This window comes from Micromonospora sp. NPDC005686, assembly GCF_042871665.1.
In the GTDB taxonomy this organism is placed as follows: Bacteria; Actinomycetota; Actinomycetes; order Mycobacteriales; family Micromonosporaceae; genus Micromonospora.
The window spans coordinates 38,697-95,435 of the sequence record NZ_JBIAIY010000014.1 but is presented as its reverse complement, the minus strand read 5'-3'; the positions used below and the strand labels follow the sequence as shown (position 1 = coordinate 95,435).

The 56,739-nt window shown below is 70.8% G+C and carries 54 protein-coding genes, 1 tRNA gene and 1 pseudogene (1 of these 56 cut by a window edge); 35 read left to right on the top strand and 21 right to left on the bottom strand.

The window, feature by feature from the left end; all coding sequences use genetic code 11:
• From scpB to ACFYON_RS26645, 5 genes are all read left to right on the top strand, one after another.
• A protein-coding gene (scpB, locus tag ACFYON_RS26665) for an SMC-Scp complex subunit ScpB (RefSeq protein WP_355047309.1) crosses the window boundary here: on the top strand, window positions 1-40 show its final stretch. It extends 839 nt beyond the left edge of the window; the window shows 40 of its 879 coding nt (coding positions 840-879); the start codon falls outside the window, past its left edge; its stop codon occupies window positions 38-40.
• The gene (locus ACFYON_RS26660; RefSeq protein ID WP_354874393.1) at window positions 27-797 is read left to right on the top strand and encodes a pseudouridine synthase; all 771 of its coding nucleotides are present in this window, start codon (window positions 27-29) and stop codon (window positions 795-797) included. Before scpB ends, ACFYON_RS26660 begins: the two co-directional genes overlap by 14 nt.
• 171 nt (window positions 798-968) lie before the next feature.
• Window positions 969-1,649 (top strand): (d)CMP kinase, encoded by a 681-nt coding sequence (gene cmk, locus ACFYON_RS26655; protein WP_354874391.1) that lies wholly within the window; start codon window positions 969-971, stop codon window positions 1,647-1,649.
• Window positions 1,646-3,055 (top strand): ribosome biogenesis GTPase Der, encoded by a 1,410-nt coding sequence (gene der, locus ACFYON_RS26650; RefSeq protein ID WP_355047310.1) that lies wholly within the window; start codon window positions 1,646-1,648, stop codon window positions 3,053-3,055. Before cmk ends, der begins: the two co-directional genes overlap by 4 nt.
• Window positions 3,056-3,193: 138 nt before the next feature.
• A tRNA-Pro gene (locus tag ACFYON_RS26645) sits at window positions 3,194-3,267 on the top strand.
• A gap of 216 nt (window positions 3,268-3,483) precedes the next feature.
• On the opposite strand, the gene ACFYON_RS26640 is transcribed toward ACFYON_RS26645, so the two are convergent.
• The gene (locus tag ACFYON_RS26640; RefSeq protein ID WP_355015273.1) at window positions 3,484-3,978 is read right to left on the bottom strand and encodes an N-acetyltransferase; all 495 of its coding nucleotides are present in this window, start codon (window positions 3,976-3,978) and stop codon (window positions 3,484-3,486) included.
• 1,086 nt (window positions 3,979-5,064) lie between these two features.
• Between ACFYON_RS26640 and ACFYON_RS26635 the strand changes: the two genes are divergently transcribed.
• A complete protein-coding gene (locus ACFYON_RS26635; RefSeq protein WP_355047324.1) occupies window positions 5,065-5,421 on the top strand; it encodes a helix-turn-helix transcriptional regulator in 357 nt (118 codons plus the stop codon).
• A 27-nt stretch (window positions 5,422-5,448) separates the two neighbouring features.
• Here the strand turns inward: ACFYON_RS26635 and ACFYON_RS26630 are convergent, their stop codons facing one another.
• From ACFYON_RS26630 to ACFYON_RS26620, 3 genes are read right to left on the bottom strand one after another with little or no spacing between them, the layout of a single operon-like run.
• Complete coding sequence (locus ACFYON_RS26630; RefSeq protein ID WP_355047325.1) at window positions 5,449-6,522, bottom strand: alcohol dehydrogenase catalytic domain-containing protein; 1,074 nt, start codon at window positions 6,520-6,522, stop codon at window positions 5,449-5,451.
• Window positions 6,519-6,896: an aldehyde dehydrogenase family protein gene (locus ACFYON_RS26625; RefSeq protein WP_387189044.1), complete on the bottom strand. Its 378-nt coding sequence runs from the start codon at window positions 6,894-6,896 to the stop codon at window positions 6,519-6,521. The genes ACFYON_RS26630 and ACFYON_RS26625 overlap by 4 nt, the downstream gene beginning before the upstream one ends.
• 45 nt (window positions 6,897-6,941) lie before the next feature.
• A complete protein-coding gene (locus tag ACFYON_RS26620) occupies window positions 6,942-7,607 on the bottom strand; it encodes a TetR/AcrR family transcriptional regulator C-terminal domain-containing protein (RefSeq protein WP_354874383.1) in 666 nt (221 codons plus the stop codon).
• A 91-nt stretch (window positions 7,608-7,698) separates the two neighbouring features.
• On the opposite strand from ACFYON_RS26620, the gene ACFYON_RS26615 reads away from it, so the two are divergent.
• The 6 genes from ACFYON_RS26615 to ACFYON_RS26590 all read left to right on the top strand — a co-directional run bounded on the left by ACFYON_RS26615 (window position 7,699) and on the right by ACFYON_RS26590 (window position 13,129).
• A complete protein-coding gene (locus ACFYON_RS26615; protein ID WP_174533219.1) occupies window positions 7,699-8,847 on the top strand; it encodes an acyl-CoA dehydrogenase family protein in 1,149 nt (382 codons plus the stop codon).
• A gap of 14 nt (window positions 8,848-8,861) precedes the next feature.
• Entirely contained in the window at window positions 8,862-9,620 is a 759-nt protein-coding gene (locus ACFYON_RS26610; RefSeq protein ID WP_354874381.1) for a 3-oxoacyl-ACP reductase FabG, read from the top strand.
• A gap of 32 nt (window positions 9,621-9,652) precedes the next feature.
• Window positions 9,653-10,825, top strand: coding sequence for an acyl-CoA dehydrogenase family protein (locus ACFYON_RS26605; protein WP_355047326.1), 1,173 nt, complete (start codon window positions 9,653-9,655; stop codon window positions 10,823-10,825).
• Window positions 10,822-11,286, top strand: a complete 465-nt coding sequence (locus ACFYON_RS26600) for a MaoC family dehydratase (RefSeq protein WP_194799872.1) — start codon at window positions 10,822-10,824, stop codon at window positions 11,284-11,286. The genes ACFYON_RS26605 and ACFYON_RS26600 overlap by 4 nt, the downstream gene beginning before the upstream one ends.
• The gene (locus ACFYON_RS26595) at window positions 11,283-12,827 is read left to right on the top strand and encodes a long-chain fatty acid--CoA ligase (protein ID WP_355047327.1); all 1,545 of its coding nucleotides are present in this window, start codon (window positions 11,283-11,285) and stop codon (window positions 12,825-12,827) included. Before ACFYON_RS26600 ends, ACFYON_RS26595 begins: the two co-directional genes overlap by 4 nt.
• A 155-nt stretch (window positions 12,828-12,982) precedes the next feature.
• A complete protein-coding gene (locus tag ACFYON_RS26590) occupies window positions 12,983-13,129 on the top strand; it encodes a hypothetical protein (RefSeq protein WP_354874375.1) in 147 nt (48 codons plus the stop codon).
• Here the strand turns inward: ACFYON_RS26590 and ACFYON_RS26585 are convergent.
• Window positions 13,124-13,552, bottom strand: coding sequence for a transposase (locus ACFYON_RS26585; RefSeq protein ID WP_354874373.1), 429 nt, complete (start codon window positions 13,550-13,552; stop codon window positions 13,124-13,126). The two genes, ACFYON_RS26590 and ACFYON_RS26585, sit on opposite strands and share 6 nt — an antisense overlap.
• Window positions 13,553-13,616: 64 nt before the next feature.
• Window positions 13,617-13,718: pseudogene (locus tag ACFYON_RS26580) on the bottom strand (DUF1768 domain-containing protein); the annotation flags it as partial.
• 326 nt (window positions 13,719-14,044) lie between these two features.
• On the opposite strand from ACFYON_RS26580, the gene ACFYON_RS26575 reads away from it, so the two are divergent.
• On the top strand, window positions 14,045-16,723 hold the full coding sequence (locus ACFYON_RS26575; RefSeq protein WP_354874371.1) for a S8 family serine peptidase: 2,679 nt from the start codon (window positions 14,045-14,047) through the stop codon (window positions 16,721-16,723).
• 1,072 nt (window positions 16,724-17,795) lie between these two features.
• On the opposite strand, the gene ACFYON_RS26570 is transcribed toward ACFYON_RS26575, so the two are convergent.
• Window positions 17,796-18,533, bottom strand: a complete 738-nt coding sequence (locus ACFYON_RS26570) for a hypothetical protein (protein ID WP_354874369.1) — start codon at window positions 18,531-18,533, stop codon at window positions 17,796-17,798.
• 231 nt (window positions 18,534-18,764) lie between these two features.
• Here ACFYON_RS26570 and ACFYON_RS26565 point away from each other — a divergent pair, with 231 nt between their 5' ends.
• From ACFYON_RS26565 to ACFYON_RS26545, 5 genes are all read left to right on the top strand, one after another.
• Entirely contained in the window at window positions 18,765-19,778 is a 1,014-nt protein-coding gene (locus ACFYON_RS26565) for an acetamidase/formamidase family protein (protein ID WP_354874367.1), read from the top strand.
• 234 nt (window positions 19,779-20,012) lie between these two features.
• A complete protein-coding gene (locus ACFYON_RS26560; RefSeq protein WP_387189048.1) occupies window positions 20,013-20,255 on the top strand; it encodes a hypothetical protein in 243 nt (80 codons plus the stop codon).
• A complete protein-coding gene (locus ACFYON_RS26555; RefSeq protein WP_387189047.1) occupies window positions 20,224-20,562 on the top strand; it encodes a discoidin domain-containing protein in 339 nt (112 codons plus the stop codon). Before ACFYON_RS26560 ends, ACFYON_RS26555 begins: the two co-directional genes overlap by 32 nt.
• A 219-nt stretch (window positions 20,563-20,781) precedes the next feature.
• Window positions 20,782-21,975, top strand: a complete 1,194-nt coding sequence (locus ACFYON_RS26550; RefSeq protein ID WP_354874363.1) for a hypothetical protein — start codon at window positions 20,782-20,784, stop codon at window positions 21,973-21,975.
• Entirely contained in the window at window positions 21,972-24,803 is a 2,832-nt protein-coding gene (locus ACFYON_RS26545) for a right-handed parallel beta-helix repeat-containing protein (protein WP_354874361.1), read from the top strand. The genes ACFYON_RS26550 and ACFYON_RS26545 overlap by 4 nt, the downstream gene beginning before the upstream one ends.
• Before the next feature lie 32 nt (window positions 24,804-24,835).
• Here ACFYON_RS26545 and ACFYON_RS26540 read toward each other — a convergent pair whose 3' ends face one another.
• From ACFYON_RS26540 to ACFYON_RS26515, 6 genes are all read right to left on the bottom strand, one after another.
• Entirely contained in the window at window positions 24,836-25,390 is a 555-nt protein-coding gene (locus ACFYON_RS26540; RefSeq protein WP_354874359.1) for a hypothetical protein, read from the bottom strand.
• Between the two features lie 97 nt (window positions 25,391-25,487).
• Entirely contained in the window at window positions 25,488-25,940 is a 453-nt protein-coding gene (locus tag ACFYON_RS26535) for a hypothetical protein (RefSeq protein ID WP_354874357.1), read from the bottom strand.
• Window positions 25,941-25,957: 17 nt separating this feature from the next.
• Window positions 25,958-27,391 (bottom strand): GH1 family beta-glucosidase, encoded by a 1,434-nt coding sequence (locus tag ACFYON_RS26530; RefSeq protein WP_355015272.1) that lies wholly within the window; start codon window positions 27,389-27,391, stop codon window positions 25,958-25,960.
• The gene (locus tag ACFYON_RS26525; protein WP_091427581.1) at window positions 27,388-28,287 is read right to left on the bottom strand and encodes a carbohydrate ABC transporter permease; all 900 of its coding nucleotides are present in this window, start codon (window positions 28,285-28,287) and stop codon (window positions 27,388-27,390) included. Before ACFYON_RS26525 ends, ACFYON_RS26530 begins: the two co-directional genes overlap by 4 nt.
• 10 nt (window positions 28,288-28,297) lie before the next feature.
• The gene (locus ACFYON_RS26520; RefSeq protein WP_030500465.1) at window positions 28,298-29,230 is read right to left on the bottom strand and encodes a carbohydrate ABC transporter permease; all 933 of its coding nucleotides are present in this window, start codon (window positions 29,228-29,230) and stop codon (window positions 28,298-28,300) included.
• A 64-nt stretch (window positions 29,231-29,294) separates the two neighbouring features.
• Entirely contained in the window at window positions 29,295-30,566 is a 1,272-nt protein-coding gene (locus ACFYON_RS26515) for an ABC transporter substrate-binding protein (protein ID WP_355015271.1), read from the bottom strand.
• A 267-nt stretch (window positions 30,567-30,833) separates the two neighbouring features.
• On the opposite strand from ACFYON_RS26515, the gene ACFYON_RS26510 reads away from it, so the two are divergent.
• Both ACFYON_RS26510 and ACFYON_RS26505 read left to right on the top strand, forming a co-directional pair.
• The gene (locus ACFYON_RS26510) at window positions 30,834-31,847 is read left to right on the top strand and encodes a LacI family DNA-binding transcriptional regulator (RefSeq protein ID WP_073831689.1); all 1,014 of its coding nucleotides are present in this window, start codon (window positions 30,834-30,836) and stop codon (window positions 31,845-31,847) included.
• 412 nt (window positions 31,848-32,259) lie between these two features.
• Window positions 32,260-32,532: a hypothetical protein gene (locus ACFYON_RS26505; protein WP_354874348.1), complete on the top strand. Its 273-nt coding sequence runs from the start codon at window positions 32,260-32,262 to the stop codon at window positions 32,530-32,532.
• A 295-nt stretch (window positions 32,533-32,827) separates the two neighbouring features.
• Here the strand turns inward: ACFYON_RS26505 and ACFYON_RS26500 are convergent, their stop codons facing one another.
• Window positions 32,828-33,205, bottom strand: coding sequence for a helix-turn-helix domain-containing protein (locus ACFYON_RS26500; RefSeq protein WP_354874346.1), 378 nt, complete (start codon window positions 33,203-33,205; stop codon window positions 32,828-32,830).
• A 101-nt stretch (window positions 33,206-33,306) separates the two neighbouring features.
• Here ACFYON_RS26500 and ACFYON_RS26495 point away from each other — a divergent pair, with 101 nt between their 5' ends.
• Both ACFYON_RS26495 and ACFYON_RS26490 read left to right on the top strand, forming a co-directional pair.
• Complete coding sequence (locus ACFYON_RS26495; protein WP_354874344.1) at window positions 33,307-33,942, top strand: NAD(P)H-binding protein; 636 nt, start codon at window positions 33,307-33,309, stop codon at window positions 33,940-33,942.
• Window positions 33,942-34,367, top strand: coding sequence for a nitroreductase family deazaflavin-dependent oxidoreductase (locus ACFYON_RS26490; RefSeq protein ID WP_354874342.1), 426 nt, complete (start codon window positions 33,942-33,944; stop codon window positions 34,365-34,367). The genes ACFYON_RS26495 and ACFYON_RS26490 overlap by 1 nt, the downstream gene beginning before the upstream one ends.
• Window positions 34,368-34,937: 570 nt before the next feature.
• Here ACFYON_RS26490 and ACFYON_RS26485 read toward each other — a convergent pair.
• Window positions 34,938-35,687, bottom strand: a complete 750-nt coding sequence (locus tag ACFYON_RS26485) for a maleylpyruvate isomerase family mycothiol-dependent enzyme (protein WP_354874340.1) — start codon at window positions 35,685-35,687, stop codon at window positions 34,938-34,940.
• A gap of 353 nt (window positions 35,688-36,040) precedes the next feature.
• On the opposite strand from ACFYON_RS26485, the gene ACFYON_RS26480 reads away from it, so the two are divergent.
• The 3 genes from ACFYON_RS26480 to ACFYON_RS26470 are packed head-to-tail and all read left to right on the top strand — an operon-like array spanning window position 36,041 to window position 38,264.
• Entirely contained in the window at window positions 36,041-36,964 is a 924-nt protein-coding gene (locus ACFYON_RS26480) for an NAD-dependent epimerase/dehydratase family protein (protein ID WP_354874534.1), read from the top strand.
• A complete protein-coding gene (locus ACFYON_RS26475) occupies window positions 36,961-37,437 on the top strand; it encodes a nuclear transport factor 2 family protein (RefSeq protein ID WP_354874532.1) in 477 nt (158 codons plus the stop codon). The genes ACFYON_RS26480 and ACFYON_RS26475 overlap by 4 nt, the downstream gene beginning before the upstream one ends.
• Window positions 37,434-38,264 (top strand): SDR family NAD(P)-dependent oxidoreductase, encoded by an 831-nt coding sequence (locus tag ACFYON_RS26470; RefSeq protein ID WP_354874530.1) that lies wholly within the window; start codon window positions 37,434-37,436, stop codon window positions 38,262-38,264. Before ACFYON_RS26475 ends, ACFYON_RS26470 begins: the two co-directional genes overlap by 4 nt.
• A gap of 49 nt (window positions 38,265-38,313) precedes the next feature.
• Here the strand turns inward: ACFYON_RS26470 and ACFYON_RS26465 are convergent, their stop codons facing one another.
• From ACFYON_RS26465 to ACFYON_RS26440, 6 genes are read right to left on the bottom strand one after another with little or no spacing between them, the layout of a single operon-like run.
• On the bottom strand, window positions 38,314-39,183 hold the full coding sequence (locus ACFYON_RS26465) for a TIGR03619 family F420-dependent LLM class oxidoreductase (RefSeq protein WP_355097086.1): 870 nt from the start codon (window positions 39,181-39,183) through the stop codon (window positions 38,314-38,316).
• Between the two features lie 4 nt (window positions 39,184-39,187).
• On the bottom strand, window positions 39,188-39,706 hold the full coding sequence (locus ACFYON_RS26460; RefSeq protein ID WP_354874526.1) for a nuclear transport factor 2 family protein: 519 nt from the start codon (window positions 39,704-39,706) through the stop codon (window positions 39,188-39,190).
• A 50-nt stretch (window positions 39,707-39,756) separates the two neighbouring features.
• Entirely contained in the window at window positions 39,757-40,653 is an 897-nt protein-coding gene (locus tag ACFYON_RS26455) for an LLM class F420-dependent oxidoreductase (protein WP_354874524.1), read from the bottom strand.
• Window positions 40,650-41,786, bottom strand: coding sequence for a TIGR03617 family F420-dependent LLM class oxidoreductase (locus tag ACFYON_RS26450; protein WP_354874522.1), 1,137 nt, complete (start codon window positions 41,784-41,786; stop codon window positions 40,650-40,652). Before ACFYON_RS26450 ends, ACFYON_RS26455 begins: the two co-directional genes overlap by 4 nt.
• Window positions 41,783-42,658, bottom strand: a complete 876-nt coding sequence (locus tag ACFYON_RS26445) for an SDR family oxidoreductase (RefSeq protein ID WP_354874520.1) — start codon at window positions 42,656-42,658, stop codon at window positions 41,783-41,785. The genes ACFYON_RS26450 and ACFYON_RS26445 overlap by 4 nt, the downstream gene beginning before the upstream one ends.
• The gene (locus tag ACFYON_RS26440) at window positions 42,655-43,302 is read right to left on the bottom strand and encodes a PaaI family thioesterase (protein WP_161565969.1); all 648 of its coding nucleotides are present in this window, start codon (window positions 43,300-43,302) and stop codon (window positions 42,655-42,657) included. The genes ACFYON_RS26445 and ACFYON_RS26440 overlap by 4 nt, the downstream gene beginning before the upstream one ends.
• 396 nt (window positions 43,303-43,698) lie before the next feature.
• On the opposite strand from ACFYON_RS26440, the gene ACFYON_RS26435 reads away from it, so the two are divergent.
• The 10 genes from ACFYON_RS26435 to ACFYON_RS26390 all read left to right on the top strand — a co-directional run bounded on the left by ACFYON_RS26435 (window position 43,699) and on the right by ACFYON_RS26390 (window position 56,602).
• Complete coding sequence (locus tag ACFYON_RS26435) at window positions 43,699-45,270, top strand: ABC transporter substrate-binding protein (RefSeq protein WP_355095505.1); 1,572 nt, start codon at window positions 43,699-43,701, stop codon at window positions 45,268-45,270.
• 62 nt (window positions 45,271-45,332) lie between these two features.
• Entirely contained in the window at window positions 45,333-46,967 is a 1,635-nt protein-coding gene (locus ACFYON_RS26430; RefSeq protein ID WP_354874516.1) for an AMP-binding protein, read from the top strand.
• Window positions 46,964-48,112 carry a CaiB/BaiF CoA transferase family protein gene (locus ACFYON_RS26425; RefSeq protein ID WP_387190305.1) on the top strand — a complete coding sequence of 383 codons (1,149 nt, stop codon included), beginning with the start codon at window positions 46,964-46,966 and terminating at the stop codon, window positions 48,110-48,112. The genes ACFYON_RS26430 and ACFYON_RS26425 overlap by 4 nt, the downstream gene beginning before the upstream one ends.
• Window positions 48,113-48,201: 89 nt before the next feature.
• Window positions 48,202-49,899, top strand: coding sequence for an AMP-binding protein (locus ACFYON_RS26420; RefSeq protein WP_354874512.1), 1,698 nt, complete (start codon window positions 48,202-48,204; stop codon window positions 49,897-49,899).
• 58 nt (window positions 49,900-49,957) lie between these two features.
• Window positions 49,958-51,142 carry an acyl-CoA dehydrogenase family protein gene (locus tag ACFYON_RS26415; protein ID WP_354874511.1) on the top strand — a complete coding sequence of 395 codons (1,185 nt, stop codon included), beginning with the start codon at window positions 49,958-49,960 and terminating at the stop codon, window positions 51,140-51,142.
• The gene (locus ACFYON_RS26410) at window positions 51,139-52,164 is read left to right on the top strand and encodes a MaoC family dehydratase N-terminal domain-containing protein (protein ID WP_354874509.1); all 1,026 of its coding nucleotides are present in this window, start codon (window positions 51,139-51,141) and stop codon (window positions 52,162-52,164) included. Before ACFYON_RS26415 ends, ACFYON_RS26410 begins: the two co-directional genes overlap by 4 nt.
• Window positions 52,164-53,291, top strand: a complete 1,128-nt coding sequence (locus ACFYON_RS26405; RefSeq protein ID WP_354874507.1) for an acyl-CoA dehydrogenase family protein — start codon at window positions 52,164-52,166, stop codon at window positions 53,289-53,291. The genes ACFYON_RS26410 and ACFYON_RS26405 overlap by 1 nt, the downstream gene beginning before the upstream one ends.
• Window positions 53,288-53,713 carry a MaoC/PaaZ C-terminal domain-containing protein gene (locus tag ACFYON_RS26400; protein ID WP_198937703.1) on the top strand — a complete coding sequence of 142 codons (426 nt, stop codon included), beginning with the start codon at window positions 53,288-53,290 and terminating at the stop codon, window positions 53,711-53,713. Before ACFYON_RS26405 ends, ACFYON_RS26400 begins: the two co-directional genes overlap by 4 nt.
• Window position 53,714: 1 nt before the next feature.
• Window positions 53,715-54,896, top strand: coding sequence for a lipid-transfer protein (locus ACFYON_RS26395; RefSeq protein WP_354874505.1), 1,182 nt, complete (start codon window positions 53,715-53,717; stop codon window positions 54,894-54,896).
• Between the two features lie 131 nt (window positions 54,897-55,027).
• Entirely contained in the window at window positions 55,028-56,602 is a 1,575-nt protein-coding gene (locus tag ACFYON_RS26390) for an ABC transporter substrate-binding protein (RefSeq protein ID WP_354874503.1), read from the top strand.
• Window positions 56,603-56,739 lie beyond the last annotated feature (137 nt).

The window sequence follows — 56,739 nt, the reverse complement described above, 5'->3', positions numbered from 1 at the left end:
TCCCGACGACGTAGAAGAGCTTGCCGATGCGACGCGATGACCGTGCCCCGAAGCCCGACGCCCCCGTGTACGAGGGCGCCGAGCGCCTGCAGAAGGTGCTCGCCGCCGCGGGGGTGGGTTCCCGGCGCGCCTGTGAAGACCTGATCTTCCGGCGCCGGGTGACAGTGAACGGCCGGGTCGCGCAGCTCGGCGACAAGGCGGACCCGGCGCGGGACGTGATCGTCGTCGACGGCGAACGACTCCAGGCCGACGTCCGCCTCGTCTACGTGGCGATGAACAAGCCGCGCGGGGTGGTCACCACGATGGCTGACGAGAAGGGCCGCACCGAGCTCGCCGACTTCATCGGCGCGCGGCTGGAGCAGCGGGTCTACCACGTCGGGCGACTGGACGCCGACAGCGAGGGTCTGCTGCTGCTCACCAACGACGGCACCCTCGCCCACAAGCTCATGCACCCGTCGTACGAGGTACTCAAGACCTACCTCGCCGAGGTGGCCGGGCCGATCCCGCGCAGCCTGAGCAAGCGGCTGATGGCCGGCGTCGAGCTGGAGGACGGGCCGGTGAAGGTCGACGGGTTCAAGGTGGTCGACACGCTGGGCAAAACCGCCCAGGTGGAGCTGACCCTGCACGAGGGGCGCAAGCACATCGTCCGGCGCCTGATGGCCGAGGTGGGACACCCGGTGTCCCGTCTGATCCGTACCTCGATCGGTCCGATCAAGCTTGGCGACCTGCGCACCGGACGGCTGCGGCGACTGACGAACGCGGAGGTCGCCGCCCTGTTCAAGGCGGTGGGTGACTGACCCGCCGATCCGGGTACCGCTCCCGGTAGGCTTCGACGCGGTCCGCGGGCCGGCACACGCCGGCCCGGCGGGACGCCCGCGCGGCGCGGGCACGATTGACGACAGAACCATCCGCTCAACGGCGCCTGACACACCGGGCGACCCGCGAGGTACGGGCTGAGGAGGACAACGGTGGAGGAAAACGTACCGGCCGGGCGATGCGTGGTCGCTGTGGACGGGCCGTCCGGTTCGGGGAAGTCCACCGTGTCGCGGCGACTGGCCACGGGCCTCGGCGCCCGCTACCTCGACACCGGCGCCATGTACCGGGCGCTGACCTGGGCGGTCCTGCGCTCCGGCGTCGAACTCACCGACACCGAGTCGGTGGCCAAGGTCGCCGCCGAGGCCGGCCTCCGCATCGGCACCGACCCCCAGGGGTACGCCGTGACCGTCGACGGCACCGACGTGTCGACGGCCATCCGCGGCGCCGAGGTGACCCGGGCCGTCTCCGCGGTCGCCGCCGTCGCCGCCGTACGCGAGCTGCTCGTGGACCGGCAGCGGCGGGTGATCGCCGACGCGGGCCGGATCGTGGTCGAAGGCCGGGACATCGGCACGGTGGTCGCCCCGGACGCGGACCTGAAGGTGTACCTGACCGCCTCCGAGGCGGCGCGCGCGAAGCGGCGCAGTGCCGAGGACGCCGCGGACGTCGCGGCGACCGCCGCCGACCTGGCCCGCCGGGACCGGCTCGACTCGACCCGCAAGGTCAACCCGTTGCAGCAGGCCCCCGACGCGGTGGTGCTGGACACCACCGAGCTGGGCATCGACGAGGTCGTGGCGCGCCTGCGCGAGATGCTCACGGAGCGGGGTGTCTCATGAGTGACGAGGATTTCGGTGGCTGGGTGGAGCTGCGCGAGCCGGAGGTCGACTCCGGTGAGCCGACCGGTCCGCAGCCCGTGGTGGCAGTGGTCGGCCGTCCCAACGTCGGCAAGTCCACGCTGGTCAACCGCATCATCGGCCGTCGGCAGGCAGTCGTGGAGGACATCCCCGGCGTGACCCGGGACCGCGTGCCCTACGACGCGCAGTGGAACGGCAGGTCGTTCACAGTCGTGGACACCGGCGGCTGGGAACCCGACGCCAAGGACCGGGCCGCGGCCATCGCCGCCCAGGCCGAGATCGCGGTGGGCACCGCCGACGTGGTGCTGTTCGTGGTGGACGCCATGGTCGGGGCCACCGACGTGGACGAGGCTGCGGTCAAGATGCTGCGCCGCAGCGCCAAGCCGGTGATCCTGATCGCGAACAAGGCCGACAACACCACCATCGAGATGGAGGCGACCTCGCTGTGGTCGCTCGGCCTCGGTGAGCCGTTCCCGATCTCCGCGCTGCACGGCCGCGGCTCCGGCGACCTGCTCGACGCGATCCTGGAGGCGCTGCCCGAGGCGCCGAAGATCGTGGAGGACCGGCCGCGCGGCCCGCGCCGGGTGGCGCTGGTGGGCCGCCCCAACGTGGGCAAGTCCAGCCTGCTGAACCGCTTCTCCGGCGAGGAGCGCGCGGTGGTCGACTCGGTAGCCGGCACCACTGTCGACCCGGTCGACAGCCTGGTCGAGATCGGCGGCGAGACCTGGCAACTGGTCGACACCGCCGGCCTGCGCAAGCGAGTCGGCAAGGCCAGCGGCACCGAGTACTACGCCAGCCTGCGTACCGCCTCGGCGATCGAGGCGGCCGAGGTCGCCGTGGTGCTGATCGACTCCAGCGAGGTGATCAGTGAGCAGGACCAGCGGATCCTCACCATGGTGGTCGAGTCCGGCCGGGCGCTGGTCATCGCGTTCAACAAGTGGGACCTGGTCGACGGCGACCGCCGCTACTACCTGGACAAGGAGATCGACCGGGAGCTGCGACGCATCCCCTGGGCGATCCGGCTGAACCTGTCCGCGAAGACCGGCCGCGCCGTCGACAAGCTCGCCCCCGCGCTGCGCAAGGCGCTGGCGAGCTGGGAGACGCGCATCCCCACCGCGCAGCTCAACCAGTGGCTCACCGCGCTGGTCCAGGCCACCCCGCACCCGGTGCGCGGCGGACGAGCGCCGCGCATCCTGTTCGCCACCCAGGCCGGGGCGGCGCCGCCGCGCTTCGTGCTGTTCACCACCGGGCCGCTGGACGCCGGCTACCAGCGCTTCGTCGAGCGCAAGCTCCGCGAGGAGTTCGGCTTCGAGGGCAGCCCGATCGAGATCTCGGTACGCCCGCGCAAGAAGCTCGGCCCCGGCGGCCGGGGCAAGGCCCACGGCTGACCCGTTCTCTGCCGCACGCCACCCTCCTAGGATGCTCTAGGGGGTGTGGCGCGCGGCGCGGGAGGGGCCTCTGCGCACGGTGCGAAGATCCTGCGCTAAGCTGTACCGGCTGCCGCGGGGGAAACCTGGCGGGGGCATCGGGACGTGGCGCAGCTTGGTAGCGCACTTGACTGGGGGTCAAGGGGTCGTCGGTTCGAATCCGGCCGTCCCGACGCAGGTCAGAGGGCTGATCCGGAAAACGGGTTGGCCCTTTCGCCGTTCTTGGGACCAAGATCAGTCAAGTTGGAGCTGGCCTGGCGTTGCTTGACCGTTGGTCAAGCAATGTGGCCAGCCCGTTACCTGCCAAATTGCTCCTTTCGCATCATCTAGGCGGCCCACGACGCGGGCCGCCTCGACGACGCGGGACGTGGGCCGGGCCGATGGGCCTCCTAGGCGCGCGGCAGCGCAAGCCAGTCGTGCCAGGTGATGTCGCGGCCCAGATAACGGGGCTGCTGGAAGGGCCAATCTGCGGCAATCCATTGCGGCACCAGGGCGTCGAGCGCGCGCTCCACCTCGCTGCCGACGAGGTCGTCCACCACCCACCAGGAGACCTCTCCGTCGGAGCCGGTGCGCTCGGGCGGATCGATGTAGACGCAGCCGAAGATCGCCGTCTCCTCGTCGTTCAGCAGCACGTAGTTGAACGACTGGTGCGCGGCTATCTCCTTCTCGTGCCGCAGCAAGTCGATGCGGTCCTCTTCATGGGTCATCGTCTCCTCGGGCCAACCCCAGGCCGGGCCGAAGATCTCCCACAAGCGCTCTCGAGAGCCCATCACGGCGGGGTAGTCGATCGCGGTGTCCGACTCGCGGATCGGCCGTAGGTGAAGCGCGGTGTTGGGCACGGGTACGTAGACGGGGTGGACGAAATCCTCAGGCAGCCAACTCATAGGGGCTGAGGCTACAACCGGCCGATGCGGGATGATCCAGGCGCCTTGCCGTGGCGGCCGGTGTGGCGAGGCAGGACAAGCCGGGCCGTCGCCGTGTGCCTTGCGGCCGGGTCCGCATTTCCTCAATCGCACGCTGCGGTCGCCGAGGGGGTCGGCGATCTGGGGACCCGATGGGGACCTCACGGTGTGCGCGATAGTGGCCGGGATGCCGTCGACTGCACGGCCTGACCGTGGAGACAGTGTGCGTGACGTGCGTGGACGTGTGGCGAGTCGTCCTGGGGGTCAAGGGGTCGTCGGTTCGAATCCGGCCGTCCCGACAAAGAAGAAGCCCTGACCAGCGGGAACACTGGTCAGGGCTTTGATTTTCTTCGATGGAGATTTGAACCGCCCCCCGAAAACCCCCCGTTTACGCGGTGCGGCAACCAAGTTCGTCATCGGTGTGCATCGTTCTCTCCTGGCGACGATCCTTGGTTGCTCGGGTGGCTGCCGAGCCGTTCGAGGATGCCGGACACGTCTGGGGCTTGTACCGGCTTGGCGATGTAGTAGGTCCTTGATCGCCTACGACCACTGACCCGACTTCGGACCAAGTTCAGTGTGGATCGCCGGATCTGATCACGGCATGGTTCTTCCGTCCATCGGTTCACTGATGATCGGGCTTCACGTGTGGGGGTTGAGGTTGCGTCCGCTGGAGCGGTGTACGACTTGCCCGTGATGGGCCGACCATGTGACGCGGAGCGGTGAGGAGAATGTCGGCAACGGCACCTTCCTCACCGTTCCTACGATCATGCCTCCTGGATCATGCCCACGTGGACGGCCACTCGCCGGTGATAAGGCGAATCTTGTAGTGCCACCAGTCGTCCGGGCCGTCGACCTGATTGCTTCCACCCGCCCTGGGAGGAGCCGTGGGACATGGACTGGTCGTGGCCAGTCGACGTCAACGGGGTCCAGCGGCTGACGTCTGCCCTCGTCGGGTGCCCGGACCCGCTGCAGCCATGCGGCGAATGTCCCGCGCACCGCACGTTGCGCGAGCCACGGAGAGACCGCCACCGCGTGAGGTCCCGGTGACGATCGTGCTGACCGAGGACGGTGAAGTGCTCCTCGGCCGGAAACTGCGCCGCAGCCGCCGCCCCCGGGGACGCCCGGGAGCACCTGCACGCCGCCCGGGAAACCTCCGGTCTGCTCGGGCTGACCGTCTGGGCCGAGCAGGCCACCACCGAGCCGCGGGCGGCCGGCGAGTCGGTCGGCACACCGGAGCTGCCGGCCGCCCGGCTGCTCACCGGGCAGCAGCTACGGATCGCGCAGCTGGTCGCCGAGGGGGCCACCAACCGCGAGATCGCCACCCGGATGTTCCTCTCCACCCGGACCGTCGACCACCACCTGCGCAACGTCTTCCATCGGCTCGGCATCCGGTCCCGTACCGAGCTCGCCCGCGCGCTGCACTGAACCCGGCGCGGCGGCGGGCGGCGACGGTCAGGGCAGCACGACGGTACGGGCGCCCTCGCCGCGGGCCATCCGGTCGAACGCCGCCGCGGCGCCGTCCAGGCCGGTCCGGTCGGTGATCAGGGTGGCCGGGTCCAGGGTGCCGTCGAGCACGGCGCGGGCCAGCTCGGGCAGGTCCCGGTCCGGGTCGGACGAGCCGTACACCGAGGAACGCAGTGTCCGCCCGGAGTGGAAGATGTCCAGCGCGCTCAGGCTGACCACGTCGTCCCGCGCGCCCATCCCCACGACGGTGACCTGCCCGCCGCGTCGGGCGGCCCGCCAGGCGGCGCGGATGGTCACGCCGCGGCCGACGCACTCCAGGGCGTGGTCGACGCCACGCCCGTGGGTGCGCTCCCGGATCGCCCGGCTCAGCGCGTCGTCGGCGACGAGGAAGTCGGTGGCCCCGGCGGCGGCGGCCAGTTCGGCCTTGGCGGGCGACACGTCGACGGCGAGCACCGGATCGGCGCCGGCGGCCCGGGCGGCGGAGACCACCGACAGGCCCACCCCGCCGAGACCGATCACCGCCACCGAGTCGCCGGGCGCCACCCGGGCGGTCCGGCGTACCGCGCCGACCCCGGTGAGCACGGCGCAGCCCAGCAGGGCCGCGGTGGCGAACGGCAGCTGCGCCGGAACGTCGATCACCGCCTCCTGCGGCACCACCACCTCCTCGGCCAGCGCGCCGAGGCCGAGGGCGACGTGCAGCGGCGAACCGTCCGAGGTCCGGCCCCGGGCGGTCGCGGGGGAGCCCGTCCGCTCGCAGAACCACGGCTCGCCGCGACCGCAGTACCAGCACCGCCGGCAGGGCGGCGCCCAGTTCAGCACCACGTGCGTGCCGGGCCGGACCCGGTCGACGCCGGGGCCGACCTCGATCACCTCGCCCGCCGCCTCGTGCCCGAGCACCAGCGGGTACGGCGGCGCGACCGTGCCGTTGACCATGGACAGGTCCGAGTGGCAGACCCCGGCGGCCCGTACCCGCACCCGTACCTCACCCGGCCCGGGGTCCGGCAGCTCCACCTCCTCCACCGTCAGCGGCTGGTCCACGCCGCGGGCGAGCAGCGCCCTCATCGCTGGATCGCCTTGGTCTGGAGGAACTCGTCGAGCCCGTAGCGACCCAGTTCCCGGCCGAGGCCGGACTGCTTGTAGCCGCCGAACGGGGCGAGCGGGTTGAACGGCGCGCCGTTGATGTCGACGGCTCCGGTGCGGATTCGCCGGGCGACCCGCACCGCCCGCTGCTCGTCGGCGGACCAGACAGCGCCGGCCAGGCCGTACCGGGAGTCGTTCGCGACGGCCACCGCTGCCTCCTCGTCGTCGGCCGCCGTGCCGGCCGGCACGCTCGCCAGCACCTCCTCGGTCGCCGGGTTGTGCACCGCGATGGTCTGCCCGCAGGAGGGGGCGACCCACGCTCCGTCGAGATAGATGTCGGTTCGTGCGAGATCCATCGCGCCCCTCACGGTGGTCAAAAACTAGCGCTGCAAGTTTTTACTCTAGTGCCCCGGATCGGCTGGCGGGAGGGGTGGTAGCGGCCCGATGTGCTCCTCGTAGGTGCGGGAGAGCCCATGGATGAGCGCGTCGAGGCCGAGCGCGAAGGCGCCCTCGTCCACCCGTTGCTGATGCTCGGCGAGCCGGTGCGCCTGGGTCAGGTGCGGATACCGCTCCCCGTACAACCCCGGGTCCTCGACGAAGCCACGGGCGAACGATCCGAGCGCGGAGCCCGCCACGAAGTAGCGCATCAGCGCGCCGATGTGCGTCGCGCGTGCGGGCGGCCAGCCGGCAGCGACGAGCCCGCCGTAGACCGCGTCGGCCATCGCCAGCGCCGCGGGCCGCCGGCCCGGCCCGCGGGCCAGGTACGGCACGATGTTCGGGTGCGCGGCCAGTGCCGCGCGATACGAGTGCCCCCACCGGCGCAGCGCCTCGCGCCAGTCGAGGCGCCCGAAGAAGGAGACGTCCACCTGGGCGGTGACGCTGTCGGCCACCGCGTCGAGAATCTCGTCCTTGGTGGCGAAGTGGTTGTAGAGCGAGGGCCCGCGTACGCCGAGTTCGGCAGCGAGCCGGCGGGTGGAGAACGCCTCCAGCCCGTCCGCGTCGATCAGCGCGGTGGCGGCATCGACGATCCGCTGCCGGCTGAGCAGGGCCTGCCTCGGCCGGGGCATCCGCGCCTCCCTCGCTCACTCGTCGGTCCGCGGCAACTCTGCCACAGCCGGGTCTGGACTTACTTAAACTTGCAGCGCTAGTTTATGCCGCATGGACCTTCAGCTCTCCGCAGAGCAGGCGGCGGTTCGTCAGCTCGCCGCCGAGTTCGTCGACCGTGAGGTGGTCCCGCACGCCGCGGCCTGGGACCGGCGCGAGTCGGTCGACCCGGAGATCGTGGACAAGCTCGGCCGGCTGGGCTTCCTCGGGCTGACCATCCCCGAGGAAGACGGCGGGTCCGGCGGCGACCACCTCTCCTACTGCCTGGTGCTGGAGGAGCTCGGCCGGGGCGACTCCGCCGTCCGGGGCATCGTCTCGGTGTCGCTCGGGCTGGTCGCCAAGGCCATCGCCGCGCACGGGTCCGCCGCGCAGCGTGCCGAGTGGCTGCCCCGGCTCTGCGCCGGCACCGCGCTCGGCTGCTTCGCCCTGACCGAACCGGACAGCGGCTCGGACGCGGCCGCGCTGACCACCCGGGCGACCCGCGACGGCGGCGACTGGCTGATCACCGGCGCGAAGACGTTCATCACCAACGGCACCGTGGCCGACGTGGTCCTGCTCTTCGCCCGCACCGGCGGACCCGGACACCGGGGCATCAGCGCGTTCCTGGTGCCCACCAACGTCGCCGGGCTCACCCGGAGGGAGATCCACGGCAAGCTCGGGCTGCGTGGGCAGGCAACCGGTGAGCTGCGCTTCGACGCCGTCCGGGTGCCCGACTCGGCGCGCCTCGGCCCGGCCGGCGGCGGGTTCCGGCTGGCCCTGGCCACTCTGGCCAAGGGCCGGATGTCGGTGGCCGCCGGCTGCGTCGGCATCGCCCAGGGCTGCCTCGACGCGGCGGTCGGCTACGCCGGGCAGCGCACCCAGTTCGGCAAGCCGATCGCCGGGCACCAGCTGGTGCAGCAGTTGCTCGCCGCCATCGCCGTGGACACCGCCGCCGCCCGGCTGCTGGTGTGGCGGGTGGCCGACCTCGTGGACCGGGGCGAGGCGTTCGCCACCGAGGCCTCGATGGCCAAGCTCTTCGCCAGCGAGGCAGCGGTCCGGGCGGCCAACAACGCCGTCCAGGTCTTCGGCGGGTACGGCTACATCGACGAGTACCCGGTCGGCAAGTACCTGCGCGACGCCCGGGTCGCCACCCTCTACGAGGGCACCAGCCAGATCCAGCAGCTGCTCATCGGGCGCGCGCTCACCGGCGTCAACGCCTTTTAGCAAAGGGGAGAACCGTGACCAGATTCGCCGACCGGGTGGCCGTCGTCACCGGCGCCGGGCAGGGCATCGGCGCGGCGACCGCGCACCGGCTGGCCGCCGAGGGCGCCGCCGTCGCCGTGGTCGACCTCGACGAGGAGCGCAGCCGGGCGGTCGCCGACGAGATCACCGCGGCCGGCGGCCGGGCCGTCGGCATCGGCTGCGACGTGACCGACCCCGCGGCGGTGGCCGCGATGAGCGACCGGGTGGTGCAGGCGTACGGCGGGTTGCACGTGCTGGTGAACAACGCCGGCATCACCCGCGACGACCTGCTGTTCAAGATGCCCCTGCCACACTGGGAGGCGGTGCTGACCACCAACCTGACCAGCATGTTCCTCTGCTGCCAGGCCGCCCAACAGCACATGGTCGCGGCCCGCTACGGCCGGATCGTCAACCTCAGCAGCCGCTCCGCCCTCGGCAACCGGGGCCAGGTCAACTATGCGGCGGCCAAGGCGGGGGTGCAGGGCCTGACGGCCACCCTCGCCATCGAACTCGGCCCGTACAACGTCACGGTCAACGCCGTCGCCCCGGGCTACGTGGCCACCGCGATGACCGCCGCCACCGCGCAGCGGGTCGGCAGCAGCCCGGAGGAGCATCAGCGGATGGTCGCCGAGCACACCCCGCTGCGCCGGGTCGCCCAGCCGACCGAGATCGCTTCGGTGATCGCCTTCCTGGCCAGCGACGACGCGTCGTACGTCAGCGGACAGACCCTGTACGTCAACGGCGGCGCGCGCTGAGGCGCGCCGGCGGACCAGCACCCGGAGGGGACATGGACTTCGCGCTTTCCGACACCGAGCGGGCGATCCGCGACACCGCCCGCGACTTCATCACCAGGGAGGTCATGCCGCTGGAGCAGGAGCTGCTGCGGCGGGAACGGGCGCACCGGCCCGGACTGGAGCACAGCGAGCTGCGCGAGTTGCAGCTCAGAGCGCGCAAGTTCGGGTTCTGGGGGCTGGCCACCCCGGAGGAGTACGGCGGCATGGACCTGCCGGCCGTCACCCAGTCCCTGATCTGGACCGAACTCGGCCGCTCGTTCGTGCCGTTCCGGTTCGGCGGCGAGGCGGACAACATCCTGTTCCACGCCAATGACGAGCAGAAGCGCGAATACCTGGTCCCGACCATCGAGGGGGAGCGGCGCAGCTGCTTCGCGATCACCGAGCCCGGCGCCGGCTCCGACGCGGCCAACATCAAGCTCAGCGCCCGCCGCGACGGCGACGACTGGATCCTCAACGGCGAGAAGACCTTCATCACCGGCGGTCACGACGCCGACTTCGCCATCGTGATCGCGGTGACCGACCGGGAGAAGGGGGCCCGCCACGGCGGCGCCACCGCGTTCCTGGTGGACCGGTCGATGGGCTGGCGCTCGGAGTTCATCCAGACGATGGGCGAGGGTGGCCCCGCCTCGCTGGTCTTCGACGACGTCCGGGTGCCCGGGCGCAACATCCTCGGCGAGCCCGGGCAGGGCTTCAGCCTCGGCATGGAGTGGATCGGCAAGGGCCGCTACATTATCCCGTCGCACGCCGTCGGCATCGCCGAGCGGGCGTTGTCGATGGCCATCGACCACGCCAACACCCGGGAGACCTTCGGCGCGAAGATCGGCACCAACCAGGCCATCCAGTGGATGATCGCCGACTCGGAGACCGAGCTGGAGGCGGCCCGCTGGCTCATCCTGCGCGCCGCCTGGACCGTCGAACAGGGCATGGACCCGCGGCACGCCTCCTCGATGGCGAAGCTTTACGGCGCGGGCATGGTCAATCGGGTGGTCGACCGCGTTCTGCAGATCCACGGCGGCATGGGCTACACCCGCGAGCTGCCGATCGAGCGCTGGTACCGGCAGGTCCGGCTCTACCGGATCTTCGAGGGCACCGACGAGATGCAGCGACTGATCATCTCCCGCGACCTGCTGCGCGGCTACACGAAGCTGGGAGGGCACCTGGCATGAGGGTCTTCGCGTCCATCGAGGAGTTGGCCGAGGCGACCGGCGAGACCCTGGGCCCCGGCCCCTGGTTCCGGATCGACCAGCAACGGGTCGACCGGTTCGCCGACGCCACCGACGACCGCCAGTGGATCCACATCGACCCGCGACGGGCCGCGGCCGGCCCGTTCGGCGGCACCATCGCGCACGGCTACCTCACGTTGTCCCTGCTGCCGGCGCTGGCCGGTGGCCTTTACCGGGTCGAGGGGGTGGCCATGGGGGTCAACTACGGCCTCAACCGGGTGCGCTTCCCGGCCCCGCTCCGGGTCGGCAGCGCGGTCCGCGCCACCGCGACCCTGGCCGAGGTGTCACCCGTGGACGGCGGCGTGCAGGTGGTCACCGCGGTCACCGTGGAGAGCGACGCCGGCGGCAAGCCGGTCTGCGTCGCCGAGACGGTCAGCCGCCTGGTGCGGGGCGTGGCCCGATGACCGCGCTGTCGCTGGCCATGGTGCTGGCCGAGTCCGCCCGCCGGCACGCCGACACCGTCGCCGTGGTCGACGGCGACACCCGGGTGACGTACGCCGAGCTGTGGCTGGAGGCGCGCAGCTACGCCGCCGGGCTGCGCGAGTGGGGGGTCGGCCCCGGCGACAAGGTGGCCCTGCTGGCCCCGAACGTGGTGGACTTCCCCCGGGTCTACTACGGGGCCCTCGCCGCCGGCGCGGTGCTCGTCCCGGTGCACCTGCTGCTGACCGTGGACGAGGCGGCGCACGTGCTGACCGACAGCGACACGAAGCTGCTGGTGTGCCACAGCTCCCAGCTCGCCCTGGGCGCCGCCGCCGCGGCGGCGGCCGGCGTGCCGCTGGTGACCGTGGGGCCGGCGGCCGCCGGCGCGGTCGCGCCCCGCCTGGAGGAGCTGAGCCACCCGCTGCCACCGCTGCCGTCGTACGTCACCCGGTCGGCGGAGGACCCGGCGGTGGTGCTCTACACCAGCGGCACCACCGGGGTGCCCAAGGGCGCCGTGCTCACCCATCTCAACCTGGTCATGAACGCCACCGTGAACGTCTTCGACGCCAACGACGCGCGCAGGACGGACGTAGTGCTCGGCTGCCTGCCGCTGTTCCACAGCTTCGGCCAGACGGTGGCGATGAACGGCACCTTCCGGATCGGCGCGACGCTGGTGCTGCTGAGCCGGTTCACCGGGCCGGCCGCCATCGAACTGATGCTGCGTGAGGGGGTGGACGTCTTCCACGGCGTGCCCACCATGTACGTGGCGCTGCTCGACGCCGCCCGGGACCGGGACGACCTGCCCCGGCTGCGGCTCTGCGTCTCCGGCGGGGCGTCGCTGCCGGTGGCCGTGCTGGAACGGTTCCACGCCGCCTTCCAGACGACGGTCTTCGAAGGGTACGGGCTCTCCGAGACCTCACCCACCGCCACCACCAACCAGCCGCACTTCGGCACCCGCGCCGGGACCATCGGGCACCCGGTCTGGGGCGTGGAGGTGGAGATCGCCCGCGCGGAGGTGGACGAGCGGATCGAGCTGCTGCCGACCGGAGAGCTCGGCGAGATCGTCATCCGGGGGCACAACGTCTTCGCCGGTTACCTGGGGCGGCCCGAGGCGACCGCGGAGGCGGTGGTGGACGGCTGGTTCCGTAGCGGTGACCTGGGGCGCAAGGACGCCGACGGGTTCATCACCATCATCGACCGGAAGAAGGACATGATCATCCGGGGTGGCTTCAACGTCTACCCACGCGAGGTGGAGGAGGTCCTTGCCGGGCACCCGGCGGTCGGCCAGGTGGCGGTGATCGGGGTGCCCGACCCGCGTCACGGCGAGGAGGTCTGCGCGGTGGTGGTGGCGGACCCGGCCGGCCCGGGCCTGCCCGACGAGCAGGAGATGATCGACTGGTCGCGGGAGCATCTGGGCCGGCACAAGTACCCGCGGCAGGTCCGGTATGTCGACGACCTGCCGCTCGGGCCGAGCCACAAGGTGCTCAAGCGGGAACTGCGTCGCCGGATGGCCCCTCCCGACTGACCACCGCCCGCCGTCCGCTGCCACCCGCCCGGGCCGCGGCCCTCGTCGCGCTCGCCGCGCAGCGAGGGCCGCTTCCTCCGGCTGTCGCGCCGGCGAGCGTCGCCCGTCGTCGTGCTCGGCGGGCGGTCCCGGCGGTGGCGTCGAATACTGAGCCGATGACCAACCCCGACCTCGATCCCGAGGTGTACCCGCCGATCGACCCGCGTGTGGACGTGCCGGACGGCCCCGGCGCACACCCCCGGATGACGATCGTGCTGACCGAGGACGGGCTGCCGCAAGTCCGGTCGGTACACGATCTATAAAGCTGACGGGGAGCCACAGCCAGGAGCCAGCCGTAGTAGGTGGAGACGGCCACGCCGATGACCCGAAGGACAGGCTCGACCCCGAAGCGATCGCGTAGCTCGTTGACGAGCGTCACGACCGTCGCCGGGTCGGGTCGAGCTCCGAGGCGAAAAAGCCGACGCAGCCTTCAGGATCTCGTTGGCCCGCTTCAGCTCGGCGTGCTCCGGCCGCAGCCGACGCAGCTCCTCCACCTCCGAGGTTGTCGGCCGGTCGTCGTGCTGACCACGGTCGGCCTCGTCCTGGCGGATCCAGTTGCGCAACGCCTCGTGATGCACCCCAAGCTGGCGGGCCAGTTGACGGATCACGGGCTTCGGGTCCGACTCCCGATCCAAGCGCACCGCACGTTCACGCAGCTCATCGGCGTACTTCTTCGGTGCCGCCACGGATGACTCCCTTCAGCTCCATCAGAGCATGATCGAAAGCCTCCGAGCTACCGGGGGAACCTCAGGGCTGGTGCCCCCAGAAGAACAGGTACTTGACCCGCCCGCCCGCAGCGGCGAGCGCCCGCAGCTCGGGCAGGCTGCGCGGCGAGGAGGTGATGTCGGACATGTTCGGCAGGGTGCCAGAACCGTATGGTCACGCGCCACAGGGTTTGCTCCGCCGGTCGCGGGTCTGCCGGCCGTCCTCCCCGGGGTTGAGCGGGCCGAGAGCGACCTTGCTGCCCTTCGGTTTGAGGCGAGGCGCCTCGGCCTTGCGACGCGCCGAGATTTTTATTGCTGAGTCAAAAATTCGACGTTCATCTCTGGCGTTGGGAGTGGTCGTGCGTTCATGATGTTGGCGGTACGGCCGCCCGGAGAACCGCCCACCCTGTTGGATGACGTGCTCGGCAGGGCCGGCCGGTCCCGGGCGCGTCGCTTTTCGACTGGGAGGTAGTCATGACACCGACGGGATCACGCAGGCCCGCCCTGTTCCGGTCCGGCATCGCGGCCGCAGCAACCGTGCTGGCTCTTGCCGCGAGCACCGTGTCCGCGACGGCAGCCCCAGCCGAAGGTGACATCCTCGCCGCGGGCGGCCCGACCGCCGTGGCTGGCTCCTACATCGTCGTGTTGCGGGACTCCGCCGTCAGAGCGACCGCCGTGGACACCACTGCCCGTGACCTCACCGCACAGCAGGGCGGCGGCGTCGGCCCGGTCTACCGGCACGCCCTGCGAGGCTTCGAGGCCCGACTCTCCGAGCGCGGCGCCCGCCGCCTCGCCGCGCATCCGGCCGTCGCTTCCGTTACGCAGAACCACACGGTGTCCGTGGCAGGCGTGCAGAGCCCGACGCCGTCCTGGGGCCTGGACCGGATCGACCAGCGCGCGTTGCCCTTGGACAACTCGTTCACCTATCCTCGCGTGTCGCCGGGCGTGCGGGCGTATGTCATCGACTCCGGGATCAACCTGACCCACACCGAGTTCGCCGGGCGGGCGGTGTCCGGCTGGGACTTCATCGACAACGATGCCGACGCCACCGACTGTATGGGGCACGGTACCCACGTCGCCGGCACGGTCGGCGGCACCACTTACGGGGTGGCCAAGAACGTGCAGTTGGTGGCCGTACGCGTCTTCAACTGCGACGGCCGCGGCACCACCTCGAACGTTCTTGCCGGGGTCGACTGGGTGACCGGCGACCATGATCCGGGTGAGTCGGCCGTGGCGAACATGAGCCTCGGCGGCCCGCCGTACGCGCCCATGGTCGACGCCGTGCGACGGTCGATCGCAGACGGCGTCACCTACGTGGCGGCTGCGGGCAACGAGAGCGGCGCCGACGCGTGTTCCTACACCCCGGCCTCCGTCCCGGAGGCGATCACCGTCGCCGCCACCGACGCCACCGACGCCCGCGCATCGTTTTCCAACATCGGTACGTGCGTGGACCTGTTCGCGCCCGGCGCCGAGATCACCTCGGCCTACATCGGCAGCAGCACCGCAACCCGCACCGCCTCCGGAACCTCGATGGCCACCCCGCACGTCACCGGGGCGGCGGCGTTGATCCTGGCCGACAACCCCACCTACACCCCGGCGCAGGTGACCCAGGCACTCCTGGCCGACACCACTCCCGGCGTGGTGACCGATCCGGGTGTCGGCTCGCCGAACCGGCTGCTCTACGTCAGCGCCACCACCCCGGCCAACGACTTCGCACTGACCGCTACCCCCGCCAGCGGCACCGTCACTGCCGGCGGCACCATCTCCACCACGATCACCGCGACCGTCACAAACGGTGCGGCCCAACCGGTCTCCCTGGTGGCCCGCGGCCTACCCGGAGGCGCCGACGCCACATTCCAGCCCGCGAGCGTTCCCTCCAATGGCAGCACCACCCTGACCATCAACACAGCGTCGACAACCATGGCCGGCGACTACACCATCACGGTGATCGGCACCGGGACCGGTGCAACCCGCGCGACGGCATTCCAGCTACACGTCAACGACCCGGCCGGCTGCGTCGGCTCGAACGGCACAGACACGGCGATCACCCAGAGCACGAGCGCCCTGGTCCCCATCGCGATCACCGATTGCCCCGGCGCCGCCGCTCGCAACAGCACCATCGAACTGCACATCGACCATTCTGGCATCGGTGACCTCGACATACGGCTGCTCTCACCCGACGGCACCTGGTACTACCTGTTGGACCGCACCGGCGGCCAGAGCGACGACATCGACTACACCTTCACCCACGACCTGTCGTCCGAGACCGCGAACGGCACCTGGACGCTGTGGCTCAACGACCTCCTGCACTCGGGCACCGGGTTCCTCGACTCGTGGCGGATCAACCTCGCGGGCGCTGACCTGCCGGCGCCAGCATGCGGTGGCCGCACCACCACCACCAACCTACGGATACCGGCCGCCGGCACGGTCGAATCGTCAATCAGCGTGGCCGACTGCGGCCTGGCGCCGTCGACCAAGAGCTACATCGAGCCCAATATCCGTCACCAGTACGGCCGAGACCTTCGAGTCTCCCTCATCGCGCCGGACGGGCAGGCAATCCTGCTCAAGGATGCCTACGTGGGGTCGTACCGAGCAAACGTCCGCGAAACCTTCATCACCGATCTGTCGAGCAAGCCCACAGCTGGCACCTGGAAACTGCGGGTCGAGAACGTCGCCAACTATGAAGGCACGTTCGAAGGCTGGAAGCTGACCCTCGATGGCGGCACCACACCACCGCCCACCACACCACCGCCCACCACACCGCCGCCGACGACGCCTCCCCCCACCACGCCGCCGCCGACGACGCCACCGCCCACCACCCCGCCTCCGACCACCCCGCCCCCCGGTGGGAGCGCCGCCTGCACCGCCGTCTACTCCGTGCAGGACCAGTGGAACGGTGCGTTCGTCGCCAACGTCAACGTCACGGCAGGAGCCACCCCGCTCACCGGCTGGCGGGTCACCCTCAACCTGCCGGGCGGCGCCTCGGTCACCTCGCTCTGGAATGGTGTCAACAGCGGCACCAGCGGGACCATCACCGTCGCGAACCAGAGCTACAACGGACGGCTGTCCGCAGGCCAGACCACCAGTTTCGGATTCCAGGGCACCGGAAACGGCAACGGCGCCACCGTCACCTGCACCGGAAGCTTGAGCTAAGAGCGACCGGCAATAGGTAGGGCGTCTGAACAGGGAGGACCCCCGAGGCAGCAAGCAGGCACGGGCCCATTGATCACGAGAGTTCTCTACGCTTCGTGACCGATGGAGTCCCGTGCCTGCATAGATTGGGTGCCGTCCGCGACGGTGATCTGGTCGATCCGCCGCCGGAGCATCGGCGCCAGAGCCAGCAGTGGGGCCGAGGGTGTCGATGACCCTCTGCGCCGCCGAGTGCGACCCCCCCCCGAACAGTGGGCCCACCCCTGGAAGGCCGTCGAGATCACCTGCACCCATCGTGGTCCACGATGGACGCCACAGCGAGTTACGAGACACGCCCTCAGCATCAAACCAAGTGGGGAGCGACAATCCTGACCATCAGTTCTCTGTGGGAGTTCACGCCGGACCGCTCGCCCGCATCACCCCACGTCAGCGCCCGTCGCCCTGTCCAGCATCGATGAGCACTTCGGGCGCGTTGACCACTTCGCCGAGCTGCGCCCAATCTGCTCTCCCCAACCGGGCTCGCACCGGGCCGCCCACCGATCGTGAAGCTGCCAGCCCGGTGCCACGGTTGGCGCCAGCGCCTGGCTCCCACCGGAGAGCACGCCCACGATCGCCGCGCCGTGTCAGCGGCATGAGCGCGCACCTGATCAAGCGGTCCTGGCGACCGCACCGCGCCTGATTGGCGTTAGATGTGCGCACTGTCCCCAACTCTGTGGCCGTGCGTTACGGGTCGAGTGGTTCGATGACCTGTTTTCGGGCGCAGGCTGTCGACGCTGGGGACGGCGACGTGGGCGAGGAAGTCGTCGCCGGCCGGCCACGACGTACACCGACAGCACCTCGGGCAGTTCCATCGCATATTCCTTGAAGCCGTCGATGACGGTGCGGCTCAGGGGCCGGACCTGCACGTGCAGCAATACCTCCGCAATCGCATATTGGCACGAGCGTGAGCAGCGAAGTGGTCAAGGAATGCTCGCGTCTGGATGGTGCTGGCTGTCGTTCTGGGCCCCGCTGACGCCATTCACGAGAGCCATGGCGCGCCGCCCACTCACCGGTCTCGTCGCCGAGGCGACCACGGTCACCCCTTCGTCGCGCGGGGCGCCCGGCGACCGGCCCAGCGGGCCAGCAGGTTCAACCCCAGGGCGTAAGCGGCGGCGCTCACCAGCAAGGCGGCGCTGCTGCCGCGCCCCCAGTCACCCACCGGCACGGGCGGTACGGCCCAGACATCCGTCGACAGTCCGGCCAGCGCGATCGCCGTGCCGGCCGCGATCGGTGGGACGGCCCACAACAGCGCGTACGGCGCGGCGAACCGGTCGTCCTGCAGCAGCCCGACCAGGGTGGCGGCGAACCAGCCCAGCAGGAGCAGGAACACGAGCGGCCAGCGCGTCGCGGCTCGCCGCAGGTGCCCCAGAAGCAGCGCGCCGAGACCGACGCCGGCAGCGGCATAGAGCGGGAAGGCGGCCAGCTCGCACAGGAGGACCCGCACCAGGATCGGGTCATCGAGTGCCGGGGTCGTGAAGTAGACGCCCTCGCGTGCGCGGGCGAGCGGGTAGGCGACCGCGACGGCCACGCCGGCCAGGAGCAGCGCGAGCGGGACCGCCACGACCAGCGCCCTCGCCTGTGTGTTGCGGCTGGCTAGGGCGGCCCCGGCCAGCAACGCCAACACTTGTCCGCAGAGGACACCGGAGGTGTACTGGAAGATGCGCGTGGTGTGGAGCAGCTCGTACTGCTGTGCGTCACCCTGCGCGTCGTAGTTGACCCAGAAACCGTAAAACGCGTCGTTGAACGGCATGGCCACGAGCACCAGCAGCGCCATCGCCGGCACCGACCAGACAGCCGGGTGCGTCATGGCACGCGGAGCCGCTGGTAGACGGCCGCCTGCCAACCCCGGGCGCATCCGCCAAGTCTGCGCGTCCCGGCTGCGGTCGGGCAAGCCTGCGCGTCATCGGTATGGTGCGGGTTTGCCATCCGGCTGCAGGTCGTGATCAACGCCCGGGTAGCAGCACAGGTGCTCGGCTTCCACCACCGACCGCGACGAGGAGTTGCCATGACCGAGGTCGTCACCTACCGGCCCGAGCCGGCGGAGATGTCGTACACCTTCGGCGGCCGGGAGCCGGTCCTGCGGGTCCGGCCCGGCACCGTCGTGCAGTTGTACACCGAGGACTGCTACGGCGGCCGGGTGCGTGGCATCGACGACCTGCCCTCGCGGGTGTGTGAGTTTCCCTATCTCAACCCGGTGACCGGGCCGATCCACGTCGAGGGCGCCGAACCGGGGGACACGCTCGCGGTGCACGTGGTGGCCGTCGAACCGGCCCGGGACTGGGCGGTCTCCAGCACCTTCCCGCACTTCGGCGCGTTGACCGGGACGCACGCCACGGCCATGCTGCACCCGCCGCTCGACGAGCTGGTCTGGATGTACGACGTCGACGTCGCCGCAGGCACCGTGACGTACCGGGCCCGGCGCGGCGACTACACGGTGGCGCTGCCGTTGGACCCGATGCACGGGACCATGGGGGTGGCGCCGGCGGCGTTCGAGTCGCGGATGACGATCGTGCCGGACGCCCACGGCGGCAACATGGACTCGCCCGAGCTGCGGGCCGGCGTGACCGCGTACTTTGGGGTCAACGTGCCGGGTGCGCTGTTCGCGGTGGGTGACGGTCACTGCCGGCAGGGCCACGGCGAGGTGTGCGGCACCGGGGTCGAGGCGGCGATGAACACCACGCTGATTCTCGACCTGGTGAAGGGCGTGTCGACGCCGTGGCCGCGGCTGGAGTCCGACGACGCGCTGATGAGCACCGGCTCGGCCCGGCCGCTGGAGGACGCGTACCGGATCAGCCAGCACGACCTGGTCACCTGGACGGCCGAGCTGATGGGGTTGGACCAGCTCGACGCGTACCAGCTGGTCAGCCAGGCCGGTGAAGCGCCGGTGGGCAACGTCTGCGACCCGAACTACACGATGCTGGCTCGGGTGGCCCGCCGCTACCTGGGCGGGGTGACCGCGTACGACGGCGTGCACGCGCGGCTGCGCGAGACGGGCCGGGTCCACCTGGCCCACCGTTGACCGCCGACGCGGCCTCCGCTCACACCTGTCTATCCGGTCCTCGAAGTTGCGCGCTGAGCCTCATCGGCGGTGAGGCAACGGGTCGTGTCGTGTCGCCCCTCGGACACAAACGATAACCCCACGGTGTGCGCTGAGATCCACTTCAGCGCGCACCGTTTGCGTTTTCCGGCTGGTAGTTCAGCCGGTGGGTACCGGCTGCGGGCCGGCTCGCCGGCCCTGGCCAGCGGCCAGGTCATGACGAACCGGGGCAGCCGGGACTTCTTCGGCGGAGCGGTCACCGCGGGATGCCGTCCCGACCGGGGCGCGCACCAGTTGACCACCACCTGCGCGCCCGGTGGCGGCGTCGTCCCGCGCACCGGCTGGTCGGTGCGGTACGTCGACAGCCAGGAGACGGCGGCCGAGAAGGGGGGCGGCGACCAACGCGTTCGACGGCAACCTCAGCACGATCTGGCACACGAAGTACACCGGCGGCAGTGACCCGGCGCCGCACGAGATCCAGATCAACATGGGCGCGAGCTACTCCGTTTCGGGCCTGCGTTACCTGCCCCGGCAGGATGGCGGCTCCGGCGCGGCCAACGGACGCATCGGCCAGTACGAGGTGTACGTCAGCACCGACGGCACCAACTGGGGAACGGTCGTGGCCACTGGCGCGTTCGCCAACGACGCGAGCCAGAAGGACGTCCGGTTCACCGCGAAGACCGGGCAGTACTTGCGACTGCGTGCCGTGAGTGAGGTCGCCGGCAACCCGTGGACGTCGGCCGCGGAGATCTACGCCCTCAACTGAGGCTCGTCCGTGCGTTCCTGGGGGAGTGACCGCACGGGACGGTAAGGCACGAACACCAAGTATCGGTCCGCTGAACAGGGATGACATGGTGCACTCCCGAAGAGTCGACGACTTCCGGAGTCAGTCTTCACCGAGCGGCGGCATAGGTCGGATCCTTGATCTGGCAGGGATCGGGTTCACGACTGCCTCGGGTGACCGAGGGCTCCTACGCTGAAATTTGTGGAAGATGTCGATGATGCCCGCGAGCTCGTTGAGCAGCGGATGCGCGCCACGGGGTTCGAGGAGGACATCCTCGACAAGGTCTTGGATCTGCTGGAACGCTTCGACACCGATCGGGAGAAGCTGTTCGAGGAGATGCTCTCCAAGCTGGAGCAACCGGGCTATGACGGCCTGACCGACCGGTGGGAGACCAACTGCGAGCAGGCCGAGGCGCTGATGGAGCGCCTCGAATCGGACATCCGGTCGGTGCTGGAGGACAGCCAGGCCAACGCGATGTCCGTCGACGAACGGTGGACCGCGGTCGGCCCGCGTGACTTCCTCGCCGGGGAGCGCAAGATCTGGGCGGAGGTCGCCCGGCTCGACGTCCCCGAGGTCGCCACGCTGATGAGCAAGGTCCTGGAGGCCGACCTCGCGCTCATCAAGAAGTGCGAGGAGGACCTCAAGAACGCGCGCAGCAACGACGCGATCGTCGAGCAGCTGCTCCTCAAGAACTTCGGCTCCATCCAGGACACGGTCAAGAGCCTGCTCGTCAAATACCTCCCGACCTCGGGCGCCCGCCTGATCGTCCTCTTCATGAAGGACCCGTCGTCCAAGGAAGCCGCCAACGAGGCGATCAAGAACTTCGAGAAGCTCACCGCGGAGAACCTCATGGCGGCCAAGCAGAAGCGTGCCGCGAAGCAGACGGTGGTCGACAACATCAAGCTGCTGACCGCGGCCCGCGAACAGCTCGACGAGGACTGGATCGACAAGCTCTTCGCCCGCGGCGCCGAGGCGGCGGGGAACTGGCGCGGCATCGGCGCGTCCGGCGACTACCGGGCCACCGACTGGGACTGGATGAAGGAGAACGTCCTCGACCGAGGGCTCGACACGCGGGCCGAGGCGGCCAAGGAGCAGTCCAGCAAGCTCTACGACGAGCTCTTCCCCACGCTCGTGGAGGAGAGCACCAACGCCTTCGCCCAGCTGACCGATGATCCGGGCACGCTGGCGAAGTTCAACGAGGAGCTGGAGAAGGCCTCGGAATCCCTGGAGTCGCTGCTGGCGACCGAGGAGGAATACGTCAAGGACCTGGCCGAGGGACCCTACAAGCAGACGGGCCTCGCCGCGTTCGCACAGGTCAGAGACGCGGTCAAGGTGGGCTTCAAGCTGCTCGCGGACAAGACGGAGGAAGCCGACGACGAGGTGAAGAAGTCATGACCGACCTCTTCGTCGCGGCGGGCGGCCCGGTCGGCGACGGCACCCGGGCCCGGCCGTTCCACGACCCGTGGCTCGCGCTGCGGCAGGCTGCGCCCGGCGACCGCATCCACATCGCGGCGGGCACCTATACCGGGCGTGGCGAGCGCTCCTCGTGGGTCGTCGACACCCCCGAGCTGACCCTGCTCGGCGGATACAGCCCCGACTTCGCCCGCCGTACCCCCTGGCAGACACCGACGGTCTTCGCGGCAAAGACCGGCCTGCGCGTCCCGAACGAGCCGAACATGCTCCAGGGCATCGGCGGCCACGACGGCCTCGTCCTGGACGGGCTGTTCTTCGACGGGGCCGGGCGCGACGACTACGACGAGCAGGGCGGCCTGCAGCGCGCCTCCTACGGGGACGGCCCGCTGGTGAGCCTGCGCGGCGAGCGCATCACCGTCCGCGACTGCTGCTTCGCCAACGGCAGCTCCGGCGCCGTCGAGCTCGGCGGCGACTCCGTGGTCTTCGAGAACAACATCGTCGTCAACTGCGTCGGCCTCAGCCTGCTCACCGTCCGCGACGGCGCCCCCGAGACCCCGGCCGCGGTCAGCCGCAACACCTTCGCCTTCGCCCACGACGACTCCGACCCGCCGCGCGGCTCCGGCGCCGACCGGGCCGTCGGCGTACGGGTCAACGGCGCTGGCGCGATCGCCGACAACGTGTTCGTCGGCTGCGGCAACGCGGCCGTCGCCTGCCTGCGCGACGTCGGGCAGATCGCCATCGACCGCAACCTGTTCTTCGCCACACCGCGCGACATCGTGCGCAGCCGGGTGTCGGGCGCGGAGGCCGAGCTCACCGAGGAGTACGCCGCGGAGCTCGAAGACGTCGGCCTGCGCTCGGCGGCCGGCAACACCGTCGGCGACCCACAGCTGACCGGGCTCCCGGCGGCGTGGCTCGACACGTACACGGTGGACGTCGCCGTCACGTACGAGCGCCCGCCGATCGCCGCCCTCAACGCGCTGCGGAAATCGGCCGGCCTCGGCGAGCTGTCGTCCACATCAGACCGTGATGTTCAGCGGCCCGTCATGCGCCGGCTCGCCCCGGCCGAGGTGCTCGCCCTCGCGGTCGGCGCGGCGCCGGGCGCGCACCCCGCCGACCTGGCGGCGCCGGAGCCGTTCACCGAGCTCCCGGCCGGTCCGGCGTACCAGGCCGTCGACTGGGCGCGGCTCTACGAGGCCGACCCGGCGCTCGCCGGAGCCCCGGTGCAGGTGCGGGCCGGGGTCGGCTTCGACCAGAACACGCAGATCCTCCCCGAGCTCGCGGAGACGCACATCGGCGTCGCCGTCTACGAGCCCGGCACCGACAACAGCCCGTGGTGGGCGCTCGCCCCGCGCTACGGCCTCGTCCATCACCAGACTGAGGAGGCCGTACGGTATTCGCGCGGCCTCGACGTCGAGTCCACGTACCTGCTCCGCGGCACGTATCGCCTCACGCCGCCCGGCGGGCGTCAGAGCGCCACCATCGTCCTCGACTCCCTCGCGCCCGTGCTCGACGTCACGGCCCCCGAGCCGCCCCGGCCGGCCGGCCGCGACTGGTTCGTGCGAGCCGGATCCTCCGGCGGGGACGGCAGCCGCGAGGCGCCGTTCCGCGACCCGTTCCAGGCCCTCGAAAAGGCCGCCGAGGGCGACCGCATCCTCGTCGCCGCAGGTGAGTACACGGGCCGCCTGCGGTCGGGCACGTGGCGCATCCCCGTACGCAACCTGACGCTGCTGGGCGGGTGGGACGCCGAGTTCGCCGCGCGCGACCCCTGGCGACACCCCGTGCGCTTCGTGCTCACTCCGGAGACCAAGGCGAAGGGCATCTTCGGCGATCCGGTGCTCACCGGCGAGGACTCGGGGGAGGGCCTCATCCTTGACGGGTTCATGTTCGACGGGGCGACCTACAACGCGTACGCCGACAGCGGCGCCCTCGACGCGGGCCATTCCCAGTCGGCGGCGCTGCTCGACCTGCGCGGCGGCAGCGGCGGCATCACCGTGCGCAACTGCGTCTTCGCCAACGCGGCGTACTGCGCCGTGCAGCTCAGTGCGGCGTACGGGACGTTCGAGAACAACGTGGTCGTCAACACGAGCGGCACCGCCGTCCGTATCCAGGCACCCGGCGCGGGCCCCTGGACCATCCGCGGCAACACGGTCCTGTTCGCCGCCGACCCCACCGGCCGGGCCTCGACCGGGCAGTCCACGACCGGCTGCCTGCTGGACATCTCCGGCCGGGGTGTCATGCGGGTCGAGGCCAACGTGCTCGCCTTCGCCGACAGCATCGCCGTCCGCGCGACCGTGCCCGACCAGAACCTGCTGCTCGACGGGAACGTGCTCGCCGCCAACCTGTACGCCGACCTTTACGACGGCCGCCACGTGCTCGTCGACGCCGAAAACCGCGACCGGGTGTTCCGCGACGCCCCGTTCGGCGCTCAGACCGGAACCCGGTTCGAGCTGCCGGCGGTGCCGGTCGACGCCGCGTACGCCGACCAGGCCGTCGGCCGCCTCTCGGCGCTGGCCGCCGCGATGCCGAAGGACGGGCTCAACGCCGCCGCGGCGGCGCTCGGCGTCTCGGTCACGGCGCCGAAGACGGAGGCACCCGTCGAGGCGGCGCCCCCGGAGCCGAAGAAGGAACCGTCAGTGGCCGACCTGCTCGCGGACCTCGGCCGGGCCCGCAAGGCGTTCGAGGCGAAGGACGCGGCCCCGCCGGCCACAGACACTCCGCTGTACTGCCCGGTCTATCCGGTCGAGGCGGCGCTGAGGCTGGCCCTCGACGCCCCGCCAGGCGAGCCCGGCGCCCACGCCCCGCCTTCATGATCGAAGAGCTTGTTACATCCTGATTCCGCAGCTCATCTGGCTTGCTCCACCCACTCGCTCGAATCCGCGAGTAAGACGCGACGCACGTGGACCGGCAGGTTCGGGTGGTCGGCGACCGCGTGGCGAACCGTGCTGTCCGGGTCGGTGGCCAGACGTTCTGCCAACTCGACGGGCAGGTCCGGATCGCGGGGTGCTGGGCATCGCATGCGCGGGGCCGGGTCGGTCGCGAAGCGGCGTAGGGTCTGCGGCGGGAAGGTGAACACGTCGGCCGGACGCCAGCGCGTCTTTTGGTCCGGCCCGCACTCACGGTCGATGCGCGTCGGCCGGCAGTGTCCGCTGCGTGCCGCGGAGCGCCGGAAGCAGATGTACGGCGAGGACACGTGCGGCAGCGGGTCTGCGGTGACCCAGTCCAGCCGTAGGTGCTGCAGCTCGGCGACGGCCATGTGGTCTTCGACCTGCTGCAGCAGCGCCGTGTCGTCGAGTTCGTCGTCGAGCAGGTCGGTCAGCGGGCGGTCGCCCTGCTGGATCTGCGTATGGATCCGGTGGCGTATCGGCCCGGGTGTGTCCCGGCGACTGAAGACACCCACGCGTACGTTCGCGCTGGGATCCTCGGCGAGCAGGTCCCGTACTCCTGAGAGAAGCTGTGGGTGTTCGGCGACCTGCCGTCGAACATGGTGGTCGGGGTCACCAGCCAGCCTTTCTGGCCAGTTCCGGGGTCAGGTCTGCGTGGCGTACGGCTCCGGCGCGGGTGACCGGATCGGCGAGCAGTCCCGCCACGAGGCCGGGCGGCGGTACCGGATGCGGTAGCCGGGCGTAGTAGGTCGAGCAGGCAGCCGCACGAACCTCGTCGACGGGGTCGGTGAGCAGGAGTCGCCGGACCGGTCCGGGGGCCTGCGTCCACCACCGTGCGAGGGTGGCCCGGACCGGCGGGTCAGGGTCCGTGGCGAGCCGGGCGAGCAAATCGGCCGGTACGTCGTCGCGTTCGGCGAGGTGTCCCCGTACCAGCCTGTCCGGATCGTCGATGAGTCGCTCGTACGACTCGCGGGGCGCGCCACGGGCGCCGACAACCAGGGCAGCCCGGACGGCGGGATCGGCGTGGGCAGCCAGCCGGGTGACCGCGCATACCGTTGCCGCCACGAGCCGCGGGCGGCGCTTCAGGTGGAGGTGCGTTCCCGCCACGCCCGCAAGCGGTCACGCAGCCAGTGGTAGCTGGCCTTGGGCGTACGGGATCCGGTGCCGTAGTCGACGTGGGCCAGACCGAAGCGGGGCCCGTACCCGCGGGCCCACTCGAAGTTGTCGATGAGCGACCAGTAGAAGTACCCCCGCAGATCGAGCCGGTCGTCGACGGCGGCCGCACGGGCCGCCGCCGCCAGGTGCCCGGCCACGAACGAGATCCGTTCCGGGTCCGGCTCGGGTCCGTCCCGCAGGTCGGCGCAGCCGTTCTCCGTCACGTACACGGCAGGCAGGCCCGGGTAACGGTCCGCGAGCCCGGTCAGGGTGTCGAACAGCCCTTGCGGCTCCACCGGCCAGCCCAGGTCGGTGGTGGGCAACCCGTCCGGCCGTAGCTGCCGGACCCCGATGTCGAACGCGCTGCGCAGCGCCGGGTCGGGCTGCTCGTACGGGGCGTCGGCGACGTGCACCCGGTAGTAGTAGTTGACACCGAGGAAGTCCAGCGGCGTGGAGATCACCGCCAGGTCACCGTCCCGGCGGAACGACAGATCGCTCACCCCGGCGTAGAGCCGCTCGAACCCGGGCGGGTACGCGCCGCCCAGCACCGGATCCGTGAACTGCCGGTTGAGCATGAGGTCCTGCCGATCCGCCGCCGCCCGGTCGGCCTCGGTATCGCTGGCCGGCACGGCGGGGGAGAGGTTGAGCGTGATGCCGACGCGCGACCGCGGGCCGGCGGCGGACCGGACTGCGGCGACCGCCCTGCCGTGCCCGAGCAGCAGGTGGTGGGCGGCGGCCAGGGCACCATGTCCTTCGGCGGTGCCGGGAGCGTGCCGGCCCTCCGCGTAGCCGACGATCGACGAACAGTACGGCTCGTTCAGCGTGATCCAGTCCTGGACCCGGTCGCCGAGGACGCCCGCCACCGCGGCGGCGTACTCGGCGAACCACTCGGCGGTGTCCCGTACCCGCCAGCCACCCTCGTCCTCGAGCGCCTGGGGCAGATCCCAGTGGTACAGCGTGACGAACGGCCGGATGCCGTGCCCGCACAGGGCGTCGACGAGCCGGTCGTAGTAGTCGAGGCCTCGCCGGTTCACCGCGCCCCGCCCGGCCGGCATGACCCGTGGCCAGGCGACCGAGAAACGGTAGGCGTCCACGCCGAGGCCGGCCAGCAGGTCCACGTCCTCCCGCCAGCGGTGGTAGCTGTCACAGGCGACCGAGCCGGAGGTGCCGTCGTCGACGGCACCGGGGCGGCGGCAGAAGGTGTCCCAGATCGACGGCCCGCGGCCGTCCTCGTCGACCGCCCCCTCGATCTGGTACGCCGCGGTGGCGGCGCCCCAGCTGAAGCCGGCCGGCAGGTCCGGCAGCTCGGGCAGGTCCGGCTGGATTGCGGCCGCGGCGGCGCCTTCGGATGTGGTGGTCATCCCTTCACCGCCCCCTGCATGATGCCGTCGACGAGATGCCGGCCGAGGAGCATGAAGACGACGAGGATCGGCAGCGTGGCGAGCAACGTGCCGGTCAGCGTCAGGGTGTAGTCGGTGGTGTAGCCACTGGCCAGTGCGGAGAGCGCCACCTGCACGGTCGCGTTGTTCTGCAGCACGACCAACGGCCAGAAGAAGTCGTTCCACGCCTGCATGAAGGTGAACAGCCCGAGCACCGCCGCGGCGGGGCGGGCCGCCGGCAGGACGATGTGCCAGTACAGGCCGAACGTGCTGGACCCGTCGACGCGGCCGGCCTCCAGCAGTTCGTCGGGTACGGCGCGGCCGAGGTACTGGGTCATGAAGAAGACGCCGAACGCGGTTACCAGCCCGGGCACGATCACGGCGGTGAGGCGCCCGGTCCAGCCGAGGTCGGCCATCAGGATGTACAGCGGGATGATGCCGAGCTGGTGCGGCACCATCGAGGTCGCGATGGCCACGACGAGAAGCGCCTTTCGGCCTCGGAACCGCAGTTTGGCGAAGGCGAACCCGGCCAGGGTCGAGAAGAACACCACGGAGACGGTGATCGAGCCGCTGACGATGAAGGAGTTCACCAGGGCTCGGCCGAAGTCGGTCGTGTCGAACACGCGCGCGATGTTGTCGAAGAGGTGCCCGCCGGGCACCAGGGCCGGCGGCACCTTCGTGACGGCGTCGCTGGTCTGCGAGGACACGACGATGGACCAGTAGAGCGGGAAGACCGACCCGGCCACGACCGCCAGCAGGGCGCCGTAGCTCCAGACCGAGCCCTTGCGTGGGTACCCGAAGCTCCGGCGCCGGTGGGACCGGCGTGGCGGCGGCGAGGGTGTGGTGCCGGTCTGAATGGGGTCCGCGAGGGTGGTCACGGCGTTCTCCTCAGTCCTCGTCCTTGGCGATGCGCCGGGTGAGCAGGAAGTTGATGATCGCGAAGATGGCGATGACCAGACAGAGCGTCCAGGCGACCGCCGAGGCGTAGCCGAAGCGGAACTCCCGGAACCCCTGCTCGTACATGAACAGGGCGACGGTCTGGAACTGCCGGTCGGAGCCGCCGGTGGGCGTCTGGGAGCTGGCGAACAGCAGGGGTTCGGCCATGATCTGCAGGCCGCCGATCGTCGAGATCACCGTGGTGAAGATGATCGTCGGCCGCAGCATCGGGACGGTGATCCGCCTGAACTGCTGAGCCTGCGACGCGCCGTCGAGGTCGGCGGCCTCGTACAGGTGGTGCGGAATCGCCTGCATCGAGGCGAGGTAGATGAGGGCGTTGTAGCCGGTCCACCGCCAGGCGACGATGAACGAGATGGCCAGGTGGGAGCTCCAGGTGTTGGCCTGCCAGTCGATCGGGCCGATGCCGACGAGGCCGAGCGCCCAGTTGACCATGCCGAAGTCGCGGCCGAAAAGCTGGGTGAAGACGATCGTCACCGCCACGATCGAGGTGACGTTGGGCAGCAGCACGCCCATCCGTAGCGCGGTGCGGGCCCGCAGCCGGTGGTTGAGCAGGTGGGCGATCCAGAGCGCGGCGAGCAGTTGCGGCACGGTGGACAGCACCCAGATGCTGAGTGTGTTGCCCAGGGCGTTCCAGAAGTACGCGTCCTGCAGCATCTCGCGGTAGTTCGCGAGGCCGACCCAGCGGTGCGACCCGGAGTCGAGCAGGTCCCAGTCATTGAACGAGACGTACGCCGTGTACAGCAGCGGGAACAGCCCGAACGCACCGAACAGCAGGAAGAACGGCAGGATGTAGAGGTAGGGCGAGCCCTTGGTGTCGAGCCGGCTCAGGCCGGCCCGCCGGGCCTGGTGGAGGTAGGTGGCCATCGTCGATCCTTCGTCGCCGGGCGCCGCCGGCGGTCAGGGGCGACCGCCGGCGGCGCGGGTCGAGTTACTTGGCGAGGCGCTCGACGTCGCTGACCATCTGCTTCCAGGACTCGTCGGAGCTTTGCTTGCCCTGTTCGATGCGGACGAGGGCGTCGCGGATGGTGGTCTGCACGTCTCCGGCTCGCGGGCCCTGGTACTGGGGCTTGAGCTGCTTCGCCGCGGTGGTGAAGACCTGGCCCACCGGTGCGTTGTTGAAGAAGGCGTCCTTGTACTGGGCAATGTCGGGCTTGTCGTACAGAGCCGGGATGGACGGCAGGTTGCCCCGCGCGGTGAACACCTTGGCCTGCTGTTCCGGGGCGGTCAGCCACGCCGCGAGCTTCTTGGCCTCCTCGATGTGCTTGCCCTGCTTGGGAACGGTGAGGTACGAGCCGCCCCAGTTGCCGCCGCCGCCCGGGACGCTCGCCACGTCCCACTTGCCGGCGGCGTGCTTCGCCTGGTCCTTGATCTTGGTCATCATCCAGGCCGGACACGCGATGGTGGCGAACTGGTCCTTCGCGAAGCCGTTGTTCCACTCCTGCGAGCTGCCGATCAGCTTGGCCGACAGGTTGCTCTGGATCGCCTTCACCGTCAGGTCCCAGGCCTTTCGGACATCGGGGCTGGTGCCCACGACGATGGCGTTGTCCTCGTTGTAGTACCCGACCGGGGCCTGGCCGATGATGGCGTTGAACAGTTGGCCTCCGCCATCGAAGAAGGCGCTGCCGGCCGGGGCCTTCGCCGCGTACCGCTTGCCGAACTCGATGTACTGGTCCCAGCCGCTGCCCCAGGCGGCCGACACCTGGTCGCGGTCGAACGGCATGCCGGCCTTCTCGAACAGGTCACGCCGATAGCAGATGGCCAGGCCGCCGACGTCGGTGCCGTACCCGACCTGCTTGCCGTCCTTGGCCAGCGACGCCGCCCACTTCCAGTCGAGGTACTCGGACTGGCGGTCCTTGCCCAGGTCGACGAAGAGGTTGCCCCGCTCGCGCATCTGCGCGATGAAGCCCGTGTCGACGCCCTCGATGTCGCCCGCGCCGGAGCCGGTGGCCAGGTGGGTGATCAGGTCGCGATGATGGTCGTTGTAGGCGGCCGTGCGCTCCTGGATCGTGATGTTCGGGTGCGACTTCTGGTACTCGGCGTACAGGTCCTGGTACCCGAAGTTGCCGAACAGGTTGACGTTCAGGGTGATCTTTTCGTTGCCGCCGCCGGAGCCTCCCTCGGTGCCGGTGCCACACGCGGTCAGCAGTACTCCGGCGGCCAGGGTGGCCGCCGCCAGTCGCAACAGTCGGTTTGGGTGCATGCCAGGGAACCCTTTCGTGCGATGTAACCGGTTACTTGAAACCGGTTACATGGTCGGCGAAGCGATGGTGGTGGGGGTGGGTGGAGTTGGATGAAGATCGGATGCCGGCCGAGTTGCGGGTGACCGCCGGCGAGCGCCTTTCCTGGGAAGTGTGAACGGGTTCGGCTAGGGGGTGTCAAGTTACGAAACGGTAACGGTCGATGCGGGTTGACCGGCGGACATCGCTGGCGCTACGGTCGTGAAACCGGTTACAGAGAAGGCACCACATTGACCACTATCAGGGAGTTGGCGCGCCGCTCCGGCGTGTCCGTCGCCACCGTGTCCCGCGTCTTCAACACCCCCGAGGTCGTCAGCCAGCACACCCGCCAGCGCATCCTCGACCTGGCCGCCGAGATCGGCTACCTGCCGAACGGGTCGGCCCGGACGCTCGCCACGAAGAAATCCAACATGGTGGGCCTGGTATGGGACACCGACCATCGCCGCCCTGGATGGCGCCACCCATTCCTGCAGGAGATCCTCGTCGCGCTCAAGACGGCGCTCAGCGCGCACGGGCTGAACCTGCTCATGCTCGCCGGCCACGACGCGGCGGGGCCCGACGACGGGCAGCGATACGTGCGCGCCGTCCGCCAGCACAACCTCGACGGCGCGGTCATCATCGACAACGGCACCCGGGACCCGGCCGTGCTCGCCCTCGTCGAAGCCCAGGTGCCGTGCGTCGCTCTCGACCTGCGGGTCGACGGCCCGACGTCGACCTACATCACCTCGGACAATGCCGGCGGCGCGGCGCTCGCCGTGCGCCACCTCGTCGAACGCGGCCACCGGCGCATCGCCACCATCACCGGCCCGCTGCGAACCTGGCCGGGAGCCGAACGGCTCGTCGGCTTCCGGGCCGCGCTGGCCGGGGCCGGCCTGCCGCTCGCCGACGGCCACGTCGTCGAGGGAGACTTCTATCTCGACGGCGGTCACGCCGCGATGGACCGGCTGCTCGCCCTCGACGACCGCCCTACCGCAGTGTTCGTCGCCGGTGACGAGATGGCTGTCGGCGCGATGCGGGCGGCCCAGGCGGCCGGCCTACGGATCCCCGACGACATTGCGATTGTCGGCTTCGACGACATCGAGGTGGCCGCGCTGATCCCGCCCGGGCTCAGCACCGTCGCCCAGAACAAGCCCGGCTTCGGCACGGCCGCCGCCGAGGCGCTGGTCGCCATGCTGCACGGCGGCGACGACCCGCCCAAGCCGACCGTGTTGCCGACGACGCTCGTCGTCCGCGGCACCACCTGACCCGAACCGCGCGACGTCGGCGCCGTCCCGCTCTGGATCGTGCTGCTGCTCGCGGTCGCTGTTGCCGGAGCCGCTGTCACCGACCCCGCAACCGGGCCTGCCTCGAGCGTCAAGACGCATCCGGGCTTCCAGCATGTCTTTCCCTCCGGAATCCTCGCGCCGACCAGCTCCCGGTACGGCAGTGAGCGCGCGGAGTACTCGGTGAAACGAGCCTTCCTTCGCGAGTTCGCCGAGGAGCTCTTCGGGTACGACGACCTGGCCTACGACAGCCGGGACCTCCGCGATCCACTCGGTGGCATCTGGCCGATCCAGCACCTGCTTAACGCCACCCAGCCCGGACCCATGGGGGAGCCACCGGCGGTCGAGATCAGATACCGGCATCTCGGTGCCGCTACTTACCCTCCGCCCCGAGGTGTACGTCCTCGTGCTGGTCCGTCAGCCAGGCTGGTTCGATGAGCTGGTGAGCGGAGCGGAGCTCAGGTGCCGACGGCACGGATTCAACCTGAACTGGGAGTTTGAGGACGACCGAGACGACATCGACGGCAAGAGACTGGACTCGATCCGCGTTGAACTCGACGATCAGTTCGAGCTCATCGGCAGGCAGCGGCTCAGTCCGCTCAACACCGTTCCTCACGCCGCCGCAGCGCTGTGGCTGGGTGCACAGGTCGCTCGCGAGCTGGTGTAGCGGGCACTTTCGGGCCGGAACACGCTGAACCGATATGCGGCGCCGGCCGATCACGGCCGGCTCCGGATACCGGATCTACTTAGCGTCGCTAGACTTGCGCAAGCCTCAGAGTTGCGCTGAGTGTCATCGGCGGTGGGGTAATGGGTGGTGTGGCCCCACCGACACGACCCCCACGCAAGGCCAATCATGGATGCTGGTCTTTGCGTGTCGATCCCCGAAGTCGCAAACCGTCTCAACGACCAGAACTTCAGTGACCCGGGCAGGTCAGGACGTGGGGACGTCTCGCGCTGGCGTGCTACCCGGCGTGCTGGAGTCGTGCCGACGCTTCGCGTGCGTCAAGGAGTTCCTCCCAGTGGTCCTGGGCCCAGGCGCACAGGGCGTCCATCGGTTCGAGCAGGCTGCGGCCGAGTGGCGTCAGGTCGTACTCGACGCGACGTACCCGATCAGAGTGGGTCGTGCGCTGGACCAGGCCGTCTCGTTCGAGTGCCCGCAGTGACTTGGTGAGCGCCTTCGCGGTGATGCTACGCAGCGGGATTCGGAGCTCCGAGAACCTTCGGGGCCCGTGTTCCAAGCAGCGAATGATCATTCCGGCCCATTTGTCGCCGATGTGGATCGGTGACAGGGCGGACGGGCAGACCGGGTCGAACATGTCCGGGTTCAGCGGCGCATTCACGGCTCCACCGTAGTTGGTATCCGATCGGAAACCACACCGCTGGATACGGTCGCTAGCGGTGGTCGGCGATCCGGGCCGACCGAGAGAGGCGAGGTGCCGGTATGGGCAAGATTATGGTTTTTGGCGCGGGTGGTCGGGCCGGCCGGACGGCCGTTGCCGAGGCGCGCCAGCGCGGCCACCAGGTCACCGCCGTGGTACGTGAACCAGGCAAACACGGCAACCTCGCCGGCGACGGTGTACGCGTCGTGGCCGGCGACGTGACCGACACCGACCGTGTCGCCCGGGCAGCCGAGGGGCACGATGCCGCGATCAGCGCGGCCTTCGACGTCGCAGCCGAGCCCAGCGCCTTCTTCACCAGCGCCGCCCGGGCCCTTCTCGACAGCTTGCCCCGCGCGAGCGTCGGACGACTGCTGGTCGTTGGCGTGGCGTCAATCCTGAACGACACGTCCGGGACGGCATTGATGGACACGCCCGGCTACCCGCAGGAATACCGCTCGTTCTACCTCGCGCACGCCGCCGGTGCGGACGTGCTGCGCTCCGAGACCGACGGGCTGGACTGGCTGATCGTCAGCCCTGCCGGTGACTTCGACCATGCCGGCGCCCGCACCGGGCGCTACCGGTCCGCCGCAGCCAACGCGGCCAGTCGCATCTCGTACCCCGACTTCGCCATCGCATTGCTTGACGAAATCGACACACCCAAACATCACCGGGCCCACCTGGGCGTCGAGGCCAGCTGATGGCCGAGGAAATCTTCGACAGCCCGAACACCTGGGTGGCCGAGCACATCCGTCGCTTTGTCGAAACCGATGGCAATGCCAGACCAGGCATGAACGACCTGTTGTTGACCACCCGGGGCCACAGCTCGGGAAAGCTGCGCCGCACCGCGCTGGTCTACATTCGAGACGGTGAACGCTACGTAGTGGCCGCTTCCAACGCCGGAGCGGACCGGCATCCCGCTTGGTACCTCAACCTTGTCGCAGACCCCAACGTCGCCGTGCAAACCGGTGCACAGACCTTCGTCGCGAGGGCGCGGACCGCAACGGCGCGGGAGAAGCCGAGACTGTGGCAGTTGATGGTGGCGACGATGCCGTCCTACCAGGGCTACCAGGAGGCGACCAGCAGGGACATCCCCTTAGTGATCATTGAATGTGAGGGGGATTGACCTGACACGCCGTCATCCGGTCCGGATTGGCCATTTGCGACCCGCAGTGGCGTTGCGTCTTTTTACCTCGCGTGGCCAATACTCTCGGCGGTGTGTGGCAAGGGAACCTCTGACCGGCGGCCCGCCGGTGTCGGCTTTGCCTACTCCTGCGGGTTTCTCTCCCATGATGACGGAACCCGGTGGGCCCAGTTCGGCGATCCGAGGTGAAGCGGTGATCAGAGCTGGCGGCAGAAGTCGCACTCGACCCCGTCGGTGCGCGCGTCGAACATCATCTACAACCAGTCCCTCAGCCGGAATACCGCACAGGGGAGAAGTGCCTCCCGGAGGGAAGTGCGTGCGCCGCTGGACCAGCTTCCGGGCGTTGAAGGACGAGCGGCGGCTGGCCCTCTCACGTTGCGGGTTTCAACTGGCCGACATCGGCGGGCCCGGCCTGGCCAGCAGATACGCCGGTTGCCCGCGGACGGGTTGAACCGGGAAGCTGGCTGGGGAGGAAGTAATGTCCGCTCATGCCGATGAGCGGACGGGGGCCACGGTGGGCGGCGCCAGGATGACGTTGCCGGGATGACCGTGTCAGTCCCAGGTGATCGTGGCCCGCGTCCGCCAGAGATCCAAGACGGCCGCGTCCCCGCGTGTTTCAAGACGCTCAGTCCCACTCCGGTTCCACAGCATGAGGTAGAGCTCGGATGCAGGTCCCACGATGGTCAGCTGGGCTGGCATCTCACTGGCGACCAGGCGAAGCCCGGCCGGCTCGATGGAGAAGGTCCATCCCGCCTCGATGTCAGTAGGCACCAGGGCCATGCTGAGGGGTGGATCGGCCACCAGACGCCCACCAGGCCGGCCGAAGAAGCCGTTGAGCAGTTCGTCGATGCCGTCAGCGGCGAAGGACGGGTCCCAGTACGGGACCGTGGAGACAGCCGATTCGGCATCGGCGCGGTGTATTGCGGTCTCGTGGGCCTGGCGACGCGCCCAGAACGCCAACGGCGAGGGCGCGGGCAGAAACGTCCAACACCTCATGCTCTCGTCAGCCGCTGCCAGCGTGTCCACGAGTGCGCGGTGGCCCTTCCGAAACCAGTCCAGCAGCTCGTCGTCATGGACTTCGGCGAAGAACTCTGCCTCTTCGCGAGTGGAGTAAGGCTGACGGCGTCCCGTGATCACGTGGGCCATGGCCCAGCGATGTACACCGCTGACATGGCGCAGCAGATCACGGACCTGCCAGCCGGGGCAGGTGGCCACGTGTGCGTCCAGACCCGCCCGGCCCGCCGCCTCTTCCAGTCGGACGCCTTCCTCATCCAGCGCGGCAATGTGCTCGGCGATACGCATGACGGGAGGGTCCCACGCGCCGCCGACCCTCCGCCAGGCCGGCGCCGTGCCATGGATGGCGTACTCATTTGCCGCTGTCCGAGCGCGGTGCAGGCATGTCCGTAGCGCTCGGTAACCGCGCCGGGCGCTGGCGCACGGTTCACGGTGTCAGATGTGGCCGCCCTTAGGAGAAGACCGGTCCGCCCTGTGATGACCGCTGCGCTACGCCGGACGTTGCCGCCTGCCCACTCACCGTTGTTCCCGGTCAGAGCCTCTCGTGCTAACCTACCAATCGCTTGGTTGGTAGATTAGGAAGTCATGCCGGCTCCCAGATTCACGGCGGGAGTCGCCTCACTACGCAAGGAGACCTCGCGATGGAGGTACTCGTGGTCGGTGGAACCGGCATGATCGGGGTCCACACTGCCCTTCACCTGCGGGATCGGGGAGACAACGTCACCGTCGCCGCCCGAGGGGCGGTCGATGCGGACTCACCCGTCGCCGACCTGCCCGTCCTTTGTGGGGACTACACCCGCCAGACCTTCACCCGGGAGGACCTGGCCCCCTTCGACGCTGTCGTCTTCGCTGCGGGGCAGGACGTACGCCACCTACCCCGCGACGTGGACGAGACGGCGTTCTGGAAGGAGACCCAGAGCGCGGGGGTGCCGGCCTTCGCCGCACTCGCCAAGAGCGCGGGTGTCTCCCGCTTCGTCCAGGTCGGCAGCTACTACCACCACCTGCGACCCGCCCTGGCCGACTCCAGCGCCTACGTCGCCGCCCGGCGCGACGCCGACGAGGGAGCCCGGGCGCTGGCCGACGACTCCTTCACGGTCTGCACCCTCAACCCGCCCTCGATCATCGGCGCCATCCCCGGCATCACGGCCAAGCGCTACCGTCGCATGGTGTCCTGGGCGGCCGGCAACGAGCCGCAGATCCCCGACCACGCCCCGGCTGGCGGCACGAACTACATGTCGGTCCGGTCCCTGGCCGAGGCGATCGGCGGCGCGCTCGACCGCGGCACGGCGGGGGCGGCCTACCTCGTCGGTGACGCCAACCTCACGTTCAGGCAGTTCTTCCAGTTGCTCGTCGACGCGGCCGGGGGCAACCGCACCATCGCTGAGCTCGACGAGCCGCACCCCTTCATGCCCGACTCGATGATCGTCCAGGGCCGCGGGAACGTCCTTGCCTATGAACCGGATCCGGCCGAGACCGCACTGCTCGGCTACACCCGCGGTGACTGCGAGCGTGCCGTCGCCGAGCTCGTCCAGGTCGTGCGCGCGGCAACCGCTCCCGCGGCGTGACCGGCCTCGACGCGGCCGACCTCGCGGCGCTGCGCGCACTCTCCGAGGCGTACGCCGCGGCCGCCGACGACCGTGACGCCGCAGCGGTCGGCGCGCTGTTCGTCCCGGACGGCGTCCTCGTGGTCCCCGAGCCGCCGGCGCACCTCGACCCCCACGTGTCCCACGTCGGCCGTCCCGCTGTCGTGGCCGCGTTCGGGGCACTCGCCGGCACCCTGGCGACGATCCACGTCGTGGCCGGGACGCGCTACCTGCCGACGCCGACCGGGGCCCGTGGCCGGGTGCGCGGCACGGCCCACCACCTGCTCCCCGGTCGCGACGGGCCCTCGGACCTCGTCTGGTTTCTGCACTACGACGACGAGTACGCGCGTACCGACGAAGGATGGGCCTTCACACGTCGCGCGGTGACCGTCAACTGGATCGAACGCCACCGCGTCTCCCTGACCAGGGCCGACGAGGAAGGGACCGGCAGATGAGCGCCACCCGCAGGCTCGAGGGCCAGATCGCGGTCGTCACCGGCGGCGCCCTCGGGATCGGCGGCGGCATCTCCCGTCGTCTCGCCGCCGCGGGCGCCCACGTCGTTCTCGTCGACATCGACGGTGAGGCCGCCGCCCGCACCGCCGCGGACATCCGTAGCGCCGGCGGCCTGGTCGAGGTCGTCCTCGCCGACGTACGCACCGCTGACGGTGTCGCCGTCGCGGTCGCCGCCGCGGCGGCCGTCGACTCGGGGCGGGTCGACGTGCTCGTCAACAACGTCGGCGACTTCCGCCCGGCCTCCAAAACCTTCCTGCACTCGACACCCCAGCAGTGGCAGGCGCTCTACGAGATCAACCTGTGGCACGTGCTCGCGATGACCCATGCGCTGCTGCCCGGCATGGTCGATCGAGGCCGTGGCGCCATCGTCAACAACTCGACCGTCGAGGCCTTCCGGGGTATCCCGGCGTGCGCCCCGTACTCCGCCTACAACGCCGGGGTCAGCGCCTTCACCAAGAGCCTCGCCGTCGAGGTCGCCGGCCACGGGGTGCGGGTCAACGCGATCGCGCCCGACCTCGCCGACACGCCCCAGACGCCGGCCGCGGCGATGTTGCGCGGACGCGACCCGGAGCTGGTCCGTACGTGGATCCCCGTCGGGCGCTTCGGCGAGCCCGACGACTACGCAGCCGTCGTCGAGTTCCTCGCCAGCGACGACGCCCGCTTCGTCACCGGGCACACGATCCCCGTCGACGGAGGGACTTTGGCCGCCTCGGGCTGGTACGCGCGTACCGACCGCAAGGGCTGGTCGAACATGCCGAACGAGGCCTGACCGTGGACGGCCGGGGCTCGACGCCGGGCCCCGGCCTCCACGGCCGTGCTCAGTCGCGGCGGTCGAGACCGAAGAGCTCGGCTGCCGCCGCGAGCTGGTCGAGGTACTCGGCCAGGTCACGGTGCCGTACGACGAGGTTGACCACGGTGCCCCCCGCCTCGCCGATCCGGCCGACGAGGTCGAGCGCGGCCTCCGGGGCACCCGTCGGGTCGAGGCGAGCCGGAGGCGTGATGACGACGTCGAACCCCTCCGGCAGGTCGTGCTCGGCGAGCATTCGCGGTAGGGTCTCCAGGTCCGGTCCGCGATACGTGACGGGGGCCGGCGCCCACCCGTCGCCCAGGGTGACCGCGCGCCGGAGGGCACGCTTGCTGTGACCACCGACCCAGATCGGAACCTTCTCCTGAACCGCGTGCGGGCTGACCACCTGCTCGGTGAAGTGGTAGTACTCCCCGTGGTAGGTCGCGAGCCGTACCGACAGGGACGCCCGCAGGGCCCGCAGGGCGTCGTCGGCCCGTGGCCCGCGGTCGGCGAACGGACGCCCGAGCAGCGCGAACTCCTCTTCCAGGTTGCCGACGCCGACGCCGAGGACGACCCGTCCGCCGCTGAGGTGGTCGAGGGTGCCGTACCGCTTGGCCAACTCGAGCGGATGGTGCAGCCCGAGCACGAGCACGTACGGCAGGAAGCGGATCCGCTCCGTGATCGCCGCGAGGTACGAGAAGGTCGCGACCGGGTCGTAGAAGCGTTCACCTCGCGCCAGCCCTGGTGACACGCTGACGTGCTCCGGACAGGTGAAGAATTCGTACCCGAGCCGGTCGGCGGTCGTGAAGACCTTCCGCAACTCGGCGACCCCGGCCTCGGCCTCCCACGGGGGCCGGGGCCCGGAGTCGGCCAGGACCGGGGAGCTGAGGCCGATGCGCACGGCCTCAGGCCTCGGATTCGACGGCGCGGGCGAGGATGTCGCGGCCCTCGTCGGTGCCGTCGAGCTGGCGATTCCAGCGGTGGGTCACCTTCCAGCCCTCGTCGGTGCGGGTGAACTCCCACCGGTTGGACCCGGTACGCCAGATCCGGTAGCCGTTCTGGTCGGGAGCGCTGAGCACGAGCTGCGAATAGTTCGTCACGACGGCCTGGTCGCCGTCGACGACGATGTGCGGCAGCCCCATGAGGTGGGCGGCGCCGGAGTGGATCAGGGCCTGGTGCCGCTCACCGGTGACCATGCCGCGCAGCGCGTCCCGGCCGTTGAGCACGACCGGGTAGGTGTCGTACACGCCCTCCTCGGTCCACATCTGGGCGGTGACCTCGGCCGAGCCGCTGTCCACGGCGGGGCCGTAGCTGGCCACGATCCGCCAGAGGGCGATCTGGTCCTCGGCTGCGGCGAGGCGCCGTTCGGCTTGTTCGAGGCGCGCCTCGAGCAGGGCGAGCCGGTCGGGCTGCGAGTCGGTCATGGTGGGTTCCTTTCGATCGGGCCTCGCCGGCCGAGCCGGTCGACGGCCGGTCAGGTCGTGGACGGGTTCCCCTCGAAGCGTTCCGGGGCGAGCTCGCGCAGCGCGGCCATCTGCTCGAGGTGGTGGGCCGCCGAGGCGGCCACGAGGCTCGCGTTGACCGCGGTCGCCCCGACGGCATCGGCCGTGTGCAAGTGCTCGCGGGAGCCGTCCGGGTCTCCGAGCGGGTCCAGCGGCGGGATCTGCAGCACGAGGTCGAAGCCGTCCGGGCGTTCCACGGAGTTCCACATGTGGGTCAGCTCCCGCGGCCCGAGGCCGAACGGCGCCCACCCGGTGCCGTACGCCACGGCGCGGCGCAGCGAGCGGCGGGTGCGCCCACCGATCCACAGCGGCACCGTGGTGCGCGGCGCGTGCGGTTCGACGACGAAGTCGGTGAACGTGAAGTGGGGCCCCTCGTGGTGCGGCACGGCCCTGCCCCACGCCGCGCGCAGGGCCGTGATCGCCTCGTCCGCGATCGCGCCGCGCCGCGCGAACTCGGCGCCGAGCAGGTCGAACTCCTCTTCGAGGCTGCCGACCCCGATCCCGAGGATGACGCGTCCGCCGCTGAGCAGGTCGAGGGTGCCGTAGGTCTTGGCGAGGGCGAGCGGATGGTGGTAGCCGATGACGACGACGTTCGTCGCGAGCCGGACGCGGCGCGTCGCCGAGGCGAGGAACGACAGCGTGGCCACGGGGTCGAAGTACGTCGCGCCCCGCTCGACGGCGATCGGGGCGGGCACGGCGACGTGCTCGCTGCATGTCAGATGGTGGTAGCCCAGGTCGTCGGCGGCGCGGGCGACGGCGAGCAGCGCACCGCCGACGTCGGGGCCGGACAGGACGTCCCGTTCCCAGGCGGCCGCGGTGCGCGGATGTTGGACGACGACCGGGGTGAGCAGTCCGATGCGCGCGGTCATGACAGGGTCTCCGATCCGGCGACGCCGCGCGTCGCGCTGGTGGGGCCGCCGGTCGCGGGCGGGGTGGTGGACGCGGCACTCGTCGGGATGAGCCGGAGGCGTTCGAGCAACGCGCCGAAGTCCTCGTCGTCGTCCGGGTCGAGCGGCAGCCCGAGCCCGAGCCCGTCGGCGATCCCGCCGTAGGCCTGCCCGAGCACGTCCGGCAGTTCGGCGTAGGTGCCGTGCGGGATGAGCGTGGCCAGGGTCTCGTCGTCGAGGGTGCCGGCGAGTCCCGTCCAGCGCCCGGAGGCGGCCATCGCGGCGAGCCGTTCGCCGACCCGGCCCAGTCCGAGCCGGTCCAGGGTCGTGCGGTAGGCGGGTGTGGAGAAGAGGAACGCCAGCTCCTGGCGGGCGGAGTCGCGGCTCGCGGCGAGTGCGGCCGGCGTCGGACCGGTGATCGACTTGGACACCACGACGACCCGGGGGATAGCCGCGCGTCCGGCCCGCTCGGCCCCGGCGCGCAGCGCGGGAAGCACGACCGTGCGCAGGTGACTCGGGTGCGAGTTCGTCGCGTGGGTGACGAATCCGTCGGCGAGCTCGCCGGCCACCTCACAGACGCGTCGGTTGACCCCGCCGGTGTAGAGCGCCGGGGCCGCGGTCGACAGCGGGCCGGGATTGAAGTACGGCTGGAGCCGGGTGAAGCGGTAGTGGCTGCCCTCGTGCTCCAGGGGCCCGCCCGTGCTGAACGCGGCGAAGATCGCCCGGATCGAGGCGAGGTAGTCGCGCAGGTTCTCGACCGGCCGCTCCCATGGCACCGAGAAGCGGCCGACGATGTTGCCGCGCACCTGGGTGGCCAGACCGAGCTGGAAGCGACCCTCGGAGAAGCGCGCGAGATCCCACGCGGCGTACGCGGTCACCATCGGGCTGCGGGGGAAGGCCAGCGTCATGCTGGTGCGTACGGTGATCCGGCTGGTGTGCTCGGCCGCGAGCAGCGCGACCGCCAGGGAGTCGTGCGTCGTCTCGGGGATGTGCACGGTGTCGAAGCCGAGCCGTTCGATGCGCGCCACGACCGCGGGCACCTCGCGCAGCGCCGTCGTCGGCGGCAGCGTCGTGGTCAGCTCCATCCGGGTGGCGGGTGTCTGTGGTGTCGTCATGGGATGCGGCCCGCCAGGGTGGCGTCGACGACCTCGTCGCCGTTGACGATCCGGGCGAGCTTCTCCAGGCGGGGCGCGCGCCGCAGGTGGGCCCCGCCCTCGACGGGCAGGCAGGCGCCGGTGATCCATGAGGAGTCGGGACCGCACAGGAAGCGGACCGCGGCGGCGACGTCCTCGGCGCGCCCGATCCGCGACAGGGGCTTCTCGGCGACGGTCGCGGCGGCCAGCTCGGGGTCGGCCAGCAGCAGGCCCGGGTTGGCCCCGTCGGTGGCGACGATGCCGGGGCGTACGACGTTGACCCGTACCGCGAGGTGGCCGAGTTCGTCGGCGGCGACCCGGACGAGTGCCTCGAGCGCGGCCTTGCTCACCGAGTACGACGGCATGAACGGGAAGGAGTGCCCGCCCGCGCTCGACGAGGTGCACACGATCGCGCCCCCACCGTGCGCGGCCAGGGCCTGTCCGCCGTGCCGGATGGCGTGCAGCGCCGTGGTGACGTTGCGCCGGAAGTCGTGCTCGAGGGTCTCGGCGTCGAGGGCGAGCACGGGACGGAAGGTGCCGCCGCCGACCGTGGTGACGACGGCCGCCAGCGGGGTCTCGTCGGCGACGCGTACCGCGACGGCCACGTCCTGTTCGTGGGTGGAGTCGCCGGCGCTGATCCGTACCGGTGGTGCTCCAGGGGCGGCCGCGGCGATCGTCTCGGCCGCCGCCCGCAGCGTCGCCCCGGTTCGTCCCATGATCGTCACGGCGGCCCCGTCGGCGGCCAGGGCGGCGGCGATGGCGCGGCCGAAGCCGCCGCCCCCGCCGATGACGAGCGCGCCGCGGCCGGCGAGCGGGCCGGGTGCGGCGGTGGTCGGGTGGGGATCGGTGCTCATGCCTGCTCCCTCGACGGTCGGCGGAACTTCTCCCGCGTGGACGGGTCGTCCATGAGTACGAAGGTGCCCGTGGCCGTGACGCACGTCAGGTCCCCGACGCGCAGCTCGCCGGAGCTGCGCACCTTGCGACCGTCGCGCCCGTCGTGCCGGGCCAGGATCGTGATCGTCGAGCCGATCGGGATGGCCGCGCGGAAGGAGATGTCGAGCCCGACGGTCACCGCGGCGTATCCGGCGCGGGCGTTGGCGATGCCGAGGGCGTGGTCCATGAGCATGGCCGAGGTGCCGCCGTGCACGTGCCCGGGTGGCCCCTGAAAGGCAAGCCTCAGGGTGACTTCCCCGCGTAGTGAGCCGTCCGGCTCGACCCAGAGGGCCACCGGCGGTGACAGCGGGTTCTCGGTGCCGCCGGCGGGGTCGAAGCGGCCCGGGCCGGGCTGGCGCCACATCGTCGCGATCCGCTCGGAGAGGTCCGGGGCGTGGGCGTCGATCCGGGCGGTGAGCGCGTCGAGGTCGGCCACGATCCGGTTGGCGTCGGCGTCGACGGCCCCGCCCGCGCGCGTGATCGCGTCGATGAGCCGGCGGGTGGCCGAGGCGACCGCGTCGATGCCGGTGTCGCGGGGCTGTGCCGTGGCGAGGGGGGCTTCCACCGTGCGGACTCCTTTGGCCGACATCAAGCAACCAAGCGCTTGCTTGATGGGCACCTTAGCGACCTGACCGCGCGCTGGCAACGGTTGCGCGCCGCGTGCCGCCCCTTGTCGATCAGGCCGCCGTTCGGCTATTGACGTGCCCGCACGCTGCCCCTACGGTTCCCAATCGAGCGCTTGTTTGGATCGCGAACGGCCGCAACACCGCCAGCCTCGGGCGCGGATGCCGATCAGTTCCGGGCAGGCGCTCCACACCAGCGCCGCCATCCATCACCTCCATGACCATCGCGCCCGCACGGCCGCCGCCGAACGACCTCGGCGGCACCCGGCGCCCTCCGGGGCGCCGGTGACCCGCGGAGCCGCTCCCGCTCCCGGGCCGAAGGTCAGGAAAGGACCATTGTGTCTCGCCTCCCGCGCCGCCGACGCCTCGCCGTCGCCGTGAGCCTGCTCGCCGCCACCCTCGCCGTCGGAGCCTGCTCCGCCACCCCGACCAGCGACCCCGGTGCCACCACGGGTGAGATCGACCCCAACGCCGTCCTGCGGGTGAGCGCCTCGTCGCCGTTCCAGAACCTCGACCCGGCGCAGCCGGCGCCCGGCGGCTACCCCTACCTCACGCTGATCTACGACCGGCTCACCATGGTCGACTCCACGGACCAGGTCGTCCCCGGCCTGGCCAAGAAGTGGACCTACGCCGAGGACGGTTCCTACCTCGAACTCGCCCTGCGCGACGACGTCAAGTTCCATGACGGGACGCCCTTCGACGCCAACGCCGTCAAGGTCAACATCGAGCGCGGCCAGACGTTGCCCACGAGCACCATCAAGCAGGACCTCGCCAGCATCACCGGCGTCACCGTCGTCGACGCGCACACCGTGCGCCTCAACCTCAAGCCGGGCACCGGCGCCGTGCTCCCCTCGGCCCTGGCCACCGCCGCCGGGATGATGGTCTCGCCCAAGGCGATCGCCGACGGCGTCGACCTCAAGCGCGCCCCCGGCAACGCCGGCTCGGGCCCGTACGTCGCCACCGAGTTCGTCCCCAACGAGAAGTACGTCGTCAAGCGCGCCGAAGGCACCTACTGGGACCCCAACGCCGGACGCCTCGCCGGGATGGAGATCACCCGGGTCCCCGAGGGCGCCACCCGGCTCAACGGCGTCATCAGCGGTCAGACCGACCTCAGCTTCGTCTCCTCGGCCAACGAGATCACCCAGGCCCGCCAGCTCGGCGAGACCGGCCAGCTCAAGGTGACCACCCGCCCGTTCCGCAACGTCCTCGGCATCCTGCTGCGCGCCAACATGGGCGACCTCAAGGACAAGCGGGTCCGTGAGGCCATCGCGCGCTCGGTCGACCCGGCCGCCATCCGCGCGCTCTTCGCCGACACCTGCACGCCCACCCGCAGCATCTACCCGAACAGCCCGTGGGAGGACCCGGCGGCGACCTACCCGTACGAGTTCGACCCGGCCAAGGCCAAGGCGCTGATCGCCGAGGTCGGCGGGGCCAAGGTGTCGATCAGCTTCTCCGCCGGCACCAACACCGAGCAGCCCGCCACCGCCATCCAGGCCGCCATGTCCCAGGCCGGCATCGACGCGAAGCTCAACCCGACGCCGAACTCCGAGACCGAGGCCCGCTTCATCGCGGGCGACTTCGAACTCGAGGTGTCAAACACCTTCAACCCGCGTCTCGACCCGGCGGGCACTGTCGACAACTACCTCGCCGGCAACTACAAGCTCGCCACCGACCCCGAGGGCATCGGCCCGATCGCGGCCAAGGCCGCCGACCCCCGCTCCAGCGTCGAGGAGCGTGCCAAGCAGTACCACCAGCTGTGGGAGCGGCTGCTCACCGAGGCATGGTTCATCCCGATCTGCAACCTCACCAGCGCCACCATCGCCTCCCCGAAGGTCGTCGGGGCCGAGCAGCTGCCGTGGACCAACCTCGGCCTGTTCGACCTGCGGACCGTGGCGATGACGAAGGGCTGAGCGTCAGGTCCCCGCCGTCCGCCACCGCGAGCGGCCGACCCGAAGAAAGGTAGCCAGAGCCAGTGAACCGTCCCACCGCAGCCACCCCGCTCCTGCCCGCCCTGTCCCGCCTGCTCGACGAGCAGCCGGACCTCACCCTCACCCTCGCCGGCGCCCCGTTCACCGTGGCCGAGCTCGATGCCGCGTCGCGTCGCCTCGCCGGGTTCCTCGCCGACCGCGTCGCTCCCGGCGACCGGGTCGTCGTCCTCGCCCGCAACGGCCGCCTGGCCCTGCTCTCCTGGTGGGCGACGACGCTCTGTGGCGGTTTCGTCGTACCACTCAACACGAGCAACCGCGGCCCCGTACTGGCCCACCAGGTGCTCGACGCCGACCCGGTCGCGATGATCGTCGAGGACGAGTTCGTGCCCGTCCTGGACGACGCCCTCATCGGCACGGAGCTACGGGTGCCGGTCCTCGTCGGCGCCCCCATCCGGCCCGCTTCGGGCCCGGCGCCCGCCTGGGCCACCGAGGTCGTCGACTTCGACGCCGCCGTCGCTGAGGGATCGGCGGTGACGACCACCCCGGACCTCGACGCGTACGCCACCAGCCACCTCATCTACACGGCCGGCACGACCGGGCCGTCCAAGGCGTGCATGGTCAGCCACGGCTACGTGGCGAACATGGCCCGCCAGATGCACGAGAACCTCGAACGCCACTCCGGCGACGTCCTGTGGACGGCGATGCCGCTGTTCCACATGGCCGCCGTCGGGCACGTCATGGGTTCGCTCCAGCTCGGCTCGGCCATCGACCTCGCGTCGCGCTTCTCGGTCCGGGGCTTCTGGGACGAGATCCTGCGCAGCCGCGCGACGATGGCCGCGCTCATGGGCTCGATGCTGCCGATGATCGCCGGCGCCCCCGACTCCGAGGCCACCCGCGAGGCCTTCGGCCGGCTGCGCGTCGTGTCCGGCTCGCCGGTCACCGCCGAGCTCGCCGCTCGCTGGACGGAGCGCTTCGGCGTCGAACGGGTCGGCTCGGGCGCCTACGGCCTGACCGAGGCCTGCCTGATCACCCTCACCCCACCGGGGGGTTACCGCGCCGGGAGCGCAGGCAAGATCAACGACTCCTTCGAGGTGCGCATCGCCGACGAGCACGACAACCCGCTGCCCGTCGGCGAGGTCGGCGAGATCCTCGCCCGTCCCAACCGTCCGGCGATCATGTTCAACGGCTACTGGCGCGAGCCGGAGAAGACGCTGGAGGTCTTCCGGGGCCTGTGGTTCCACTGCGGTGACTACGGTCGTCTCGACGAGGACGGCTACCTCTACTTCGTCGACCGTGGCAAGGACTACCTGCGCCGCGGCGGCGAGAACATCTCCAGCTTCGAGATCGAGGGCATCGTCGCGACCCACCCGGCCGTCGGCGAGGTCGCCGTCCACGCGGTCCCCTCCCCGCTGGCCGAGGACGACCTCAAGGTGACTGTCGTGCCCGCGCCCGGTGCGGAGATCGACCCCGCGGAGCTCTTCGAGTGGCTGCACCCGCGGATCCCGCGGTACGCCGTCCCCTCCCACATCGAGGTCCGCACCGAACTGCCCAAGAACGCCGTCGGGCGGGTCCTCAAGCGGGTCCTGCGCGAGGAGGGCGTGACTGCGCAGACGTGGAGCACGGACCCCCGTGCCGTGACCGGCCTCCCGGCCCCGGCCGGCACCCGGGAACAGGCGTGAGCGCCGCCCCCGGCCTGCGGTTCGAGGGACCGCTGGCCGGCCTGCGCCTGCTCGAACTCGGTGGGCAGGGGCCGGTGCCGTTCGCGACGATGATGCTCGCCGACATGGGCGCCCAGGTGGTACGGGTCGACCCGCCCGGCGAGCCCGACCGGCGGGAGCGCGCGCAGGTCAATGCGATCGACCGGGGCCGTACGACAGTCACGCTCGACCTGAAGTCCGAGGCCGACCGGGCGCTCGTGCACCGGCTGCTCGCCGACGCGGACGTCCTGCTCGACCCGTTCCGGCCCGGGGTGCTCGAACGTCTCGGCCTGGCCCCGGCCGAACTCACCGAGCGGTACCCGCGCCTGGTCGTGGCGCGGATGACCGGCTGGGGCCAGGACGGCCCCCTCGCCGCGGCCGCCGGACACGACCTCAACTACATCGCCGTCTCCGGGGTGCTCGACACGATCGGCCTGCCCGATACCGGCCCCGTCGTGCCGCCGATGTATCTGGCCGACTTCGCCGGCGGCGGCATGGTGCTGGCCTTCGGCGTACTGGCCGCCCTGCAGGAGCGTGTCTCCTCCGGGCGTGGGCAGGTCGTGGACGCCTCGATGCTCGAGGGCAGCGCGCTGCTCACCGTCGTCATCCACTCGATGCTCGCGCGGGGCGCCTGGAACCTCACCCGTGGCACGAACTACCTCGACGGCGGGGCGCACTTCTACCGGGTGTACCGCACCGCCGACGACAAGTTCATGTCCGTGGCGGCCATCGAGGCGAAGTTCTACCGTGCGTTCCTGCGTACCCTCGGCCTCGATCCGGAGGACGGGCCGGGGCAGTTCGACGAGTCGGGGTGGGCCGGCTGGGCCGAGCGGATCGCGTCGGTCTTCGCCGGACGCACCCGGCAGGAGTGGACCAGCGTCTTCGAGAGCGTCGACGCGTGCGTGCACCCGGTGCTGGACATCGCCGAGTCGGCCGAGCACCCGCAGGTGCGTGCCCGGGGCGGCGTCGTCGAGGTCGAGGGGGTCGCTCAGCCGGCCCCCACGCCCCGATTCTCGCGTACGCCCGCAGGCGTGCCACGGGCCCCGCGGCGCCGTGGTGAGGACACCGACCGGGTGCGCTCGGCGCTTGCCGCGAGCAGCCCGTGGGAAGCGTTGTCAAGGTCTTGACCTGCGGCAAGCCTCACTCTACGCTTCGACCAAGCGCTTGCTTGATTGCTGCCTCGCATTCGACGACGGACGAGACGGAGCAAACGTCAATGACGACTCAGGCCCCGGTGGCCCGGAACTCGGCACCCGCCGTCTTCGCCGACATTGTGCGCGCACGCACGGGTGACGATCATCCCGGCCTGCTCTTCGAAGGCCGCACCATCACCTGGGGCCGGATCGTGCAGGAGGCCGCCGACCGGGCCGCCGCCCTGAACGACGTGCCCCGGCCGGAGGGCAGGCCACTGCACATCGGGGTGCTCCTGGAGAACACCCCCGACTACGTGTACTGGATCTGTGCGGCCGCGCTGGCCGGCGCCACCGTGGTCGGGATCAACCCGACCCGACGTGGCGCCGAGCTGGCTCACGACGTGCGGCACACCGACACCGACCTGCTCCTCACCGAAGACCGCCTCGCCGGCCTCATCGACGGGCTCGACCTGGGCATCCCCGCCGGGCAGGTGCACAACATCGACTCCCCGGAGTACGCCGCCTGGCTGGCACGGTACGCCGGCGCGCCGGTACCCGCCGCCGAGGTCGACCCTTGCGCCAACCTGCTGCTCCTGTTCTCCTCGGGCTCGACCGGGGCCCCCAAGGCGGTCATCTGCTCCCATGGGCGCCTCGCCGCGGTCTCCGAGGCGCTGCTGGCCCGCACCGAGCTGACCCGCGACTCGATCAGCTACCTGTCGATGCCGCTGTTCCACGGCAACGCCGTCATGCTCAATCTCGGCCCCGCCATGGTCTGCGGCGCGACGATCCGCATGGTTCGCAAGTTCTCCGCGTCGGGCTTCGTGCGCGACGTGCACGAGCACGGCGTCACCTACTTCAACTACGTCGGCCGGGCCCTCGCCTACATCCTGGCCCAGCCGGTCGACCCCCGCGACGCGACGAGCACGCTGCGGCGCGCCGTCGGCACCGAGGCCTCGGCCGCCGACATCGCCCGTTTCGCCGAGCGCTTCGGTGTCGTCATCTCCGAAGGCTACGGCTCCAGCGAGGGCGTCATGCGGATCAACCGCACCCCCGAGACGCCGGCCGAGGCGCTCGGCGTGGCCGTCGCCGGCGCCGATATCAAGGTCATGAACGAGGAGACCGGGCTGGAGTGCCCACCGGCCGTGCTCGACGGGACCGGGCGGCTCCGCAACGCCGACGAGGCCATCGGCCAGCTCGTCGGCGTCGGCATGGCCGCCCGGTTCGAGGGCTACTACAAGAACCCCGAGGCCGCCGCCGAGCGAATCCGCGGCGAGGACTTCTGGTCCGGCGACCTGGCCTACCGCGACGCCGACGGCTACTTCTACTTCGCCGGCCGCTCCTCGGACTGGATCCGCGTCGACAGCGAGAACTTCGCGGCCGGGCCCGCCGAGCGGATCATCGAGCGCTGGGACCGGGTGGCGGTCGCCCCCGTCTTCGCCGTGCCCGACCCGCGTACCGGCGACCAGGTCATGTGCGCGATCCAACTGCGTAGCGGCGCCACCTTCGACCCGGAGGCGTTCACCGCCTTCCTCGACGAGCAGGCCGACCTCGGCACCAAGTGGCGGCCCCGCTTCGTGCGGATCGTCGACCAGATCCCCAGCACGGGCAACGGCAAGGTCGCCAAGCAGGTGCTGCGCCGTACCGCCTGGGTCACGACCGACCCCGTCTACGTCCGCGACGGCGCGTCCACCGCGTACCGCCCGCTGACGGAGGCGGACGTCCGGGACCTCGAGAAGCAGTTCGCCGACAACGGACGTGCCGCGCTCCTGCCGGCCACCTGACCTGCCGGCCCGCCCGGCACACCGACTGGCGCCCACGCCCCGAGAATGAGGAACATCCATGTACCTGGAGTACACCCCCGAGCAGCGAGAGCTGAGCAGGGAGCTGCGAGCCTACTTCGCGCGCCTGCTCACGCCTGAGGTCCGCGAGGCGCTCGGCGGTACCAACGAGGACCGCCCGGCCTACCGCGAGATCATCCGCCAGATCGGCAAGGACGGCCTGCTCGGGCTCGGCTGGCCCACGGAGTACGGCGGCCAGGGCCGCCCGGCGCTCGACCAGTACATCCTCTTCGACGAGATCAACCGCGCCCAGGCGCCGTTCCCCTTCGTCACCATCAACAACATCGGCCCGATGCTGATGCGCTACGGCACCGAGGAGCAGAAGCGCACGTACCTGCCGGGCATGCTGACCGGCGACGTCATCTTCGCCATCGGCTACAGCGAGCCGGGCTCCGGCACCGACCTCGCCTCGCTGAGCGCCAAGGCCGAGGCCACACCCGACGGTGGCTGGGTCGTCAACGGCCAGAAGGTGTTCACCAGCGGTGTCAGCCAGGCCGACTTCGTCTGGATGGCCGTGCGCACCGACCCCGGCGCCCCGAAGCACAAGGGCATCACCATCCTCATCGTGCCGACGTCGGACCCGGGCTTCAGCTGCACGCCGATCGCCACCAGCGGCATCACCCACACCAACGCCTCCTACTACGAGGACGTACGCGTCGGCCCCGAGGCCCTCGTCGGCGAGGTCAACGGCGGCTGGCGTCTCATCACCGGCCAGCTCGGTCACGAGCGGGTGGGCCTGGCCGCGATGGGCGGGCGCACCGAGCAGCTGTGGACCGACGTCGCCGCGTGGGCCGCCGAGCCCGACGCCGACGGCAACCGCGTCCTCGACAAGCCGTGGGTACGCACGGAGCTGGCCCGCGACTACGCCGAGCTGACCGCGATGCGCCTGCTCAACTGGAAGATCGCCGTCGTGGGGGAGGGCCAGAACCCGGCGCCCGCCGCCGCGTCGGTCGCCAAGGTCTACGGCACGGAGACCCACGACCGGGTCTGCCGCAACCTCGTCTCCGTCGTCGGGCCCCGCGCGACCCGGCGACCCGGCGCGCCGGACGCCGTCCTCGGCGGGCAGTTGGAGGCGTACACCCGCGGTTCCTACATCAACACCTTCGGCGGCGGCACCAACGAGGTGCTGCGCGACATGATCGCGGTCGCCGGTCTCGGCATGCCGAGGAAGGGACGTTCCGCATGAGCACCACGACGCAGGCCCCCGCCCTCGACGCCACCGACCAGGAGGCCTTCCTCGCCCGCCTGCGCGAGTTCGTCGGCCTCGAGGCCACGCCCACCCGCTACGCCCAGGACGCCGTCAACCAGGCGATGATCCGTCACTTCGTCGAGGCGATGGGCGACGAGAACCCCGTCTACGTCGATGACCAGGCCGCCCGTGACACCGGTCGCGAGGGTGTCATCGCCCCGCCGCCGATGCTGTCCACCTGGCTCATGGTCGGCTACAAGGCCCACACGGCCGCAGCCGCGGGCGCCGCGCGGGACACCCCGATGGCCCGGCTGCTCGCGCTTCTCGCCGACGCCGGCTTCGTCGGGGTCGTCGCGACCAACGACGAGCACGAGTACGTGCGCGAGCTGCGCCTGGGCGACGAGATCAAGATGACGACTGTCATCGAGGACGTCTCCCCGCGCAAGACCACGGGGCTGGGCACCGGCCACTTCATCACGACGTTGCGCACCTACACCGACCAGAACGACGAGGTCGTGGCTCGCCAGCGCTTCCGCATCCTGCGCTTCGACCCGTCCGGCGCCAAGCCCGCGGCTCCGGCCGCGGCCGACCCGGCGCTGCGGCACAAGCCGTTCATCCTGCGCGACAACGCGTTCTGGTTCGAGGCCGCCGCACAGCGTCGCCTCGTCATCCAGGCCTGCGCCGACTGCGGCACGCTGCGCCACCCGCCCGGCCCGATCTGCCCCTCCTGCCACTCGTACGCGTGGCACGAGGTCGAGGCGAGCGGCCGGGGCACGGTGCACAGCTACGTCGTCAGCCACCACCCGAAGGCTCCCGGGTACGACTACCCGCTCACCGTCGTGCTCGTCGATCTCGAAGAGGGCACCCGCCTCGTCGCCGACTTCGCCGGGGACGCCGAGGAGGTCGAGATCGGCATGCCCGTGCAGGTCGACTGGCTCGACTACGACGAGAACCTCACGCTGCCGCGTTTCCGGGCCGCGACCTCCGCACCGGAGCCCACAGAAGAGGAAGGGAACTGATGGACTTCCAGCTCGCCGAGGAGCAGGTCACGGTCAACGACCTGGCGCGCGACGTGTTCTCGCGCAACGGCGACCCGCAGCGGCTCTTCGACATCGAGGCCGGGCAGGACCGCTTCGACCGCGTCCTGTACCGCGACCTGGCCGAGTCCGGCATCCTCGGGCTGCCCGTGCCCGAGGAGCACGGCGGCGCCGGGCTGGGCCTGTGGGAGATCGCCGGCGTCTTCGTCGAACAGGGCCGCACGCTGGGCACCGTCCCGCTGTGGGAGACCCTCGTCGGCGGCGTCCTGCCGCTGCTGCGCTACGGCAACGCCAAGCAGCAGGCCGAGTGGCTGACCCGCGTCGCCGCCGGGGACGCGGTCCTCACCGTCGCCGTCGACGACCTGACCGACGCCCGGCCGTACGGCGCCCGCGTTCGCGCGCGGTCCGGCGCCGAGCCCGGCGGTGACGGGGTCACCCTGAGCGGCACCGCGGTCGGCGTCCGTTCGGCGCACCTCGCCGACGCGATCATCGTCCCGGCCACCGACGAGGCGGGCGCGGTCGGGCTCTACCTCGTGCCGACCGCCGGCACCGGGGTACGCCGTGACACCTTCGAGCGCACCGACCGTGGACTCGCCTCCGACGTGCGCTTCGACGGCGCCGCCGCAGGGCTGCTCGCCGAGGGCCCCGAGGAGGACCGGCTCGACTGGCTGCTGCGCCAGATCTGGACCGCCGTGGCGGCTCTGCAGAGCGGCATCAGCCAGGCCGCCGTACGCCAGGCCGCCGACTACACCTCGGGCCGTGAGCAGTTCGGTGTGCCGATCGCGACCTTCCAGGCCGTCGCCCACCAGCTCGCCGACTGCCACATCGACACCGAGGCGATGGGCGTCACCTACCTCAACGCGCTCTGGCGCGAGACCACCGGGCGGCCGTCCCGTGCGGCAGTGCACGTCGCGAAGTACTGGGCCGCCGAGGCGGGCGACCGCGTCGCGCGCACCGTGCAGCACGTGCACGGCGGCATGGGCGCCGACGTCACCTATCCGGTCCACCGCTACATGCTCTGGACCACGCAGCTGGCCAACACCGCCGGCTCCGGGGCCTGGCACCTGCAGCAGCTCGCGGACCTCGTCGGCGAGGGGGAGCAGCTGTGAGCGGCACGCAGATCACCATCGAGCAGGTGAGCCTCGGCGACACGCTGCCGGAGCTCGAGATCCCGCTGACCCGGACCGTCATCGTCGCGGGCGCCCTCGCGACCCGCGACTACGAGGACGTGCACCACGACCCGGCCCAGGCCGAGCGTCGCGGCACCCCCGACACGTACATGAGCATCAACCACACCAACGGGCTCGTCGGCCGCTACGTCACCGACTGGGCCGGCCCCGCCGCGCGCATGGTGCGCCTGAGCACCCGCCTCGGGGTGCCGAACTTCCCGGGTGACGTGATGCGCCTGACCGGTGAGGTCGTCGGCGTCGAGGAGGACACCGTGCGCGTCGCGGTGCGTGGCATGAACAGCAAGGGTGGGCACGCCATCTCCGAGGTGACCGTGCGCCTGCCCCGTGGATCGGAGCAGTGACGTGACGTCCAACTTCCTGTCGGGTCGCACCGCGGTCGTCGGCATCGGCGCGACGGAGTTCTCGAAGAACTCCGGCCGCAGCGAGCTGCAACTGGCCGTCGAGGCCGTCACGGCCGCCCTGGCCGACGCGGGCCTGAACCCCGCCGATGTCGACGGCATGACGACCTTCACCATGGAGACCAACCCGGAGAACATGGTCGCCCGCAGCCTGGGCATCCCCGAGCTGAAGTTCTTCTCCCGGATCCCCTACGGCGGCGGCGGCGCCTGCGCCCCCGTCCAGCAGGCCGCCATGGCCGTCGCGAGCGGGATCGCCGACGTCGTCGTGGCGTATCGCGCCTTCAACGAGCGCTCCGGCGTTCGCTTCGGGCAGGGACCTCCGCCGGCGAAGACCCAGGCCACCTCGGACAACGAGTACCGCTCCTGGGTCAACCCGTACGGCCTGCTCACTCCGGCCCAGCACACCGCGATGTTCGCCCGTCGCTACATGCACAGGTACGGCGCGACCAGCGAGGACTACGGCCGGGTGGCAGTGCTCGCCCGCAAGCACGCCGCGAACAACCCCAAGGCGTGGTTCTACGGCAAGCCGCTCACGCTCGAGGAGCACCAGGCTTCCCGCTGGATCGCCGAGCCGCTGCATCTGTTCGACTGCTGCCAGGAGACCGACGGCGGCCAGGCGATGGTCGTCGTCAGCGCCGAGCGCGCCAAGGACCTGCCCTCCACTCCGGTCTACATCCGGGGGGCTGCCCAGGGCCTGGGGCCGGACCAGTACCAGATGGTCAGCTACTACCGGGAGGACCTGACCCGGATCCCCGAGGTCGAGCTCTGCGCCCGGCAGTTGTGGGCACAGTCGGGGCTCGGCCCCGCCGACATGGACGCGGCGATTCTCTACGACCACTTCACGCCGTACGTGCTCAACCAGCTCGAGGAGTACGGCTTCTGCGGCCGTGGCGAGGCCAAGGACTTCATCGCCGACGGCAACCTGGAGGTCACCGGCTCGCTGCCGACGAACACCCACGGCGGCCAGATCGGCGAGGCATACCTGCACGGCACGAACGGTGTCGCGGAGGGCGTCCGCCTCGTCCGGGGGACCTCGACCAACCAGCCCGAGGGCGTACGCAACGTCCTCGTGACGGCGGGCGTCGGCGTTCCCACCAGTGCACTGATCCTCTCCGCGGAGGGCTGAGACGCCGGCCACCACCACAGATTCGAAGGCCGTCAGCGACCCACGGATCCCGCCCGGCAGCCGCCGAACGGGACAACACACCACCTCTGATCAGCCGGAACGATTCGGCTCTTGTTTTGGGAAGGATGAGAATGGGCGTCAACATAAGGGCCCGCAAACGTGTGGTCGCGTTGATCAGCATCGGGGCTCTCGCCATGGCCGGCTGCAGCTCGCCGGACAGCTCCGGCAGCAGCAGTGCCGCGCAGGGCGAGATCGACACTTCGGCCGTGCTCAAGTTCGCGTCGGCGGGTCCGTTGCGTGACCTCGACCCGGCCCTCCAGACGAGCTACGGCGCCTGGGGCTACCTGTTCCTCGTGTGGGACCGGCTGACCATGCTGGACAAGGACGACAAGATCGTCCCGGGCCTGGCCAAGGAGTGGAACTTCGTCGAGGACGGCGGCGTCCTGGAACTCAAGCTCCGGGACGACGTGAAGTTCCACGATGGCACGCCGTTCGACGCCGAGGCCGTCAAGGTCAACATCGAGCGCGGCAAGACCCTCGAGGGCTCGACCCTCAAGAGCGACCTCGCCGACATCGAGTCGGTCGAGGTCGTGGACGCGACGACCGCACGGCTCAAGCTGGTCAAGGGCAAGGGCGTCCAGTTGCCCGCGTCCTTCACCGGCACGGCCGGCATGATGGTCAGCCCGAAGGCGATCAAGGACGGCGCCGACCTCAAGAACAATCCCGGGACCGCCGGTTCCGGCCCGTACATCGCCACCCAGCTCGTCCCCCAGGAGAAGCTCGTCCTCAAGCGGGCCGACAACTACTGGGACCCGAACGTCGGCCGTCTCGGCGGCATCGAGCTGCAGCGCGTGCCCGACGCCGCCGCCCGCCTCAACGGCCTGCAGAGTGGCCAGGTCGACCTGGCCCCGCTCAGCTCGGCCGGCGAGATCGCCACGGTTGAGAAGATCGTCACCCCGGGTAGCGGTCTCCAGCAGCACCAGGTGAAGTTCAAGAACGTTGTCGGCATCTACATGCGCGGCAACAAGGGCGACGTCGCCAAGCCCGAGGTCCGCCAGGCGATCGCCCACGCGGTCGACCCGGAGGCGATCAGCGCGCTCTTCAGCGGCTACTGCACGCCGACCCGCCAGGTCGTGCCCGAGACGGACCCGAGCCGCATCCCGAACTACACCTACCCGTACGAGTTCAGCGTGGACAAGGCCAAGGCCCTCGTGCAGCAGGCCGGCGGCGCCAAGGTGTCCGTCACCTTCGCCGCGGGCACGAACGCCGAGCAGCCGGCCAACGTCGTGCAGGCGTCCCTGCGGGCCGTCGGCGTCGACGCGACGCTCAACCCCGTGCCCAACACCGAGAACGAACCGCGCTTCATCGCCGGCGACTTCGAGCTGATGGTCGGCACGTCGTGGAGCCCGAAGGCCGACCCGGCGGCGACGGTGAACACCTACCTGCTGAACACGTACAAGCTGGCCGCGGACCCCTCGCTCATCGCGGACAAGGCGGCCGAGGCCGCCAACCCCACGCTGTCGATGGACAAGCGCGCCCCGCTGTACCAGGACATCTGGAAGACGACGCTCGAGCAGGCCTGGTTCCTGCCGCTGTGCAACCAGACCAACGCGAACGTCTCGAAGGCGAACATCGTCGGCACCGACAACATCCCGATGTCGAACATCGGCATCTGGGACCTGCGCCACATCGCCGTCAAGAAGTAACCGGTCGCTCCTGACCACCGGTGGCGGGGGGGGCCGGCCCCCCCCCCCCCCCCGGGGGCGGCGGCCCCCCCCCCCCCCCGGGCGGCCCCCCCCCCCGGGGGGGGCCCCCCCCCCGCCACACACACAAGCGGCGGATG

Coding starts and splice junctions, on each gene's coding strand:
- ACFYON_RS26660 (WP_354874393.1), top strand. CDS start 27: ATGCGACGCGATGACCGTGCCCCGAAGCCCGACGCCCCCGTGTACGAG.
- der (WP_355047310.1), top strand. CDS start 1,646: ATGAGTGACGAGGATTTCGGTGGCTGGGTGGAGCTGCGCGAGCCGGAG.
- ACFYON_RS26640 (WP_355015273.1), bottom strand. CDS start 3,978: ATGAGTTGGCTGCCTGAGGATTTCGTCCACCCCGTCTACGTACCCGTG.
- ACFYON_RS26630 (WP_355047325.1), bottom strand. CDS start 6,522: ATGAGGGCGCTGCTCGCCCGCGGCGTGGACCAGCCGCTGACGGTGGAG.
- ACFYON_RS26625 (WP_387189044.1), bottom strand. CDS start 6,896: ATGGATCTCGCACGAACCGACATCTATCTCGACGGAGCGTGGGTCGCC.
- ACFYON_RS26620 (WP_354874383.1), bottom strand. CDS start 7,607: ATGCCCCGGCCGAGGCAGGCCCTGCTCAGCCGGCAGCGGATCGTCGAT.
- ACFYON_RS26615 (WP_174533219.1), top strand. CDS start 7,699: ATGGACCTTCAGCTCTCCGCAGAGCAGGCGGCGGTTCGTCAGCTCGCC.
- ACFYON_RS26605 (WP_355047326.1), top strand. CDS start 9,653: ATGGACTTCGCGCTTTCCGACACCGAGCGGGCGATCCGCGACACCGCC.
- ACFYON_RS26600 (WP_194799872.1), top strand. CDS start 10,822: ATGAGGGTCTTCGCGTCCATCGAGGAGTTGGCCGAGGCGACCGGCGAG.
- ACFYON_RS26595 (WP_355047327.1), top strand. CDS start 11,283: ATGACCGCGCTGTCGCTGGCCATGGTGCTGGCCGAGTCCGCCCGCCGG.
- ACFYON_RS26590 (WP_354874375.1), top strand. CDS start 12,983: ATGACCAACCCCGACCTCGATCCCGAGGTGTACCCGCCGATCGACCCG.
- ACFYON_RS26575 (WP_354874371.1), top strand. CDS start 14,045: ATGACACCGACGGGATCACGCAGGCCCGCCCTGTTCCGGTCCGGCATC.
- ACFYON_RS26570 (WP_354874369.1), bottom strand. CDS start 18,533: ATGGCGCTGCTGGTGCTCGTGGCCATGCCGTTCAACGACGCGTTTTAC.
- ACFYON_RS26565 (WP_354874367.1), top strand. CDS start 18,765: ATGACCGAGGTCGTCACCTACCGGCCCGAGCCGGCGGAGATGTCGTAC.
- ACFYON_RS26560 (WP_387189048.1), top strand. CDS start 20,013: ATGACGAACCGGGGCAGCCGGGACTTCTTCGGCGGAGCGGTCACCGCG.
- ACFYON_RS26545 (WP_354874361.1), top strand. CDS start 21,972: ATGACCGACCTCTTCGTCGCGGCGGGCGGCCCGGTCGGCGACGGCACC.
- ACFYON_RS26530 (WP_355015272.1), bottom strand. CDS start 27,391: ATGACCACCACATCCGAAGGCGCCGCCGCGGCCGCAATCCAGCCGGAC.
- ACFYON_RS26520 (WP_030500465.1), bottom strand. CDS start 29,230: ATGGCCACCTACCTCCACCAGGCCCGGCGGGCCGGCCTGAGCCGGCTC.
- ACFYON_RS26515 (WP_355015271.1), bottom strand. CDS start 30,566: ATGCACCCAAACCGACTGTTGCGACTGGCGGCGGCCACCCTGGCCGCC.
- ACFYON_RS26495 (WP_354874344.1), top strand. CDS start 33,307: ATGGGCAAGATTATGGTTTTTGGCGCGGGTGGTCGGGCCGGCCGGACG.
- ACFYON_RS26490 (WP_354874342.1), top strand. CDS start 33,942: ATGGCCGAGGAAATCTTCGACAGCCCGAACACCTGGGTGGCCGAGCAC.
- ACFYON_RS26485 (WP_354874340.1), bottom strand. CDS start 35,687: ATGCGTATCGCCGAGCACATTGCCGCGCTGGATGAGGAAGGCGTCCGA.
- ACFYON_RS26480 (WP_354874534.1), top strand. CDS start 36,041: ATGGAGGTACTCGTGGTCGGTGGAACCGGCATGATCGGGGTCCACACT.
- ACFYON_RS26470 (WP_354874530.1), top strand. CDS start 37,434: ATGAGCGCCACCCGCAGGCTCGAGGGCCAGATCGCGGTCGTCACCGGC.
- ACFYON_RS26460 (WP_354874526.1), bottom strand. CDS start 39,706: ATGACCGACTCGCAGCCCGACCGGCTCGCCCTGCTCGAGGCGCGCCTC.
- ACFYON_RS26455 (WP_354874524.1), bottom strand. CDS start 40,653: ATGACCGCGCGCATCGGACTGCTCACCCCGGTCGTCGTCCAACATCCG.
- ACFYON_RS26450 (WP_354874522.1), bottom strand. CDS start 41,786: ATGACGACACCACAGACACCCGCCACCCGGATGGAGCTGACCACGACG.
- ACFYON_RS26445 (WP_354874520.1), bottom strand. CDS start 42,658: ATGAGCACCGATCCCCACCCGACCACCGCCGCACCCGGCCCGCTCGCC.
- ACFYON_RS26420 (WP_354874512.1), top strand. CDS start 48,202: ATGACGACTCAGGCCCCGGTGGCCCGGAACTCGGCACCCGCCGTCTTC.
- ACFYON_RS26415 (WP_354874511.1), top strand. CDS start 49,958: ATGTACCTGGAGTACACCCCCGAGCAGCGAGAGCTGAGCAGGGAGCTG.
- ACFYON_RS26410 (WP_354874509.1), top strand. CDS start 51,139: ATGAGCACCACGACGCAGGCCCCCGCCCTCGACGCCACCGACCAGGAG.
- ACFYON_RS26405 (WP_354874507.1), top strand. CDS start 52,164: ATGGACTTCCAGCTCGCCGAGGAGCAGGTCACGGTCAACGACCTGGCG.
- ACFYON_RS26390 (WP_354874503.1), top strand. CDS start 55,028: ATGGGCGTCAACATAAGGGCCCGCAAACGTGTGGTCGCGTTGATCAGC.